At 62.2% G+C, this 57,671-nt stretch carries 45 protein-coding genes and 4 pseudogenes (2 of these 49 only partly in view); 19 read left to right on the forward strand and 30 right to left on the reverse strand.

The window, feature by feature from the left end:
* The 4 genes and pseudogenes from FLG15_RS22080 to FLG15_RS22100 all read left to right on the forward strand — a co-directional run.
* A protein-coding gene (locus tag FLG15_RS22080; protein ID WP_057678167.1) for an efflux RND transporter periplasmic adaptor subunit crosses the window boundary here: on the forward strand, nt 1-117 show its end. It extends 984 nt beyond the left edge of the window; only the last 117 of its 1,101 coding nucleotides appear in the window; its start codon lies beyond the left edge, outside the window; its stop codon occupies nt 115-117.
* Entirely contained in the window at nt 114-3,182 is a 3,069-nt protein-coding gene (locus FLG15_RS22085; protein ID WP_057678168.1) for an efflux RND transporter permease subunit, read from the forward strand. Before FLG15_RS22080 ends, FLG15_RS22085 begins: the two co-directional genes overlap by 4 nt.
* Nucleotides 3,183-3,189: 7 nt before the next feature.
* The gene (locus tag FLG15_RS22090) at nt 3,190-5,082 is read left to right on the forward strand and encodes an esterase/lipase family protein (RefSeq protein WP_370512624.1); all 1,893 of its coding nucleotides are present in this window, start codon (nt 3,190-3,192) and stop codon (nt 5,080-5,082) included.
* Nucleotides 5,083-5,513: 431 nt separating this feature from the next.
* A pseudogene (locus tag FLG15_RS22100) lies at nt 5,514-6,559 on the forward strand (IS3 family transposase); the annotation flags it as partial.
* 134 nt (nt 6,560-6,693) lie between these two features.
* Here FLG15_RS22100 and FLG15_RS22105 read toward each other — a convergent pair.
* The 3 genes from FLG15_RS22105 to FLG15_RS22115 are packed head-to-tail and all read right to left on the reverse strand — an operon-like array spanning nt 6,694 to nt 8,741.
* Nucleotides 6,694-7,350, reverse strand: coding sequence for a hypothetical protein (locus FLG15_RS22105; RefSeq protein WP_057678547.1), 657 nt, complete (start codon nt 7,348-7,350; stop codon nt 6,694-6,696).
* Nucleotides 7,350-8,381 (reverse strand): ImmA/IrrE family metallo-endopeptidase, encoded by a 1,032-nt coding sequence (locus tag FLG15_RS22110; RefSeq protein WP_057678546.1) that lies wholly within the window; start codon nt 8,379-8,381, stop codon nt 7,350-7,352. The genes FLG15_RS22105 and FLG15_RS22110 overlap by 1 nt, the downstream gene beginning before the upstream one ends.
* 30 nt (nt 8,382-8,411) lie before the next feature.
* Nucleotides 8,412-8,741, reverse strand: a complete 330-nt coding sequence (locus FLG15_RS22115; protein ID WP_057678545.1) for a hypothetical protein — start codon at nt 8,739-8,741, stop codon at nt 8,412-8,414.
* A gap of 75 nt (nt 8,742-8,816) precedes the next feature.
* Between FLG15_RS22115 and FLG15_RS22120 the strand changes: the two genes are divergently transcribed.
* Nucleotides 8,817-9,377: a sce7726 family protein gene (locus FLG15_RS22120; protein WP_057678544.1), complete on the forward strand. Its 561-nt coding sequence runs from the start codon at nt 8,817-8,819 to the stop codon at nt 9,375-9,377.
* Here FLG15_RS22120 and FLG15_RS22125 read toward each other — a convergent pair.
* The 3 genes from FLG15_RS22125 to FLG15_RS23670 form a co-directional block, all read right to left on the reverse strand.
* Nucleotides 9,374-10,387, reverse strand: a complete 1,014-nt coding sequence (locus FLG15_RS22125) for a beta family protein (protein ID WP_150147436.1) — start codon at nt 10,385-10,387, stop codon at nt 9,374-9,376. The genes FLG15_RS22120 and FLG15_RS22125 overlap by 4 nt on opposite strands.
* A gap of 332 nt (nt 10,388-10,719) precedes the next feature.
* Entirely contained in the window at nt 10,720-10,995 is a 276-nt protein-coding gene (locus FLG15_RS22130) for a BPSL0761 family protein (protein WP_081023104.1), read from the reverse strand.
* Between the two features lie 81 nt (nt 10,996-11,076).
* Complete coding sequence (locus FLG15_RS23670) at nt 11,077-11,835, reverse strand: hypothetical protein (protein ID WP_209250086.1); 759 nt, start codon at nt 11,833-11,835, stop codon at nt 11,077-11,079.
* Between the two features lie 170 nt (nt 11,836-12,005).
* Here FLG15_RS23670 and FLG15_RS22135 point away from each other — a divergent pair, with 170 nt between their 5' ends.
* Nucleotides 12,006-12,248, forward strand: coding sequence for a helix-turn-helix domain-containing protein (locus FLG15_RS22135; RefSeq protein WP_057678548.1), 243 nt, complete (start codon nt 12,006-12,008; stop codon nt 12,246-12,248).
* A 138-nt stretch (nt 12,249-12,386) separates the two neighbouring features.
* Here FLG15_RS22135 and FLG15_RS22145 read toward each other — a convergent pair.
* The 8 genes and pseudogenes from FLG15_RS22145 to FLG15_RS22180 form a co-directional block, all read right to left on the reverse strand.
* A pseudogene (locus tag FLG15_RS22145) lies at nt 12,387-13,417 on the reverse strand (IS3 family transposase); the annotation flags it as partial.
* Between the two features lie 33 nt (nt 13,418-13,450).
* Nucleotides 13,451-13,801: pseudogene (locus FLG15_RS22150) on the reverse strand (ArnT family glycosyltransferase); the annotation flags it as partial.
* 149 nt (nt 13,802-13,950) lie between these two features.
* Complete coding sequence (locus FLG15_RS22155; RefSeq protein ID WP_244665600.1) at nt 13,951-15,651, reverse strand: phosphoethanolamine transferase; 1,701 nt, start codon at nt 15,649-15,651, stop codon at nt 13,951-13,953.
* Nucleotides 15,635-16,543 carry a cation diffusion facilitator family transporter gene (locus tag FLG15_RS22160; protein WP_057678844.1) on the reverse strand — a complete coding sequence of 303 codons (909 nt, stop codon included), beginning with the start codon at nt 16,541-16,543 and terminating at the stop codon, nt 15,635-15,637. Before FLG15_RS22160 ends, FLG15_RS22155 begins: the two co-directional genes overlap by 17 nt.
* A gap of 91 nt (nt 16,544-16,634) precedes the next feature.
* The gene (locus FLG15_RS22165; RefSeq protein ID WP_057678841.1) at nt 16,635-19,796 is read right to left on the reverse strand and encodes an efflux RND transporter permease subunit; all 3,162 of its coding nucleotides are present in this window, start codon (nt 19,794-19,796) and stop codon (nt 16,635-16,637) included.
* 10 nt (nt 19,797-19,806) lie between these two features.
* Complete coding sequence (locus FLG15_RS22170; RefSeq protein WP_057678840.1) at nt 19,807-20,787, reverse strand: efflux RND transporter periplasmic adaptor subunit; 981 nt, start codon at nt 20,785-20,787, stop codon at nt 19,807-19,809.
* Nucleotides 20,784-22,067 (reverse strand): TolC family protein, encoded by a 1,284-nt coding sequence (locus FLG15_RS22175; RefSeq protein ID WP_057678839.1) that lies wholly within the window; start codon nt 22,065-22,067, stop codon nt 20,784-20,786. The genes FLG15_RS22170 and FLG15_RS22175 overlap by 4 nt, the downstream gene beginning before the upstream one ends.
* Before the next feature lie 57 nt (nt 22,068-22,124).
* Complete coding sequence (locus tag FLG15_RS22180; RefSeq protein WP_150147439.1) at nt 22,125-22,514, reverse strand: hypothetical protein; 390 nt, start codon at nt 22,512-22,514, stop codon at nt 22,125-22,127.
* 172 nt (nt 22,515-22,686) lie between these two features.
* On the opposite strand from FLG15_RS22180, the gene FLG15_RS22185 reads away from it, so the two are divergent.
* The 3 genes and pseudogenes from FLG15_RS22185 to FLG15_RS22195 form a co-directional block, all read left to right on the forward strand.
* Nucleotides 22,687-23,780, forward strand: a protein-coding gene (locus FLG15_RS22185; RefSeq protein ID WP_370512610.1) for an IS3 family transposase whose coding sequence is annotated in 2 segments (ribosomal slippage) — nt 22,687-22,873 and nt 22,873-23,780 — 1,095 coding nt in all. Because the reading frame shifts where the segments join, the coding sequence is not laid out codon by codon here.
* A gap of 337 nt (nt 23,781-24,117) precedes the next feature.
* Nucleotides 24,118-24,471, forward strand: coding sequence for a hypothetical protein (locus FLG15_RS22190; protein ID WP_057679249.1), 354 nt, complete (start codon nt 24,118-24,120; stop codon nt 24,469-24,471).
* Nucleotides 24,472-25,256: 785 nt separating this feature from the next.
* A pseudogene (locus FLG15_RS22195) lies at nt 25,257-26,090 on the forward strand (PA0069 family radical SAM protein); the annotation flags it as partial.
* Nucleotides 26,091-26,216: 126 nt separating this feature from the next.
* Here the strand turns inward: FLG15_RS22195 and FLG15_RS22200 are convergent.
* Both FLG15_RS22200 and FLG15_RS22205 read right to left on the reverse strand, forming a co-directional pair.
* The gene (locus FLG15_RS22200) at nt 26,217-26,582 is read right to left on the reverse strand and encodes a DUF1330 domain-containing protein (RefSeq protein WP_017155966.1); all 366 of its coding nucleotides are present in this window, start codon (nt 26,580-26,582) and stop codon (nt 26,217-26,219) included.
* A gap of 47 nt (nt 26,583-26,629) precedes the next feature.
* Entirely contained in the window at nt 26,630-27,355 is a 726-nt protein-coding gene (locus tag FLG15_RS22205) for a helix-turn-helix transcriptional regulator (RefSeq protein ID WP_057679248.1), read from the reverse strand.
* 325 nt (nt 27,356-27,680) lie between these two features.
* Here FLG15_RS22205 and cls point away from each other — a divergent pair, with 325 nt between their 5' ends.
* From cls to FLG15_RS22220, 3 genes are all read left to right on the forward strand, one after another.
* A complete protein-coding gene (gene cls, locus FLG15_RS22210) occupies nt 27,681-29,141 on the forward strand; it encodes a cardiolipin synthase (RefSeq protein ID WP_057679247.1) in 1,461 nt (486 codons plus the stop codon).
* A gap of 74 nt (nt 29,142-29,215) precedes the next feature.
* Nucleotides 29,216-29,485: a hypothetical protein gene (locus FLG15_RS22215; protein ID WP_017155969.1), complete on the forward strand. Its 270-nt coding sequence runs from the start codon at nt 29,216-29,218 to the stop codon at nt 29,483-29,485.
* 7 nt (nt 29,486-29,492) lie between these two features.
* Complete coding sequence (locus tag FLG15_RS22220; RefSeq protein WP_057679246.1) at nt 29,493-30,260, forward strand: pyridoxine 5'-phosphate synthase; 768 nt, start codon at nt 29,493-29,495, stop codon at nt 30,258-30,260.
* Nucleotides 30,261-30,512: 252 nt separating this feature from the next.
* Here FLG15_RS22220 and FLG15_RS22225 read toward each other — a convergent pair whose 3' ends face one another.
* From FLG15_RS22225 to dnaA, 12 genes are all read right to left on the reverse strand, one after another.
* Nucleotides 30,513-30,920: an ExbD/TolR family protein gene (locus FLG15_RS22225; protein ID WP_057661799.1), complete on the reverse strand. Its 408-nt coding sequence runs from the start codon at nt 30,918-30,920 to the stop codon at nt 30,513-30,515.
* Nucleotides 30,921-31,634: 714 nt separating this feature from the next.
* On the reverse strand, nt 31,635-32,048 hold the full coding sequence (locus FLG15_RS22230) for an ExbD/TolR family protein (RefSeq protein ID WP_005912449.1): 414 nt from the start codon (nt 32,046-32,048) through the stop codon (nt 31,635-31,637).
* 3 nt (nt 32,049-32,051) lie between these two features.
* Nucleotides 32,052-32,474 (reverse strand): ExbD/TolR family protein, encoded by a 423-nt coding sequence (locus tag FLG15_RS22235; RefSeq protein ID WP_005912447.1) that lies wholly within the window; start codon nt 32,472-32,474, stop codon nt 32,052-32,054.
* 46 nt (nt 32,475-32,520) lie between these two features.
* The gene (gene exbB, locus FLG15_RS22240; protein ID WP_005912445.1) at nt 32,521-33,282 is read right to left on the reverse strand and encodes a TonB-system energizer ExbB; all 762 of its coding nucleotides are present in this window, start codon (nt 33,280-33,282) and stop codon (nt 32,521-32,523) included.
* Between the two features lie 85 nt (nt 33,283-33,367).
* Nucleotides 33,368-34,039, reverse strand: a complete 672-nt coding sequence (locus FLG15_RS22245) for an energy transducer TonB (RefSeq protein WP_005912443.1) — start codon at nt 34,037-34,039, stop codon at nt 33,368-33,370.
* 152 nt (nt 34,040-34,191) lie between these two features.
* On the reverse strand, nt 34,192-35,385 hold the full coding sequence (locus FLG15_RS22250) for a tetratricopeptide repeat protein (protein WP_057677595.1): 1,194 nt from the start codon (nt 35,383-35,385) through the stop codon (nt 34,192-34,194).
* A gap of 276 nt (nt 35,386-35,661) precedes the next feature.
* Nucleotides 35,662-36,468 (reverse strand): M48 family metallopeptidase, encoded by an 807-nt coding sequence (locus tag FLG15_RS22255; protein ID WP_017155976.1) that lies wholly within the window; start codon nt 36,466-36,468, stop codon nt 35,662-35,664.
* A 182-nt stretch (nt 36,469-36,650) separates the two neighbouring features.
* Nucleotides 36,651-37,487, reverse strand: coding sequence for a CPBP family intramembrane glutamic endopeptidase (locus FLG15_RS22260; RefSeq protein ID WP_057677594.1), 837 nt, complete (start codon nt 37,485-37,487; stop codon nt 36,651-36,653).
* A 67-nt stretch (nt 37,488-37,554) separates the two neighbouring features.
* Nucleotides 37,555-39,999: a DNA topoisomerase (ATP-hydrolyzing) subunit B gene (gene gyrB, locus FLG15_RS22265; RefSeq protein WP_150147442.1), complete on the reverse strand. Its 2,445-nt coding sequence runs from the start codon at nt 39,997-39,999 to the stop codon at nt 37,555-37,557.
* Between the two features lie 114 nt (nt 40,000-40,113).
* Entirely contained in the window at nt 40,114-41,220 is a 1,107-nt protein-coding gene (recF, locus tag FLG15_RS22270; RefSeq protein ID WP_150147786.1) for a DNA replication/repair protein RecF, read from the reverse strand.
* Nucleotides 41,221-42,261: 1,041 nt separating this feature from the next.
* Nucleotides 42,262-43,362, reverse strand: coding sequence for a DNA polymerase III subunit beta (gene dnaN / locus FLG15_RS22275; RefSeq protein WP_005912436.1), 1,101 nt, complete (start codon nt 43,360-43,362; stop codon nt 42,262-42,264).
* Nucleotides 43,363-43,638: 276 nt separating this feature from the next.
* Nucleotides 43,639-44,967 (reverse strand): chromosomal replication initiator protein DnaA, encoded by a 1,329-nt coding sequence (gene dnaA, locus FLG15_RS22280; protein ID WP_017155980.1) that lies wholly within the window; start codon nt 44,965-44,967, stop codon nt 43,639-43,641.
* A gap of 241 nt (nt 44,968-45,208) precedes the next feature.
* On the opposite strand from dnaA, the gene rpmH reads away from it, so the two are divergent.
* The 5 genes from rpmH (at nt 45,209) to mnmE (ending at nt 51,885) form a co-directional block, all read left to right on the forward strand.
* Complete coding sequence (gene rpmH / locus FLG15_RS22290) at nt 45,209-45,349, forward strand: 50S ribosomal protein L34 (protein WP_002805908.1); 141 nt, start codon at nt 45,209-45,211, stop codon at nt 45,347-45,349.
* A gap of 38 nt (nt 45,350-45,387) precedes the next feature.
* Entirely contained in the window at nt 45,388-45,825 is a 438-nt protein-coding gene (gene rnpA / locus FLG15_RS22295) for a ribonuclease P protein component (protein ID WP_081023078.1), read from the forward strand.
* 24 nt (nt 45,826-45,849) lie between these two features.
* Nucleotides 45,850-47,574 (forward strand): membrane protein insertase YidC, encoded by a 1,725-nt coding sequence (yidC, locus tag FLG15_RS22300; protein ID WP_150147445.1) that lies wholly within the window; start codon nt 45,850-45,852, stop codon nt 47,572-47,574.
* 85 nt (nt 47,575-47,659) lie between these two features.
* The gene (locus FLG15_RS22305) at nt 47,660-50,362 is read left to right on the forward strand and encodes a polysaccharide deacetylase family protein (RefSeq protein ID WP_150147448.1); all 2,703 of its coding nucleotides are present in this window, start codon (nt 47,660-47,662) and stop codon (nt 50,360-50,362) included.
* A 158-nt stretch (nt 50,363-50,520) separates the two neighbouring features.
* Complete coding sequence (mnmE, locus tag FLG15_RS22310) at nt 50,521-51,885, forward strand: tRNA uridine-5-carboxymethylaminomethyl(34) synthesis GTPase MnmE (protein WP_150147451.1); 1,365 nt, start codon at nt 50,521-50,523, stop codon at nt 51,883-51,885.
* Nucleotides 51,886-52,045: 160 nt separating this feature from the next.
* On the opposite strand, the gene FLG15_RS22315 is transcribed toward mnmE, so the two are convergent.
* A complete protein-coding gene (locus FLG15_RS22315; RefSeq protein ID WP_017155985.1) occupies nt 52,046-52,903 on the reverse strand; it encodes an acid phosphatase in 858 nt (285 codons plus the stop codon).
* A 192-nt stretch (nt 52,904-53,095) separates the two neighbouring features.
* Here FLG15_RS22315 and FLG15_RS22320 point away from each other — a divergent pair, with 192 nt between their 5' ends.
* Both FLG15_RS22320 and FLG15_RS22325 read left to right on the forward strand, forming a co-directional pair.
* Complete coding sequence (locus tag FLG15_RS22320; protein WP_057679965.1) at nt 53,096-55,396, forward strand: TonB-dependent receptor; 2,301 nt, start codon at nt 53,096-53,098, stop codon at nt 55,394-55,396.
* Between the two features lie 246 nt (nt 55,397-55,642).
* On the forward strand, nt 55,643-56,743 hold the full coding sequence (locus FLG15_RS22325) for a glycerophosphodiester phosphodiesterase (RefSeq protein WP_057679964.1): 1,101 nt from the start codon (nt 55,643-55,645) through the stop codon (nt 56,741-56,743).
* Between the two features lie 328 nt (nt 56,744-57,071).
* Here the strand turns inward: FLG15_RS22325 and FLG15_RS22330 are convergent, their stop codons facing one another.
* Nucleotides 57,072-57,671, reverse strand: partial view of a rhomboid family intramembrane serine protease gene (locus tag FLG15_RS22330; RefSeq protein WP_057687104.1) — the 3' portion only. It continues 189 nt past the right edge of the window; 600 of the gene's 789 nt are visible here — the last part of the coding sequence; its start codon lies off the right edge, out of view; the stop codon is at nt 57,072-57,074.

Genomic DNA, 57,671 nt, shown 5'->3' on the forward strand with positions numbered 1-57,671 from the left:
GCGGGCCTGCGTGCTGGTGAGCAAGTGGTCAGCGCAGGCGCGGCGTTCCTCACCGATGGCCAGCCGGTGGTGCCCTTCGCTTCCAGTAGCAAGCTCACTGCGGGAGGTGCGCTGTGAATCTCACCCGATCGGCGCTTGCATCGAGCCGCCTGACCCTGTTCACCGCACTGCTGGTACTGGTGGGCGGTGTGCTGACGTTTCTCAATTTTCCATCGCAGGAGGAACCCTCGGTCACCATCCGCGATGCAGTCGTGCAGTTGGCCTATCCGGGCATGCCGACAGAGAAGGTGGAAACCCTGCTTGCGCGTCCGGTGGAAGAAAACCTGCGCAGTCTAGCGGGCATCAAGAAGATCGTGACGACCGTGCGCCCGGGCAGCGCCATCTTGCAAATCACCGCCCACGATTCGGTGGCCGATCTGCCCGCGCTATGGTTGCGTGTCCGCGCCAAGGCCGCGGAGGTAGGGGGCGCCCTGCCGGCCGGCACGATGGGGCCCTTCGTGGATGACGACTTCGGGCGCGTATCGGTGGCCTCAATCGCCGTGACCGCACCGGGTTTCAGTATGAGCGAAATGCGCGGGCCGCTGCGCAAGATGCGCGAACAGCTCTACACGCTGCCCGGCGTGGAGCGCGTATCGCTGTATGGCTTGCAGGAAGACCGCATCTACATTGCCTTTGATCGTGTGCGCCTAGTCGAAGCCGGCCTGAGTCCGGCATCGGTGATCGACCAGCTGCGCCGCCAGAACGTCGTTGTCCCCGGTGGGCTGGTATCGGCCTCCGGGATGGCGATGACGGTGGCCACCTCCGGCGAGGTCGGCAACGTACAGGCCCTGAAGCAGGTGCTGATCAACACGCAGGGCAGCGGTGGTGCGCGCGAGATCGCGCTGGGTGCACTGGCCCAGGTGCAGGTCATGCCTGCCGATCCCCCGGAAACGGCAGCTATCTACCAAGGACAGCCGGCAGTAGTGGTGGCCGTATCGATGGCCAGTGGCTACAACGTGGTGAGTTTCGGCAAGGCGCTGCGCGAGAAATTGGTGGAAACCGCCAGCCTGCTGCCCACCGGCTTCCAACAGCATGTGGTGACCTTCCAGGCTGACGTTGTCGACCGCGAAATGAGCAAGATGCACCAAGTGATGGGCGAGACGGTGGTGATCGTCATGGCCGTGGTCATGCTGTTCCTGGGCTGGCGCACAGGATTGATCGTCGGTGCGATCGTGCCCCTGACCATCCTCGGCTCGCTGATCCTGATGCGCGTATTGAACGTTGAACTGCAGACCGTATCGATCGCGGCCATCATCCTGGCCCTGGGGTTGCTGGTGGACAACGGCATCGTGATTGCCGAGGACATCGAGCGACGCCTCATGGCCGGTGAAGAACGCTTCCATGCCTGCGTGGAGGCCGGGCGTACGCTGGCGATCCCGCTGCTGACATCTTCGTTGGTGATCGTGCTGGCCTTCTCGCCGTTCTTTTTCGGGCAGACAAGCACCAACGAATATATGCGTTCGCTGGCAGTCGTGCTGGCCATCACCCTGCTCGGCTCGTGGCTGCTCAGCATTACCGTCACCCCGCTGCTGTGTCTGTACTTTGCGCGCGCGCATGCCGGTGAGCACAACGAGGACAACTACAACTCCAAGTTCTATCGCGCCTACCGTGCAGTGATCGAGCGTCTGCTCGAGTTCAAGTTGCTGTTCATCAGCACGATGCTGCTGGCGCTGGGCGGCGCGGTCGTGGTCCTGTCTTCGATTCCCTATGACTTCTTGCCCAAGTCTGACCGGCTGCAATTTCAGATCCCGGTCACCCTGCGCGCCGGCGCGGACTCACGCCAGACCCTGCAGTCGGTGGAGACCATGAGCCGCTGGTTGGCCGACAAACGCGCTAATCCGGAGATTGTCGACAGCATCGGCTACGTGGCCGACGGCGGTCCCCGCATCGTTCTCGGTCTTAACCCTCCGCTGCCTGGCTCCAACATCGCCTACTTCACCGTGAGCGTGAAGCCTAAGACCGATATCGACCAGGTCATCGACCGTGTCCGCCAGTACGTGCGCAAGACCCTGCCGGACGTACGCGCCGAACCCAAGCGTTTCTCCCTCGGTGCCACCGAAGCCGGCGTGGCGGTGTATCGGGTGACTGGTGCCGATGAGCAGGTGCTGCGAACGGCCGCCGACCAGATTGCCGATGCATTGCGCAGCTTGCCGGGAACCCTGGATGTCACCGATGACTGGCAGGCACGCATCCCACGTTACATAGTGCAGGTGGACCAGTTGAAGGCACGCCGTGCAGGGGTCAGCAGCGACGACATCGCACAGGCACTGCAACTGCGCTATAGCGGCGTGCCGGCCTCGCAGATACGCGACGATGGTGTCGACGTGCCGATCCTGCTGCGTGGCGATGCGGGCGAGCGTGCGGGCAACGGGAGCCCAGCCGACACCCTGGTGTACCCGCAGAGCGGCGGCAAGCCATTGCCACTTTCGGCAATCGCCAGCATCCAGCATGACAGCGAGCCTTCCACCCTGATGCGGCGCAACCTGGAGCGTGCTATCACCGTCACCGGCCGCAATCCGGACTCCACCACCAGCGAAATGGTTGCCGCGCTGGCTGACAAGATCGCCAAGATCACGTTGCCACCCGGTTACCGTATCGAACTGGGTGGAGAGATCGAAGACTCGGCCGAAGCCAACCAGGCCCTGCTGGAGTACATGCCGCACGCATTGGGAGCGATCCTGCTGCTGTTCATCTGGCAATTCAACTCTTTCCGCAAGTTGTTCATCGTGGTGTCGGCGATCCCCTTCGTACTGATTGGCGCTGCCCTTGCCTTGCTGGTCACCGGCTATCCGTTCGGCTTCATGGCTACCTTCGGCCTGCTTGCCTTAGCCGGTATCATCGTCAACAACGCAGTACTGTTGCTGGAGCGCATCGAAGCCGAACTGGCCGAAGGTCTGCCGCGACGCGAGGCGGTGATCTCTGCGGCAGTCAAGCGGCTACGCCCCATCGTGATGACCAAGCTCACGTGCATCGTCGGCCTGATCCCGTTGATGCTATTTGCCGGCCCGTTGTGGACCGGTATGGCCATCACCATGATCGGCGGCTTGGCATTGGGAACCCTGGTCACCCTGGGGATGATCCCGATCCTGTACGACGTGCTGTTTGGACTGCGCTTGCTGGAACGCGACAAGAGTGTCCCATGACATGAGACTGTTGCCGCGACGTTCCAGTGTGTGTCGTCTGTCCTGCCTGCTGTGGCTGCTGGTCGTGATTACGGCCAGTGGCTGCGCGGCGGTGACGCTCAAGCCTGTCAAGCCACGCGCCTATCTAGAGATGCGCCGCGGCGATGCACTCACGACCGGTCAACTGGGCGACAGCACGACCGAAAGCCTGCGTCTGCTCGGATTGGATCGCGCCCGCTGCATGCATGCCCGCAACCAGTGTATCCAGGCGCTTCTGCACGAGGGGGCGCTGACCTCGGAGCGGGGCTTGTCGGCGGCGGCGGAGGTGTCTTTGCTGCATGCGCTCAAGCAAACATCCGGTGCCAGCGATGCCATGTCCGACACTACACTTTCCGGTTGGCTGGAAACGGCCCGGTATGCCTACGCCTATCTGTTCTTCAGTGAGCGCGCACCGGACAAGCGTGCTTTCGAGGATCGCCAAACCCAGGTCCGCGATTACTACAACTATGCGACCGAGCAGATCGTGGCGGGACTGTTCCAGCGTTACCGGCAGCTGACACCGGAGGGTGGCACCTCCACCCATCTGCCCGCACCCGCGCCCTGGCAGATTGATCTGGATGTCAGCGCGCTAGGGCCGCTAGAGCAGATTCCCATGCCCGAGGCATTGATTCCGGCCTCGAAGATGCAGTTCAAGGGGCTACGCAGCGTGTACCGGCGTGATGGATTTGGTACGGAAATGGTAGCGGTGCTGCCAGATCAGGAACACCAGGCTCCAGCTGCCTCCGACAATGTGGTGATGCCTGGTGACTTCAGCGAAATGCACACGCCCAACATCACTGCCGTGCTGCGCTTCAAAGGCGACTCGCTCGCCGAGGTGCTTGCGACCTCCCGACTCATCCTGGAAGGTTACGATCCATTGCAGAGCGACAGCGCGCGGTTCGGCGGTTACCAGGTCCCGCTGGCAGCGAACTACACGGCCGGCTATGGGGTTTGGTTGGCACGCTCGGGCTTTGCCGGACAATCACTGCGCACTTTGTTCGGGATGCGCAAAGGCTTGACCCAGCCACGCCTGATCATGCTGCAACCCTACGACCCGAATAGACGGGTCCTACTCCTCATGCACGGACTTGGCAGCAGCCCCGAAGCCTGGGTGAATCTGGCCAATGAAGTGGTTGGCGACGCCTCCCTGCGCCAGCGCTATCAGATCTGGATGATGTACTACCCTACCAATCTGCCGCTGGCCTACAACCATATCGCTATCCGCCGTACCATCGAGCGCGCGTTGAACGCCTTCGACCCCCAACGCCGCAACCCAGCATCCGGGCACATGGTGCTGGTTGGCCACAGCATGGGCGGAGTGTTGGCGAGGCTGATGATTTCTTCCAGTGACGGCGACCTATTATGGCAACGCCTGCTCGGTGAACTCCAGCAGGAGCGCAGCGTACGCGCGCGCAGCAAGTTGGGGCCGTTGCTGCAGTTCGAACCGATGCCGGAGATCGGGCGGGCGGTGTTCATCGCTGCCCCACAGCGCGGGACGGTGGCAGCCAGCGGCATGATGGCCGGCGTCGTGCGTCGCATGGTCGGTATTCCTAAAGCATTCCTGCATCGCTTTGCCGATGTCATGGATGTCGCCAGCGATATCCCCAACCGTCTGCCCACCAGCATGGACAACCTGCGCGAGAGCGATCCGTTCATCCAGGCTGCCGTAGACCTGCCCATCAGCCCGCAGGTCCCTTATCACTCCATCATTGCCCGGCGCTCGGAGCAGGGTGACCTGTCGCTTGCCGACGATGGCTTTGTTCCTTACAGCAGCGCGCACCTGCCAGGCGCCGTGTCGGAGAAGATCATCTTCTCCGGGCACAGCGTACAAGAAACACCTGGAGCCATCCTTGAAATAAAACGTATCTTAAGTACAGATTAACGAACCAACTAAAGGAGATTTGAAATAAAAATCAGCGCGCAGCCGTAAGATGGGCAATCTTGTGTAGTAGATCATTGAAAAAATGGGGCTTGCTGATAAATATTGTTCTTGGAGGAAGGCCTCTAGGTGATCACCCCAGCCCAGACGTTAACATGGCTGGCAAGTTGTTGCCTCTAGAACGGAGAAAAGAAATTAGTCCGTAGCCATCCAGTTCGCCTGATATCTGAAGGTCCGTGAATATCAAGAATATCTCGGGTGCTCTTTAATCAGTGAAATCGCTTCCAGAGGGTTTGATGCTTCGAGCGTTCTATACACCCGTGAGCTTCCCAGCCTGGCAGACACCGCATAAGTAGATATTTCTGGCATCGTTACCTCAGCCAGGAGTTTCTATGCGCACCTCAAAAGTCACCGGGACGTAGAGCGTCGCGACGCTCAAGCAGGCCGACGCCGGCGTGGCCGTCAAGGACATCTGTCGCCAGGTCGGTATCAGCACAGCGACCTACTGCCAGTGGAAGAGCAAGTACGGAAGCCTGGGGGGCTTCGGAGCTGCTGCGGGTCAAGGAGCTTGAGCCCGAAAACGCCAAGCTCAAACGGATGTACGCCGAGTTGGCGCTCGAAAACGCAGCCATGAAGGATCTCATTGCAAAAAACTCTAGGGCCGGCGCGCAAGCGCGAGGCCGTGCGGTACCTGATCGAGGTGCATGCGCGGCCGCTGCGTCGGTCCTGTGCATGCGTCGGGCTTGCACGTGCGGCGTGGTAAGTGCTACCGCTCGACTGGACAGTACGCGATGCCGAGTTGATCTCGGCGATCGCACGTGTGGTCGAAGATCGGCCGACTCGCGGCTTTTGGAAATGCAGCGACGTGCTGCGCAGGACGCGCTCTGACTGGAACCCGAAGAGAATTTGTCGCGTGTATAAGGCCATGCGGCTCAACCTGCGCCGCGCTGCGAAGCGGCGACTTCCCAAGCGCGAGCATGTCGCGCTGTATGTCCCAAGGTTGCCTGATACCGTCTGGTCGGTCGACTTCATGAGCGACGCTTTGGCGTGTGGCCAGCACTTTCGCACCTTCAACGTGGTCGACGACTTCAACCGCGAGATGCTTCACATCGAGGTGGATACGTCGATCAACTCGCATCGTCTGGTGCGCGTGTTCGAGCAGATCAAGCACGATCATGGCCTGCCGCAGGTCGTGCGTTCCGACTACGGGCCCGATTTTCTGGGCGAAGCACTTACCAGCTGGCTGAAAGTCAATGGCGTGACGATCAACTACATCAAACCCGGCAAACCGAACCAGAACGCCTTCATCGAACGTTTCAACCGCACCTTCCGCTACGCCTAGCTGGCCACAACATTATTCGACACCATCGAGCAGGTTCAGGACAAGGCCACGCGCTGGCTATGGACGTACAACCATGAGCGCCCCAACATGGCACTCGGCGGCATCACCCCAGCAATGAAATTGGCGATGGCCGCGTAGCTCCACTTTTGGCGAACGCTAGAAGTGGCGGGATTACCGTTGACGGTCAGATCTGCTTGCTTTCCGCAGATGTTGCCAATGCCCTAAAGCCGGGCCCACTGGAAACTTGAACGTCATCGTGATCGAGATAGGTATTAGAGAGATAGTCCTGCAAGGTAGGGCGATTCGTATTTGCCCGAGGTATTGACTCGAAGTTCATTGAGGTAGCTATGGAGTCCCTCGGAGATGGCCGCCTCACCTGCTGGTACGGATCTTCCGAAGATGTTTGAAATGGCGATGTTGACGTCAGGTTGTCGCCTGACTCGCTCAGAAACATACTCCCACCCAAAGTGTCTGATCAGAATCGCCACTGCCTCTTCCAGGCACATAATTTGCGCCCAGCTGAAGTTGCTTTGGACCTGCCCCTCAACCTTGCACAGTGCGATCAAGGAACGCTTGTCACCTGTAACAAGACCTGCATTGTTGTCATCGCAGATCGCCGCAAACAGTGCCAGCTCACCACCGTCAATGTCTGGAGTGCCCTCCAGGAGCGCATAGTTTGCCGACTCAAGCAGCACGACTACCTCACTAGCTTCAGCAGCGAGGCGGACTGCCTGTTCCATAGCCATCTGGCTACCGAGCTTGTGCAGTGCTTTGGTCGGTTTGGCCAAGTGGAGCTGATAACGCAACTGGGCCAAGATGCAGAAGTCCGCCAGAGTCAGACCTAGTGCCGTCGCCAGGTCCTCCATCAATCCGTACTGGCACAGAGCCTTGGCAGCATCGCTGTCAATCAGATAGTGGGTTGCGCTCATCAGAATCCTTGCATGCTGAGCAGGTACGTCCGGTTGTCGTCAGACAACCGGTCAACCTGACAGTGCGCCATGAACTGCCGCTTGATCTGCTTGGTTGCATCGGACTGGTCGGGGAAGTAGCCAAGTGCTGTGGTAGCAAGCATCCAGTCGTCGTGCTCGCGCCCATAGCTGAGAATGATGTGTCCCGGATCCACACCCAGCTCTTTGCCTCTCTTGACGGCCAAGTTGGCTAACTGAGCGGCAGATACGGGGCCAGAATTTTCAATAGATAGTCGCGAGTGTCCATTGCGCAACAGGCAAAGGGCGAACTGGTCGGCCTGGCGCTCCTCAGCGTCTTCTGTGCGGTAGGCGTCTCTTTCAATGGCGTCTGTAATGGGATCCATCCCCTCGTCGACCAAGACGCCACTGCTAGCCACGTGCCCGAGGCAAAGGTGGGCAAGTTCATGTGCAAGAACAAACAGTTGGCGAGCGTTCTGATCGGATTGGTAGCCCAGGACGATCACCGGATTGCCATCAATCTGGAGCGCCATTCCAGTAACGCGCTTGCTTCCGCGGGGAAGATCCTTCAGGAACAAAACAGGGACGCCCTGCGCCCAGCAGAACTCAAGTAAAACCGAAAAGGTGATGGCGTTGGCACCGCTCTTGATCTGGATTTGCTTTGCTAGCTTGGTGGGATCTTTGGGGAGATAGTCACTCGGCTCATCCATGCAGAACCGAGCCAGCCTGCCCAACGCCATGGCCAAGCTGGCGCATACGTGCAACTCAGATTCCTGAGTTGCTACGCGCTTCTTGTAGCGAACTGGCTTACTCTTGGCAACAACCTCCAGCTCGCCGCTTTCGGCAAAGCGTACGTCCAGGCCAAGCCGCTGCTTGAGAATCGAGGCGAACTGGATCGCTCCAGTGCTTGTCTTGAAAAGTGCGTTGTCCCACCACTCTGGCAACAGGCGTGCGACAAAGCTCTTGGGAAACCCGGCCGCACAGAGCGCGTCGTACGCACTCTTCACTGTCACTGTTGGCGTGTTCTTATTCATCCTTGGCCTCCGTTGGGCCGCGGCAGATTGTTACATATGGGCTTGCTGGTGGGCAAAGAGCAGCTTCGCCAAACGCTTTGCATGAGCGTCAGTGCCGTCCCAGACGGTCGCTAAGGCTTCCATCAGCACCCTGGAATCGCTAGGGTCTGCCGTTCCCTCGTATGCATCAACTTCTGCATATTCGCATAGCTGCCGCATTGTCCTGCTGACCTTCTTGGGCTTGCCAAAAAGGTTTCGGTACACCTGTGGCTGACCCAGGTTGGATGCCCTAGCAATAGCAGAACTACTGGTAAGCCCGCCCAGAGCAAGTTTTTCTTTCAGCGCCCCAGCCAGGACGTGCGGTTGCTTTAGCCGTTTCATGCAGATAGTGCCATGCTAATTGCATATAAGTATAGCCATGCTATGCTCCCGCTGTACATTCTCGCCTAACCAACGATGAGAGAGCTTCAGATCAAGCAGGCCTTGGCAGGCCATCTGGCCAAGGAGGCCGAAATCAATCAGGTGTCACTGATTGAGGAGTTGCGTCTGCACGGCGGAGAAGTGCGGGCCGATCTAGTACTGGTCGAGCAGATGCACTGCTTTGAGATCAAAAGTGAGGCGGACAGTCTTGCTCGCTTGATCAACCAGGGTTCTCGCTATGGCTGGGTCTTCGACCGAGTCACCTTGGTCATGGCGCCTTGCCATGTTGCGAGGGCGATGGAGCTCCTTCCGCCTTGGTGGGGTGCGATGGTAGTTGATTCGCAGACCGGTACTTTCAGGCGTCTGCGCGAGGCAGGCCTGAATGTTCGGCACAAAGCTACATCGTTGGCCTCCATCCTGAACAGGGAGGAGGCACTAGAGGTCCTGCGTAGAGAAGGGCTGATCAAGGGCTGGCGTAGCAAAAGCTTGTATTTGATACAGCAGCATATCGTCCAAACATTTGAGTTGGATGAGATCAGAGAGCACATTCGCGCAGCGCTGCTCGCCCGCGCGGGCAGCGTCTCATCACTGCACTAATACTGTTTCTTCAGCACGTAGCTGATGTGGTGTGTCCAGTACTCGGTAATGTGTAGATGGCCACTGCTCTTCTTCTTCTCCGGGATCGCCGGGTCAACTCGGTCCGCGATAAGCCTGTCGCCGAAAGAGAAGGCTGCCCCTTGGAATTCATGCGGGTACATGTTGACGAGGATTTCAGAGATGGAAATTGACTCCTGCCGGGTTGCCTTGGTTCCTCGAACAATGCGCCACTTGTCGTCCAGAGCATAGCGGATGGTGACACGGCTGCCGCGGCGCTGAAGGACTTCTTCCGTCCAGTCCGGGTTGAGCGGGCCGTAGTCCGAAAAGCCGACTAGGGCCAAGGGAGCAAGCGCTTGCACCTGTTGCCAAAGCTCCCAGTCTTTGCGGTCGACCTCGCCGGCGCCGACGATGTTGGCGAGTGAGCCGGGGAAGGAGCCCGACGCCAGGTGAAGGTGTGCGAGACCCAGCCCCTTGAGAGCATTCAAAGTCGCTGCCAGGGTCGTGCGGTCCGCCACGCTGGTCGCCGGGGTTCGGCCAAGATCAACAATGAGGCGGTCCACCTTTGCCGCTAAGCCAGGCACGGCGAGTGCATTGCGCACCAAGGCGACGCCCAAACCCAGCCCCGGCAGATCTGCCCGCAGGCGGAGCGCGACCTTGCGATCGCCCAGGTTCGGCGCAATTACAGTCAGGTCATGTGCGGCCGTCACTGGATTCAGTACTGGCATTGCAAGCTTGCCTGAGCCATGAACCTGCTTCAGGAATTGATTCAATTCCTTTAGTCGGGTCTTTGTTAACACGCCTTCCGGACTGGCATAGTCGACCAGTGCAGGGTACCTCCAGACCTTGGCATAGCAATCGAGCATGGACTCATGCTGCTTTGAGTCGCGAACCTCCACACATGGCAGTGCTCTTGGAATTACCGCTGCAGTGAGCTCCAATAGTGCACGTTGCTCATATTTCTGCCGTTTAATAATTGGTACGTACTGCGGGTACATCGGAAATGTCGCCATGGCCCCCTCCTTGGCGTTTTATGGTCCGCAGGCAAGCAGAGTCGCCTGGCAATTGGCTCATGAAGAAGACCTCCTCCATGAAGCGGATCTGATACTGGATCGGATTCTACGCCGAGTCAAATCCGCCAAGTTTCGTATCTAGTAGTATCAATAGGAGCGCGAGTACATTGGGGGAAGTAAAAAAACCCGGCCCTGCGTCAGACGGATAGAGAGAGGGGGCGTCGTAACTCGGGCAATACTTCAAAAATGGCAAACCACGACGTATTTTTGAATACCGCCAGCGGAGCCGATATGGCTTGTCTCATCCTCCGACCCCATTGATCAGATCATCTCTAGCCTCCTATGTGTGGACCATGTTTATACCCGCGAATCCAGTCAGGATCGAACGCGGTAACTAGATAGTTCCTTATCAGCCTTGACCCTGAGAGTTGTAGCAGATGCGCTTCATTGGCCGCAATCGCTTCAACGTCCGACACTGAAGGGAAGTGACGCAGTAGTCTATAGGCCTCAGTTCGGATCGCTCTAGGTACGGTGGCGTTAGCCGAAAGTTCTTTAAGAAACGCCCCAGCCTGGATAAGGTTGCGCGTGCGTTCAATTGGCATCGTCATTTTTTCTCTCTAAGGTACGCTGCTGCCCCTTGCGGATATGCGGACCTACGTTGGATTTCTCGTCCCACATCCGAACCTCGATCAGAGCAGTGTCTGGTCTGCGGTGGACGTAGGCCCATGCCTGTGCTGTGGCACGTCGGACCAATATGACGTCCCCTCTGGCAGCAACATGCTCAGAAAGACGTCCAAAAGGATAGGCCGCTTCCAATTCGGATCCGGTACAAAGCAGTAATCATCACGTGCCAGTGTGTTACTGGCCGATCGAGAAGTGAGCCAACGCGCTCGGCGGCGCATCTCCTCTATCATCGCGTTACGTGCCGCTTCTTGATTCATGCCCGTTCGCAAGAATGCGGCGGCCGCACCCCGGGCTCCGTACCAGGCCAGGTAGCGCTTTCGCGCCAAACTGTGATTGGCCCACTCATCGGCCATTACATGCATGATCAAGCGCGCACCGGCTGGCTCTAGCGTGTGGCGGCGTAGTAAGTGGGTTAGGTAGGTTTCGATCTCGGCATGAGCAAGTTCGCCCCATAGCTCCAACTTGGCGTGCAAGGCATTGGGGCGTGCAGCCAGATCGATCAAAGTGGAATGGAGTTTGACTTGGAGATCGTGCGGGCTGCCCCAGTCGGTGGGGTAGAACCAGGCCAGCGGCTCGTACAGCGAGCGCCGAATGCCCGGTCCTGGGCTATGGGAGACCCGTATCGCTCCTGCATCCTCTAAGCGCCCTAACAGCGATTGGCTTAGCGCCGTCCCGGTGCTGAAGGGCGCCACGGTTGAGGTGGACAGTTCAAGCGCATACCAGGCGGCAAGGCGTACCAAGCCCAGCGACTGTGCATAGGGCACCAAATCGCAGGCGGCGGGCGGCAGAGTCGGTTGAGTGGCTGCACATACCATCGCACCTCTCGCGAGTAAGCCGATGATGCTACCAGTGGCCTCCTGAGTTGGCTACATGTTTTTCATGTAATCGGTAGGTGGGTCATAGATTCCTCAGTCGTCCAAGCCCGGTGACGACAGTGGCGTCCAAAACCATTTATCGCGATGACTATCGAAAGCTGGTGGAACGGCTACGGGACCGCCGCGAGACGTTGGGGCTGTCGCAGAGTGAGGTGGCCCGCGCATTAGGCTGGCCACAGCAGCGTATCTCTGCGGTTGAGGCCGGAGCTCGCCGGCTGGATGTCATCGAGTTCTTCCAGTTGACCTCAGTCCTGTGCCTGACTGCGTCGCAAGCCGTCAAACTCGTCTTTCCGCCCGCCTGAGGATATTGACGGCGGACCCCTTCGTCTATCGGGGATAGGGCGGTAATCCAAACCTAGGGACCTCCTGAACAACAACGCGACCCAAATGTTGCGTCGAGATTAATACTGCCGCTGATACGCCCAGGGTTCCGTAGACACTCAAGACCCTCGTTGCGCGTAGCGCCGTTCAAACTCTACAGGGGATAGGTTGCCCGTTGAACCATGGCGGCGTTTTGGGTTGTAAAACATCTCGATGTAGTCGAACGCCTCGGCGCGTGCGGCGTCCTTGGTAGGATAGATCCGCCGCCTGATCCGCTCGCGTTTGAGCAGGCCGAAGAAGCTCTCCACCGGGGCATTGTCGTGACAGTTGCCGCGCCGACTCATGCTGCACACCAAGCCATGGGATGCCAGGAAATTCTGCCAATCATCGCTGGTGTAGACCGATCCTTGGTCTGAGTGAATCAGGCAACCCGATCTGGGTTTGCGCCGCCACACCGCCAACAGCAGGGCCTGCACGACCAACTCGGTGTCGGCCCGATCACGCATCGCCCAGCCGATGACTTGTCTGGAAAACAGGTCGAGCACAACGGCCAGGTACATCCAGCCTTCATGCGTGCGGATGAACGTGAAATCGCTTGCCCACACCGTGTCCGGCGCGGTTACCTCGAACTGCCGATCAAGCAGGCTGGCCGCCGCTGTGCATTCGGCCCCGCCGTGGAAGCGGGGTTTGCGAGCATAGCCCACCTGCGCTCGCAATCCTTCCGAGCACATCAGCCGATGCACGCGATGTCGACTGCAACGCTCGGCCAGATCCCGTAGATCCTTGGTGATCTTGCGATGCCCATGAACACTGCCACTGGCCAGCCATTGGTGCTTGATTAATCCCAGCAGGCGTTCGTCTTCCTTGGCGCGCTCACTCTTGGGCGACTTTAGCCAAACGTAGTAACCGGCCCGGTTCACCCGCAACACCCGGCACATCGCGCACAGCCTAAATTTCCCGCGATGGGTTTGCATGAAGGCGTACTTTGCCTTTACCCCTTGGCAAAGTACGCGGCGGCCTTTTTTAGAATGTCGCGCTCCTCGGTCACTCGGCGCAACTCGGCCTTCAGACGCCGAACCTCGGCGCTCTGGTCCACCTCGGCGCGCTGCACGACGCCGGGCTTGCCGAACTTGCGCAGCCAGGCATACAGGATGTCTAGGAAAGCCTGGGCGTATCACCCCGTCCAGTCCGGTACCTTCAGCAGGTGGCTCAACAGTCCCCACCGTGCTCCGGTAGTCATTGCCACCAGTACCATGTCGATCTTGGCCCGTTTGGCCATCAGCCCGAACTGCACCGTGGCGAACAATGCCAGCGCGGCGTAGCCTGCCACCTCGCGTCCCCACGAACGCCTAGCGATATCGTAAGTGAACCAGAGCGTCAGTAGCGCGGCGATCAGCGATGGCAGCAGGAATGCGACGTCCCACGAGCCGACTACCTTAAAGGCGGCCGCCTGCAGCCACATGAACGGCGGCGGCTTCTCCGCGTACAACTGGCTGCCTCGCATCGGCAAAAGCCATGCGCCGCTTTCCACCATGGTTCGAGCCGCAAGCACGAACCGTGGCTCGTCCGGCGGCTACGGACGACGCATGCCAATGCCTGCGACGAGTGTCGTCGCGATCAGCGCAACAACGGCCCACCACCTCCATGTGAGTCGAAGGGCTGGATGTTGTGTGTAAGAGGGGGTCATGGCGCAACACCAGCTGCCCTCGGAGCCGTACAACCACCGAACAGATCCAGATCCTTGGAATACACGTTAGTCGAGACGTCCATCACGCCGAGCACCGAATGAAACAAGTTGTCGTGCGTCGCCGGCTTAAGCGCTCGCTGCCTCACGCATTGCATCTCCAAACCACGCCACTTGGTGAGACCTGGGGACAGCCAGGCCACCATCGGGATCTTCATCTGGGTGTCGGGCGCAATCGCATAAGGCAACCCATGTAGATAGAGGTTACGCTCGCCTAATGATTCGCCATGATCTGACACGTATAAGAGTGCACTGTCGACTTCATCGATGGACGCCAATGTCTTAATGGCCTGCGCGACGAGTTCATCGGTCGCCAGGATGGCGTTGTCGTAGGAGTTAACCACTTCCTGCTGCGTGCATTCGCCGAGGTCGGCATTGCGGCAATCGGGGCGAAAGCGGCGAAGGCGCTCCGGGTACCGCAGGTAGTAGCTCGGTCCGTGATTGCCCAACTGGTGCAGGACGATCACCATGTCTTCGCGCGCCGAACGCACGCGCTTATCCAGCCCTTCCAGAAGCAGTCGATCACCGCAGGCATCGTCGGCGCAAGCTTCGGATACATCGCTGCGGCTCACCTTCTCGAACGGTAGCCCCTCGCAGACGCCTTTACATCCACCCTGGTTGTCACGCCAAAAAACTTCGACACCCGCGCGCGCCAGAACGTGCAGCAGCGACTCTGAGCGTTTGATCTCATCCTCATCGTAGCTTGCTCGTCCTCTGGCTGAGAACATGCAGGGCAACGAGACTTCGGTACTCGAACCGCAAGCGCGCACGTCCGGATAGTTCATGACGTCGAGCGTAGCCAGCTCAGGTGTCGTCTGGCGGGCATAACCGTTCAACCCCCAGTTGGCTGCGCGTACGGTCTCCCCCACCACCAGCACCAGGACGTGTGGCTTTGACTCGGCCTCGTGCCCGGTCTGACGTGCATCTGGTGCAATCACCTTTCGCGGGCCGGACGCACCCGGCGAAAAATCCTTCGCGGCGATGCGACCCATGGAAACGATCACGTTACCCGGTGTCACCAAATGGCGCAGTTCGCGGTTATTGCGCATCAATGCGCTGATGTCCTTGAAGCTGATCAGCGCCGCAACCACCACCAATAGCATTGCGAGCGCTGTCGAGCCCAACGCTAGGGAAATGGCGCGCAATCGCGTCGTGCGTTTAAGGCGTACGGTCCAGATCAATGCCAGCGGGAGCAGCCCATAGAGCAACACATGGCATAGCAATGCGAAGGTGAGCAGCTTCCTGGACTCGGCTGCATCGGTTTTGAGGATGTTCCGCGCCATGCTGACGTCGAAATAAACCGAGTAACGATCGGAGAAGTAGGAGGTGGCGACGGCGATCAGCACGAAAGAACTGAGCACTGGCTTGGTGATCGGGCGCCAGCAGATCAGCCGCACCAGCACCACGTTGAGACCGACCATCAGCAGGGCCAGGCTTGCGGCACTGCGCCAGCCACCAGCGTCGTCGAACGCCCCGGTTGCTGCGGTCGCACGCCAGAATGCCTGGTTCAGCGCGAGCGACACATAGATCGCAACGCCCCAGACCAGCCAATCACTGCCAATCAATGGGCGCCATCCGCCCTCAGCCGTTCCATGTCTTGTCATCCATACGCTTCGGAGCGAGTCAATGAACCGGGCCATGGCCTTGGTCCTCCTCACTGCACGGGACGCGTTCCGCTTGCAGCGTCAGCTCATGAACATCTGCTTTCGCGTACACAGCGCTGGCGACCTCACGCCGGACCTGGTCAAGGTCCACCGGGTTCGGCGCGACTAAAAGGTGCGCCGTGACGATCGCCTGCCGCGACGCCAACGACCACGCATGCAGATCGTGCACATCCATCACCTGCGGGTGCTCAAGCATTGTCCGTTTCAGCACACCCATGTCCAGATTTTGTGGCACGCCCTGCATCAGCACGTGCAGCGCCGAGCGCAGCAGCACCCAGGTGCGCGGCAGCACCCATAGCCCGATCAGGACTGCGACGATCGAATCAAGCACCGTCCATCCGGTCCACTTGATCACTACTGCGCCAACGATCACGCCCACCGACCCGAGCATATCGCTCCACACTTCGAGATACGCGCCCTTGAGGTTCAGCGAATCGCCGCTGCCAGCCTTTAGCAATCGCATCGCGATCACATTGACCACGAGTCCCACGACGGCGACGATGAGCATGCCGGTCGAGGCTACTTCTGGCGGCTGAGTGAAACGGCCTATTGCCTCCCAGAGGATGTAGCCTGCGACGACGAACAGCAGCGAGCCATTGACCAGCGCGCCAAGGGATTCCATGCGCCCATAGCCGTAGCTGCGCCTGGCATCGGCCGGTCGCTTCGAGATGCGTACCGCTATCAATGACACGCCTAGCGCAATAGCATCGGTCAGCATGTGAGCGGCGTCGGACAGCAGAGCCAGACTGTTGGTCATCAGCCCGCCTATCACTTCCGCGACGAGGAGGGTTGTGGTGAGCGCTAGCGCCCACCACAGCGGCCGCTCGAAACGGACATCGGAGCCGACGTGGTCGTGATTACCACTCATGAGTTGTCTCCTGGCCGCCAGTTTGGACGGCCGTTGCGCAGCGTGGACCACCCGTCATGGAGTTTCATGACGGGTGGCATACACCAGAGGTTTAGGCGGCTTCGGCTTTACGCCGCGATGTACGGTCGTGTGCCCATCGGTACAGCACCGGCAGCACGACCAGGGTCAGCAGCGTCGATGACACAATTCCGCCAATGACCACGGTGGCCAGCGGTCGCTGGACCTCCGAACCGGCACCAACGTTGAGCGCCATCGGGACAAACCCGAGTGAGGCGACGAACGCGGTCATCAACACCGGTCGTAGTCGACTGAGCGCACCCTCACGTACGGCGCTTTCCAGAGGTTCCCCCTGCTCACGAAGTCCACGAATGAAGCTGATCAGTACCAGGCCGTTGAGCACAGCAACGCCGGAGAGCGCGATGAATCCGATGCCCGCCGAGATCGACAGCGGAATTCCGCGGACCGTGAGCGCGAGAATGCCGCCCGTCAGTGCCAATGGGACGCCGCTGAAGACGATGGCCGAGTCCTTGACCGAGCGAAATGCCCAGAACAACAACGCGAAGATGATCACCAGAGTGGCCGGTACAACGATTGCCAGACGCTTGCTCGCAGAGATCAACTGCTCGAAGCTGCCGCCATATTCGATCCAATAGCCCGATGGTGGCTGCACATTGGCATTGATCACGCCCTGCAGCTCAGACACGAAACCACCCAGATCGCGGTCACGCACATTGGCCGTCACCGCAATACGGCGCTTGCCGTTGTAACGATTGATCTGGTTGGCCCCTTCGCTGGCGACCACCTTGGCGACCGAACTCAGCGGGATCGTTCTTGGACCCGATACCCCAGAAGCTTGCGGATCGCTCGCCGGGCCAAGCGGGATCGGCAGCGACTCGAGTGCCGCCGGATCCTGACGCAAGGACTCCGGCAGGCGCACCACGACGTCGAAGCGACGGTCACCTTCGAACAGCTTCCCGGCGACCTCACCGCCGACCGCGGTCGCCACCGTGCTCTGCACGTCGTCGGTGGTCAACCCATAACTGGCTAGCGCCAGCCGGTTCGGTACTACCTCGAGCAGGGGAAGCCCACTGGCCTGCTCGACGCGTACGTCAGCCGCGCCCGTGACCTTCTTGGCGACCGCTTCGATCTGCTGCCCAATCTTGAGCAATGTCGCCAGATCGTCGCCGTAGACGTTGATGGCAACGTCCGCACGCACGCCGGAAATCAGCTCATTGGTGCGCATCTGGATCGGCTGGGTGAACTCGTAGTTGTTGCCCGGCACCCTGGCGACGAGTTGCTCGACTTGCGCCACCAACTCGGCCTTGGGCTTGTCAGGGTCCGGCCACTGATCACGCGGCTTGACCATCACAAAGGTGTCGCCGATCGACGGTGGCATTGGATCGGAGGCCACTTCGGCGGTGCCGATTTTCGAGAATACTCTCTCGATCTCCGGCACCTTGAGCAGCCGCTGCTCCAGCAGGCGCTGCATATTCACTGACTGGGTCAAGCTGGTGCCGGGGATGCGCATCGCCTGCATCGCGAAATCGCCCTCGTCCAGGTTAGGCACGAACTCGCTGCCCAACCGAGTGAACAGCACGCCGCTGCAGGCTAGAAGCAGGATCGCGCCGACCGCCACCCACTTGCCTCGCCGCAGGCTCATGTCGAGCAGCGGCTCGTAGCGACGGCGCAGCCAGCCCATCAACCAATTTTCTTTCTCCTCGACCTTGCCGCCCAGCATCAGGGCGATTGCCGCAGGCACGAAGGTCAACGCCAGCACCATCGCACCGGTGAGTGCGAGGACCACGGTGATCGCCATGGGGTGGAACATCTTCCCTTCCACGCCAGTAAGCGCAAAGATTGGCAGATATACTGCGGTGATGATGCCCAGGCCGAACAGGCTGGGACGAATCACCTCGGCTGTCGCGCTGGCGGTGGTCTCGAAGCGCTCTGCCAGCGTCATCTGGCGCCCTAATTCGTGCTGGCGATGCCCGAAGCGACTCAGGCAGTTCTCGATGATGATCACCGCGCCGTCGACGATCAGGCCGAAGTCCAGTGCACCGAGACTCATCAGATTGGCGGAGATGCCGCCGCGCGCCATGCCGGTTAGCGTGAACAGCATCGCCAACGGAATAACCAGCGCAGTGATCAGCGCTGCGCGGAAGTTGCCCAGCAGCAGGAACAGGATGACGATGACCAGCACTGCACCTTCGGTCAGGTTCTTTGCAACTGTGGCGATGGTGCGATCGACCAGTTTGGTTCGGTCGTAGACAGGTGTGGCGGTAACGCCCGCAGGCAGGCTCTTGGCAGCATCTTTGAGCTTGGCCGCCGCGGCTTGCGACACGTCGCGGCTATTGGAGCCGATCAGCATCACTACCGTGCCTAGCACGACTTCATGTCCGTTCTGGGTCGCTGCACCGGTTCTCAGCTCGGCACCATCGGCGACCTTTGCGACGTCACGCATCCGGATGACTGCTCCCTCGCGTCTGGCGAGTACGACCTGCTCGATCTGCGAGATGTCTGCAACCTGGCCTGGAATACGCACAAGGAACTGCTGTCCATTGCGTTCGATGTATCCGGCACCGACATTCTGGTTATTAAGCTGCAAGGCTTTGACCACATCGTCCAGAGTCAGGCCCAACGACCTCAGTCGCGATGGATCCGGAGTGATATGCACCTCACGCTTGTAACCACCCAACGTGTTCACCTCGGTCACGCCCGGAATATTGCGCAACTGCGGACGGATCACCCAGTCTTGCAGTGTTCGCAGATCAGTTGCGGTGTAGGGCGTCCCGTCGGTCTTCTTCGCCTTGGGGTCTGCATCGATGGTGTAGGAGAAGATCTCCCCCATGCCGGTGGCGATCGGCCCCAGCGTGGGTTCGATATTGGCAGGAATCTGCGACTTCACCTGCTGCAAGCGTTCGGCGACCTGCTGCCTGGCAAAGTAGATGTCAGTGCCATCCTTGAACACCACGGTGATCTGCGACAGGCCGTAGCGCGAGATGGAGCGGAAGTTCTCCATCTTCGGCAAGCCGGCCATTGCCGTTTCGATGGGATAGGTGACGCGCTGTTCGGCCTCCAGGGGCGAGTAGCCAGGCGCGGCCGTATTGACCTGTACCTGGACATTGGTGATATCGGGTGTGGCGTCGATCGGGAGCTGGTTGAAGCTCCAGACACCGATGGCGATCAGCACGACCGTCATGGTCATGACAAGCCAGCGGTTGGCGATCGAGGTTCGAATGATGCGCTCGAGCATGGTGGTCTCCTCAGTCTTCGTGCGCAGCGCCGGACTTCTCGATGTCCGCCTTGATCAGATAGCTCTGTTCCGCGACGACCTCGTCGCCGGGTTTCAGACCTTCAAGGATTTCGACACGCTGCGTATCGCTCTGGCCGAGCTTGACCGGATGCGCGGTATAGGTCTCACCGTTACGCACAAATACCGCATCCTTGCCATCCATCCTCTGCAATGCGGAACGCGGCACGACCAGCGCGACGTCGCGGCGACTAATGGCCACCGTGGCGGTCACCGCGACGCCAGGGCGCCACTGGCCGTCCTGGTTGTTCAGGGTGGCGCGTGCGATCGCGCTCTGGCTCGCGGCGCTGGCGCCGGGAAGTACGTTGTCGATGCGTGTCGTGGCGCTGAAGCTGTCATACAAGCGCGTCACCACCACTTCTGCTCCCGGCTGCACCGAGGCCATTTGTGCACCGAACACGCTGAGGTCGACCCAGACCTTGCTCAGGTCGACCACCTCGAACAGCATCTGCCCCTCTGCCGCACCGCCACCAACCTGGGCCTGTCGCGACAGCACCACGCCACTGATTGGCGTGGATACCGAATACGTCGAGAGACTCAGATTGCTTTCGATGCTGGCAAGCCCCTGATCTGCGCGGACACGATCACCCACATTGGCCCGAAGCGACCGAATGCGGCCGGGATAGCGTGCGGTGACACGAGCGTTGCTGCCATCGATCGCTGCGATCTGGCCTTGCACTTCGAGTTCGACTGCGATGGTGCCCGCGCCGACGGTGACGACCTTGACACCGTTGGAGTCGGCCTCGTCGCGCGGGATGGTGGTCGCTTCCGACACCTCCTCGTGACCCTCGCCGTCCTTCTGCGCGGCTTCGGTCTGTGGTGCAGCCGCGCCTTCAGCGCCTACTTCAGGCGGTTTGCCACCGCAGGCGGTCAACAGTGTGGTGACGGCCAACACTATGAGCGTGGTGGCGATAGTGGTGCGGTGCGTGGTCATGGCTGCGAGGTGTCCTTGGCAGTCGAACCTGCGGCCGCCACCAGGGGCTGGCCGGTCAGGCGCTGGATTTCGATGAGGGAGGATTGGGCAGCGATGGCTGCTTGCAGCTGACGCCTACGCGCCTGGATGCGCTGGTCCTGCAGCATTGCCCACTCCATGTAACTGATCGCGCCGGCACGCCATGCGCGATCGGCGGCTCGCTCTGCATCGGCGAGGCGAGGCAGGACATCGGAGCTGAGCCGTTCGACTTCCAGGCGCGATGTGGCGTAGTCTCCGTGTGCCGCCGATAGCGTCGACAGTAGGCGCACCAATAGCGCCTGTCGTTCGACACCGTTGAGCGCAAGCTGGGCTTCAGCGGCGCGGATGCCGGGTTCGGCACGACGCTGTGCGCCAAGCGGAATACTCAGGCTGCCCATCACGCCCGCATCGTTGGTTTGGCGCAACAGCCGGCCGCCAACTTGCCATTGCAGGTCTGGCGTCGCCTCGGTCCGCGCCAGACGTACCTGCGCTTCCAAAATGCGGGCCTCGCTGGCTACCTGTGCGACCTCCGGATTCGACTCCAGGTAGTCGCTGAGCTGCTGAAACGCACTCAAGGCCGGCATGACCATCGGATCCCCGGAGACCGTTCCAGCGACGCCCTCGCGCTGGTTCCACAAGGCTGCCAAGTTCAGCCGTGCGGTTCGCTCTGCCTGCGCTGCCCGGTCGCGATCAAGCTCAGCTTCGGCAAGCGCCGCCTTCGCAGTCAGTACCACCGACTCCGGCGAAGCGCCAGCCTCCAGACGACGGCGTGCCGCATCGACCGTGCGCTTGCGCTGCTCGATATCTAGTTCCGCGATCTCACGCTGGCGGATGGCAGCCGTGATGGCTAGGTAACGCCGAGCGGTTTCAGCCAGCAGATCTAGACGTGCGATCTCGCGCTGAGGTGCAAGGCTATCGATACGCGCCAGTGCCAATGTCCGGCGCGCATCTAGCTTGCCGCCGCGCTCAAGGACACCCGAAAGCGTGACGGTCACTTCAGCTTGGTTGAACGTGCGGTACTGGCCGGTACCCCCGACGTTCTCGATCGTAGCCCCGAGCACCATCGCCGGTCGCAGGCTCGCGCCAGCCAAGTTGGCCTGCAGAACACTGCCTTGGCCATCGACCAGGCGTAAATCGGGGTGTGTTTGGGCAACACGTTGGACGGCATCGTCCAACGTCAATGTTTGAGACAGCGGTCGTTCCTGCGCATGAAGCACAGGCACGACCGCGAAGGCGGCCAATGCCACCAATCGCAACCACATGGGAATTCTCCGATAGATGTTGTGTAACGAAACCCGCCAGCACTGGCGGCGAAGTCGTTACAGCGCTATCGGAGGACGGATCTCGGACGTGGCCGGATACGCAATTGCGAGCGTCGCAGCGGTCTGGGGTACGAGTGCAGTCGCCGCCGTCTTCGGAGCACCAACAAACGCAGGCGTAACCGCAGTCAGGTGGCCGCAGCAGTGCGCGGCGTGCATTAGCGCATCGAGCAGATCACCGCCCTGAGGACTGCCGTCGCGGGAAGATTCGTCTGCCAGCGTGTGCTGGTCAGCATTGTGAAGATGATCTGCGGTACCGCGCGCCGCCTCGTGAACGTCACCCACCGCAGCCAGCACCGGATTGGCAATCACAGCTATCAGCAACACCGCGAGCGCGGGGAGCCGAAGCAGGCGACCAAGTTGGCGGACTATGCGGTTCATGATGGCCAAGAGCGTATAAGGCCAGTCTAGCGTTAGACAATTTCAAACTAGCGACGAGGCTGGCTAGCTCCAGAAACGTTCAGCTTCGCATGTAAGAGATTGCAAATAGGCTTTTCCAGTATTCCAGCGTTATCACCACAAGCGGTATACAGATGAGTTCAAGGTCGAGGCGGTCCGCCAAGTGACCGATCGTGGGTCCAAAGTGGCAGAAGTCGGCGAGCGCCTGGGTGTCGCCACGCACAGCCTGTATGCCTGGCTGCGCAAGTTCGGCAAGCCCGGCGTCGTGCAGCGCGCCGAGGTGGACCAGAGCGCCGAGGTTCGGCGTCTGAAGGCCGAGTTGCGCCGAGTGACCGAGGAGCGCGACATTCTAAAAAAGGCCGCCGCGTACTTTGCCAAGGGGTAAAGGCAAAGTACGCCTTCATGCAAACCCATCGCGGGAAATTTAGGCTGTGCGCGATGTGCCGGGTGTTGCGGGTGAACCGGGCCGGTTACTACGTTTGGCTAAAGTCGCCCAAGAGTGAGCGCGCCAAGGAAGACGAACGCCTGCTGGGATTAATCAAGCACCAATGGCTGGCCAGTGGCAGTGTTCATGGGCATCGCAAGATCACCAAGGATCTACGGGATCTGGCCGAGCGTTGCAGTCGACATCGCGTGCATCGGCTGATGTGCTCGGAAGGATTGCGAGCGCAGGTGGGCTATGCTCGCAAACCCCGCTTCCACGGCGGGGCCGAATGCACAGCGGCGGCCAGCCTGCTTGATCGGCAGTTCGAGGTAACCGCGCCGGACACGGTGTGGGCAAGCGATTTCACGTTCATCCGCACGCATGAAGGCTGGATGTACCTGGCCGTTGTGCTCGACCTGTTTTCCAGACAAGTCATCGGCTGGGCGATGCGTGATCGGGCCGACACCGAGTTGGTCGTGCAGGCCCTGCTGTTGGCGGTGTGGCGGCGCAAACCCAGATCGGGTTGCCTGATTCACTCAGACCAAGGATCGGTCTACACCAGCGATGATTGGCAGAATTTCCTGGCATCCCATGGCTTGGTGTGCAGCATGAGTCGGCGCGGCAACTGTCACGACAATGCCCCGGTGGAGAGCTTCTTCGGCCTGCTCAAACGCGAGCGGATCAGGCGGCGGATCTATCCTACCAAGGACGCCGCACGCGCCGAGGCGTTCGACTACATCGAGATGTTTTACAACCCAAAACGCCGCCATGGTTCAACGGGCAACCTATCCCCTGTAGAGTTTGAACGGCGCTACGCGCAACGAGGGTCTTGAGTGTCTACGGAACCCTGGGCGTATCAGGGCTTTGAGCGTGAAAATTGCATGATTAAAACGTCGGTCGTGGACCAGCATTGAACTGGCCGATCAGGGGCAACAAAAGGCACGCAGGACACACGATGCAAAGAAGAGCAATACGCGTCCCAAGCGCCTGCGCGGTTGATTGTGCTGACTTGGGTGGGTGATCGTTACAACGTAGCGACTCCGTTTGATTTGAGGCGTTGCATACAATCGCGATAGAGTTAGGATCCAACTCGGGCTGCGCCCTCGTCTCGACGAAGTCCGCTTTACTTGGCTGCATCCACTAGCGCCTTTTTCTCACGCCCTATCTTCGATGGCCTATCACCATATCCCCGTCTTTGCTTTTTCGATTGCCATCGATGCAGTCGTCGAGGACCTCAGAAAGCGGGGCTTCGTGGTGCTGGTGACAACACGGGTGGATGCAAAACGCATCGCGGCCGCAGCGACACGCCAGCTGGATATCAATGCCGATGATGATCGTGAAGATCGCCGTTTCCTTCACCATCTTTCATTTCAGGGGGATGACGGCGGATGGGACGACTGCCTTTGGTACACGGCCACTTCGATTTATAGGCTGGAGCAGACCGAAGAACTGACAGTCAGGTCCGTTCGAGAGTGGAGCACTGCCGGGAAACCGAGCTATCACATAGCCCAATGGCGAACGTAGCCGGCTGTGAGAATCGTGGTGCTTTGTTGAATCGAATAGTGGGGCCTGCGCTGACCTCTGGCAGTTTAGCTTGCCGAAGCGCTTGGCGGGACCGCAAGTGGTCTGTCCCCCTTGGACCAGCCACCCCATCTCGTCTGGCCCCAGTCCTAGACCCCTCGTGACACTCGCGCCTCAAACATGTGGCGAACGGGTGCAAATCCCTGTATCTCAGGAAAACGAAGGAGTGCGTTACCTGATCCCTCCGCGACTGGGTTGTAGCCAGCTTCACGAAATTTGGCCTGCCGAGTCAGTTGGGCATGTCCTTACGTGATCAGGCCGGCAACGGACCGGTTGTCGAACCTCGCTTTTTTCAGCATGGTGTTCAATTGAAGCCAAATTTATCTTCGTCGTACATCTGACGACGGAAAAGTCGACGCTTTAGGAGGTAAAAGAAGCAAGTCCTGCAATCATCAAACTCAATAAATTCAGAAACTTATCGTTATTCAAGATTTCGGCGGTGTACACGAGCGGTGGCTAGGCAATCATGGCCTAAGCCTGGCCGTCGCCTAGGAAAAATGCGGCTACCTCTTCAGAAACCTGTTTTCGCACGTGCAGCTGATTTATCCGGCCGCTGCTTCAGGGCAATTTTCAAATCCCCCCAACCTACCTTACAGGTCTCCCATGGCACCTCTAGGCTAGCCGCAAGCTAGGCCAATCTTGCGCACTTTGACCGATTCGAGCTCAGTTCCCCGTTCCAAGCTCGCTCGAGCAAGTGAACGAAATTTGTAGGTTCCATACAATGTTGCTGCGTGTACTGCTTTGCCAGGCCCTCGCACGCGTATCTGGATCTGTCGCCAGGGCTGGATTTCGAAACGCGGATCTTCGCCAAGCCGAATGCGGCGGCCCTGCTGCGCGCCGAGATCGCACGCCCGTCCTACCAGTGCTCGCCGATCGCGCTGGGGATCAATACCGACGCCTATCAGCCCGCCGAGCGGCGCCTGCACATTTCCCGGCAATGCCTGGAAGTGCTTGCGCAGGCCCGCCACCCGGTCAGCTTCGTGACCAAGGCGGCGTTGATCGAACGCGACATCGATGTGCTGGCCGAGATGGCGCAGCACAACCTGGTGTCGGTGTATTTCTCGGTCACCACGCTCGACAATCGCCTTGCGGCGAAGATGGAGCCGCGCGCCGCCGCGCCGCATGCACGACTGCGCGCGATGCAGGCACTGCACGCTGCCGGCGTACCGGTGGGCGTGCTGGTCGCTCCGGTCATCCCGATGATCAACGACAAGGAACTGGAGCGCATTCTGGACGCGGCCGCAGCCCACGGCGCACGTTCGGCCGGCTACGTGTTGCTGCGCCTGCCGCACGAACTCACCCAGTTATGGCGCGAGTGGCTTGAGCTGCACTATCCCGATCGTGCCAGGCATGTCATGAGCCTGATCCAGCAGATGCGCGGCGGCAAGGACTACGACAGCCGCTTCGGCAAGCGCATGGTTGGCGAGGGCCCGTTTGCAGAACTGATTGCGCAGCATTTTTCCATCGCGTATCGGCGGCTTGGATTCGGTCGGCTGCCCAGGCTCGATACCACGCAGTTCCGTCCACCCAAACCGGACACGCCGCAGCTGGACTTGTTTTGATCCTGCCGGATCTGTCTGCACCACCCGCAGCGGCCTCGACCACCGACGCGCATGCAACGCGCCCGGCAGCAGCACCTAACCATGGCGCCAGCGCCGGCCACGCGCTGCAGCACGTCCGGCAGATGGCTACAGCGTGATGCCGTGGAAGGGTTGCAGCACGATCTGCGCAATGGCCGAACGTCCAACCTCGAAGGCTTGCTGATACGCCGCATCGGCAATCATCTGCTTGAAGGCGGATCGATCCGGATACCGCACCAGCGTGACCGCATCCCACGGATGTGCCTGGCCCGCGGTCAGTACCGGCAGGCCGTCGCCGCTGAAGACAATCTGCGCGCCGAACCGGGCCAGGATCGGCTCGGCCAGCCGCAGGTACTGGTGATAGCGCTGCCGTCCGCCATCGGGCTGGAAGCGAATCAGGTTCAACATGACGATCGCCGAGGTGTCCTCGTTGTCCAGGAATGCAGCGAGCGCATCGGGTGAAAACGCAACCATGTCAGTCTCCTTGGTCTGGCTTCCGCGCAAGGGAAGCGGCCAACACGCTAGCGTTGCGCCGTGTCAGAAACTGTCAGTAACGAACGCCAGTCGCGGTCCTGTTGTCGCCATTGCTTCACCAACGCCTGGCGCGACTGCGGGTAACGCGTTTCCAGCAGTGCCTGTACCTGCAACCGATCGACACGAAAATGCCGGAACGCGCAGCGGCGCTCGCACCAGGCTGCCAAGACGCGCACGTCGTCGAAATACACCAGGGCGATCGGCCAGACGATGCGCTCGGACGGCGTGTCGTGCGCATCGACATAGTCGATCGCCAGTTTGCATTGCCGCCGAATGGCGTCGCGCAACATGGCGGTCTGCGGATGATCGACCGACTCGGATGTGGAAGCGGCGGTGAGAATCGCCGACGGCGCGATGTCCGTGCCGGCGCCATCGCCGTGCTTTCTGGCAGACAGGATCTTCGCCAGGGCGCTTTCACCATTTCTGGCCAAGGCAGGATCGGCCCGTTTTTTGACCCAATCCAGGCCAAGCATGACCGCATCCAGTTCCTCCTGCGAAAACGCCAGCGATGGCAGGAAGAAGCCCGGCTTCAGGCAATAGCCAACGCCGGCTTGGCCCTCCAACGGCGCACCGAGCGCGCGCAAGGTGTCGATATCCCGGTAGACGCTTCGCTGCGATACACCCAACTCGCACGCCAGCGCAGCTGCCGACACCGGCAATCGATGTGCGCGCAGCAGGCCGAGCAGTTCAAACAGGCGAGTTGTCCTGGACATCCATCAGCCTTCGCGCGGCAGCCTTGCATTCCGGCGCTCATCCTAGCGTGTCGGCACGGCCGGCTTGCGCTGTCACCGCAGCGCAGCGCGCTTTATCGCTCTTCGATGTAGCGTGAGCTATCGAAGGCCAGTGGGTGCCAGGCAGGTGCGACGGGCAGGGGCAAGGTGCCGACGTCAACAGCGCAGGGGCTGCCGTTCCTGCCTGGTGGGCGCAGGATGTGCAAGGCGCTAGTCGCGGCAATGGGGGCAGTGGGCCGTCGCCGCGTCGGGCACATGGGCCGCCTGCGATCATCGCAACGCCGCGTGCGCCCCGTAGAATCCGCGCATGCCCGCACTTGCACAGGGCGCGTGGGAGTGGCTGGCCACCATTCCCCACCTCGAAGCGCTCCTCCTGGCCGCCTATGTGCTGTACCTGCTGTGGATCGCCGGCTGGATCGTGCTGCAGAAGCGCGAACCGGTGGCCACGCTGAGCTGGGTGTTGTCGCTGGCGGCACTGCCGTACCTGGGGCTGCTGATCTACTACTGGCTGGGCCCGCAGAAGGTCAAGCGGCAGCGGCTGCGGCGCGGGCGCTCGCGCTCGGGCATGGAGAGCTACAGCAGCGTCTGTCCGCCGGATGCCGATTGCACCGAGCTGGCCAAGATCGCCCAGTCCACCACCGGGCTGGCGCCCAGCAGCGCCACCGAAGTGCACTGGTTGGTGGATGGTGCTGCCACGTACGCCGCCATCATCCAAGCGATCCGGAGCGCACGCGACCATATCCATCTGGAGTACTACATCTTCCAGCCCGACCACAGCGGCACTGCGATTTGCGATGCGCTGATGGAACGTGCCCGTGCCGGGGTCAAGGTGCGGCTGCTGCTGGATGCGATCGGCTCCTCGGCAATGACCCGACGCGCCTTGCGCACGCTGCGCGAAGCCGGGGTGGAAACCGCCTGGTTCCATCCCTCGCAATTGCTCAAGCCGTTCAAGCGGCCGTGGTTGAACCTGCGCACCCACCGCAAGGTGATCGTCATCGATGGCCGCATCGGCTTCACCGGCGGCATCAACGTCACCGACGACGAAAACGAGCAGGTACGCAAGCAGGCGTATCGCGATCTGCACGTGCGCCTACAAGGCCATGTGGTGCGCAGTCTGCAGCTGGTGTTCCTGGAGGACTGGCTTTACGCCACCGGCCAGGGCCGCGCGGCCTTCCACGGCCAGCAGCTATGGCCGGACGATATGCCCACCCGCGCGCAGGACACGGTGGATGCGCAGGTGCTGGTGTCCGGCCCGGATTCGTCGTGGGAAGCGATCCACCGCCTGATGGTCGCCGCCATCCATGAAGCCAAGCATCGCGTGTGGCTGGTCACTCCTTACTTCGTGCCCGGCGAAGCGGCGCGCATGGCGCTGACCTCGGCCGCGCTCGGCGGGCTGGACGTGCGCCTGCTGGTGCCGCGCGTGAGCGATTCGCGCCTGGTCACCTACGCGGCGCGCTCGTATTTCGACGAGTTGCTGGAAGCCGGTGTCCGCATCTACGAGTACGGCCCGCGCATGCTGCACACCAAGGCGCTGCTGGCCGACGACGATGTCTGCATCGTCGGCAGCGCCAATTTCGACAGCCGCAGCTTCCGGCTGAATTTCGAGTTGTCGATGCTGTTCCGCGACCAGGCAGTGGCGGCAGAGATGGCCGGGCTGATCGGCACCGATCTGCAGCAGGCGCAGGAGGTGCAATTCGCGCGGCACCGGCCGTTATGGCGCTCGCGCCTGCCGGAAGCCTTCGCCAGGCTGCTGTCGCCGCTGCTCTGACCAACGGCGCGGTGCCCACGTGGAACCGCGCCGGGTGCGGCGCTACACTGCCGCCACTCAACGGGGAGCTCGTCATGCACTGGCTGTTTCTGCTTATGGCACTGGGTGCGCTGGTGCTGGCTTTCAGCACGCCGCACGTGTGGTTGCTGGTGGTTTCGCTGCTGGTGGCGTTGTTGCTGCTGCTGTTGTGGACGCGCGGCTGGTTCGCCTCGCGCATGGGCGACACCCAGCGCGATACCAGCAGCATGATCGACCCGGCCGAGCTGCGCCGCCTGCGCGAGCTGGCAGAAGCACGCAAGTCGGCCGCCCTGGCCGCCGCACGCGACAGCGAGCCGCAGGCCTGATCAGCGCATGACCACCCAGCTCAGCGTCAACGTCAACAAGATCGCCGTTCTGCGCAACTCGCGCGGCGGCGCCGACCCGGACGTGGTGCAGGCCGCACGCGCCTGCATTGCCGCAGGCGCGCACGGCATCACCGTGCATCCGCGCCCGGATCAGCGGCATATCCGCGCCGACGACGTGCTGGCGCTCGGTGCGCTCACGCGCGCGCAAGCGGTGGAATTCAATATCGAAGGCAATCCGTTCGCGCCACCGCGCGCAGGCTACCCGGGGTTGCTGGAATTGTGCCGTGCCACGCGCCCGCAGCAGATCACCCTGGTGCCGGACGGCGACGGGCAGCTGACCTCCGATCACGGCTTCGATTTTGCGCAGGACATCACGCAGCTGGCCGAGCTGATCACAACGTTCAAGCGGCTGGGCAGCCGGGTCAGCCTGTTCGTCGATGCGGGTAACCCGGACATCGCCCGCGCAGCCACGCTCGGTGCAGACCGTATCGAGTTGTACACCGGCCCCTATGCCCACGCGCACGCCAACGGCCAAGCCGATACCGCATTGGCGCTGTTCGCCAACGCCGCCCAGCGTGCCAATGCCGCAGGCCTGGGCATCAATGCCGGGCACGATTTGTCGCAAGCCAACCTGGGCGATTTTCTCGCCGCTGTGCCGGGCGTGCTGGAAGTGTCGATCGGCCACGCCTTGATCAGCGAAGCCCTGTATCAGGGACTGGATGCAAGCGTGCGCGCGTACGTGGACATTCTGCGTAGCGGTCACGTTAGCGCTTGAGTTCATGCGGTAACGTCGGCATCGGTGATCGATGCCTGGGTTGGCGACAACGACCATCGCGTAAGTGGATGCTGCGCAGGAACGTCACGACGAGCACTTGGGTCGCGATGGTCAATTGCTGCCGGTGAGGAACACCCTTGATGAACTCCCATGCCTATCGCGTCCGAAGACGCGATAGGCGCCTGGGCAACCGCATCGCGCGATGTTGCATGCAGTGCACGTGGCCAAGCGCAGTACGCGCCTGCAGGAACACTACTGCACGAAGGCGATGCGCTGCACTTGCGCGTTCTTTGCAGCCGCCAGCACGCTGGCCATCACGGCATACTCGGCGTCCGCACTGGCGGCGATGCGCAGTTCCGGTTGATTTCCTGCAGTTGCCTGCATCTGCTCGATCAACCTGGACTGAAGTTGCTGCAACGTCACCGGGCTGGCGTTCCAGAACAACTGTCCGTCGGCATCCAGCCGCACTGCGATCGGTGCAGGCGGCTCGAGGGGCACGCGCGGTTGGTGGGTGGCTTGCGGCAGATCCACCGCGATTGTCCGCGTCACCATCGGTGCGGTGACGATAAAGATGATCAACAACACCAACATGACATCCACCAGCGGGGTGACATTGATGTCCGCCAACGGTCCCCGATTCCCTGTCGTACTGAAAGCCATGACTGCCTCCGGTTCTGTGATCGTGGGTGCTGCACGACCGAGCATACGCTCGCTGCGGCAATAGGGAAGAGGCTGGAGCGGCCACCACAAGTGCGGACACCTCCGCTGGTGGTGGCGTGTGTCTGTAAGAAGAGTTCGAATTGCCCGTCTTTGGTCGAACAGATACACAGTGGTCTCCCGCAATTCACCAGCCGACAAGACGGGCGCCCGCAGCTTGCGCATTCCGGCATGCGGCACCCATCGATGTCCGCGTAGAAAATCCATGCATGCGGAAAGGGACAGATGGCAATGCGAGGTCTTGGGCCACAGCGACTTGCGATGAAGATCCACCGTGCCCAACCAGCATTCGCGCATCGGCTTGTATGTGTGTCGAAGGCAGATTGCGTTGGCTTCGTTTGCTGCGATCGCAAACAGGTCACTGGTAATTTGCCGTCGCTGGCAGATCGTACGGGCTCGGCATTACCTCGGGACACGTGGGGCAAGAGTCATCGCCTGCTTTGATATGGCAGCGGCATCGGACTGATGTGCGATGGGCCCGGCGCGCGCGATAGGCCGCACGCCCACAACGGCTTCTTCTTCATCCTCGCCATCCATCCCATGGCTGCCGCCGATATCGCAGCCCGATCGCCAGATGACACGCATAAAAAAACGCCACCGTTTCCGGTGGCGTTGCAGTCGCGTCATGACTGTTGTGTAGCGGTCTTGCAGATACGTTTACTGCTGCATGAAGCCGATTTTCTTCATCTGCGAGTTCTTCGCAGCGGCCAGCACCTTGGCCATCACCTCGTACTCCGCATCCGGATTTGCATCGATGCGCAGTTCCGGCTGATTGGTCGGATCGGCCTGCACCACTTCTTCCATCTTCTGTTGCAACACGTCGACCGGAGTCGGGCTGTTGTTCCAGAACACCTGGTTGCTGGCGTCGATACGCAACTCGATCGGCGGCGGCGGTTCGGTTGTCTGCGGTGGCGGGTTGAGCACCCGCTGCGGCAGATCCACGGCGATCGGGTAGGTCATGATCGGCGCGGTCACGATGAAGATGATCAGCAGCACCAGCATCACGTCCACGAGGGGCGTGACGTTGATGTCGGCCATCGGCCCACGGCTTCCACCAGTACTAAATGCCATGGCTTACTGCCCCTTCACTTTGGTTGCAACGAAACCGACGTCCAGCATGCCCTGACCCTGCGCGATCTTGGTGATCTCGTTGATCGTACGCATCTTGGTCGTGCGGTCGCCACGCAGGTTGAGCGGCGGCTGCGGGGTCTGCTGTGCAGCGGTGGACAGGCGCGACTCCAGGGCTTCCTTGGAGATCGGCTCGTCGTTCCAGTACAGCGACCCATCTTCCTTGACGGCCAGAGTGATCGGCGCGGCGCGTTTCTCCGCATCTTCCTTCTGGATCAAGTTGGCCTCTGGCAGCTCCACCTTGACCTTATGGGACATCAGCGGTGCCGTAATGATGAAGATGATCAGCAGCACCAGCATGACGTCCACCAGGGGCGTCACGTTGATGTCGGCCATCGGGCCACCGCTGTTTCCACTACTGAAGGCCATAACGGGCTCCGTCTAAATCGTTGCGAAGGCGTTCTTGACGACCGGATTAGCGAACGCGCGAACCGGTGGCGAAGAAGTCGTGCAGGTCGTGAGCGAAGGTGTCGAACTTGGCGATCACCGAGCTGTTGACCTTGGAGAAGAAGTTGAACGCGAACACGGCCGGGATAGCGACGAACAAGCCGATCGCGGTCATGATCAGCGCTTCACCCACCGGGCCGGCAACGGCGTCGATGGAGGCCGAACCGGTTGCACCGATCTTGATCAGCGCGCCGTAGATGCCCCACACGGTACCGAGCAGACCGACGAACGGCGCGGTCGCACCGACGGTGGCCAGCAGGGTCATGCCCGACTGCAGCTTGGTGCTTTCGCGGGTCACGGCCTGACGCAGGGCGCGGTCGACGAACTCCGAACGGCTCAGGCTCTCGCCCAGGCCACCGGTGCTGCCTTCGGCACGCTGGTGGTGCGCAGCCGCCTGGGCAGCGTCCAGCGCGATCTTCGAGAACGGCTCGGAAGCCGGCTGCTCTTCCATGGCGCGGATGGCGTCCTGTGCATTCGGGGCATCCCAGAACGCGGTGGTGACGCGGTCAGCCGCGCTCTTCAGGCGGGTGGCGCGGAAGATGTTGATGACGGTCCAGTACCAGGAGGCAGCGGACATGGCGATCAGGGTGATCAACACGACCCAGGACACGGCGAAGTCGCCGGGGCTGGAAGTCATTTCGGTGATCAAGTGCTCGAAGCCCATCTGCGACAGAGCGGCCGACGGATTGGAGCCCCCTGCAGCGGCGGCGATAAAGAATTCCTGCAGCATGACGCTTACCTTTGTTGTGTGTGGTGATGAAGGGTGGAGCGAAAGGAAGACAGGATCCTGGGCCGACCGTGGCCGGCCCGTGGGATCAGTTCAGAGCAAAGTTGACCGGGACGCGGACGCGTCCGGCGGCTTTCTGCCCGTTGACGGTGGAGGCGTTGAACTTCCACTTGCGTGCTGCGTCCATCGCGGCACGGTCAAGGTCGCGGTTGCGGCTGGACTTTTCGACCGACACGTTGGTCACGTTGCCGCTGGCATCCACATCCACGATCAGGATGACCTCACCTTGGACACCGGCACGGAATGCAGCCGGCGGGTACTTCGGCGGGTTCATGTTCTTGGACGAGATATCGACGCTGGCGCCAATGTCGCTCGGCGGAGCCGGCGGGCTCGGCGGGCTCGGCGGCGTGACGATATCGCTCGGACGCGGTTCGGGAACGTCGACCACCGGAGCTTCCGGCGGCGGCGGAACCGGTGACGGCTTCGGCGGCGACAGATTCTTGACCGGCGGCGGCGGCTTGTCTTCCGGCGGCGGCGGCGGCGGCGGCGGCGGGGGAGGAGGCGGTGCATCCACCAAGGTGACCATGGTGGTGCGCTCCTTCTCTGCCGGAGCCTTCGGCGCCACTGCAGGGATCAGCAACATCATCAGTGCAGTGAGGTGCAAAGCAATTACAAAAGCAATGCCGATAATGCGGGCCCAGCTCAGACCCTGGTTCCCGGCATCGTAGTCATGCCTGTGGATAACGAGTTGTTCCGTCATGCGCCAATGGCTCTTTCAGTGGGGGCCCGGATCACTGTGATGATCCCCAGGTTTTCGGACGGCTTTGACACCGCAGGAACTCCCAAGCTTATACCAATCCCGAGTCCTGTAACCACTAAAAACACAGGGATTTCGGGGGTTTATTTTTTTTTTTACTTCAGGTTGATGATCTTCTTGGCGTCTTCGGGTTTTTTAACACCCTTGGCGATCGCCTGCTGTGCGGCCTGCTTGGCCTCCGGGATGCGACCTTCCGAATGCAGCACCTTGGCCAGATTCAAATAGGTCTCGCCATCCTTGGAAAGCGGTGCGGCCTTCTGCCAGTTTTCGATCGCCTTCGGTACATCGTCGCTGTAGTAATACGACTGGGCCAGGGCAAGGTATGTCTGATAATCCGGCTTGAGGATGCCTTTTTGCATACCCTCATTGATGACGGCGATGACGTCCTTTTCTTTGTTCTCGGTGTTGGCGTAGATGGAATACAGCTGCTTGTATTCCTTCTCTTCGGTCAACTGACCGGAGGCACGCAGCTTGTCCATCACCCCTGCGGCCTTGTCCATCTGGTCGGCCTGCATGTACATGTTGGCCAGGTTGAGCTGAGCCTTCTTGTCGTTGGGCGTCTTGGCGGCCAGCGCCTCGGCGGCAGCAACGGCTTCGCCGGTCTGGCCAGCTTCGGCGTAGGACGCCATCAGCAGCTGGTTCCAGCTGTCCTTGGGCTCGGGCGAGGCGGCGATGGCCTGCTTCAGCACCGGGATCGCTTCCTTGTAGCGCTCGGTCTGGTACAGCGCCTGGCCCTTGAGGATCAGATCTTCCGGACGCTGCGACTTGCTCTCTTCCAGATACTTGTCCAGCGTGGCCAGACCCTCGGCCTGCTGGTCGTCCTGCATCTGCAACTGCGCCAGCATCAGCATCGACTGGAACTGGCCGTTGTTGTCCAGCGCGTTCAGGCCGATGGCCTGCTGCAGGTACTTCTTGGCACCGGCGGTGTCGTCCAGATTGTAGGCAGCCTGCGCGGCCAGCTGCGCGGCCAGCGCCTTGTCGGCGTCGTTGGCAGCGCTGTTGGCCAGGATCTCATCGGCCTGGGTGGGCACGCCTGGGTAGTCTTCGCCCTTGTTGAAGGTTTCGATCAGCTTCTGCAGCTTGCTGCTCAACTTCGAGGACGGCTTGATCGTCGGTGCCTGGCGGGTCGACTGCGGGTACAGCTCCTCGGCCTTACCGCTCTTGGACTTGCGGCTGGCACGCTCGGAGGAACGGTCCGACTGCGCGACCGCATCGGTGACGACAGCCCCACCCAGCGACGCGGCAATGAACAGGGACAACAGGGCTTGCTTGCGGTTGAGCAGTTTCATGTTTCACCTCGGACGATCCGCCGTCGGGCGGTACGAAAAGCGGAATGGGCGCTGTACGAAAAATCTGAGCCGGCAAACTTAGCAGAAAGTCTCAGTTCCCGAAAACGGTTTCCATGTTGTGTTGCGGCAATCAGAAGCGGGAACGGATGTCTTAGCGTCGCTAACAGACCGTGACCAGTGTGGCAGCGCCCGTGCCACCAGGATAGGCAGCCACGCGTTGCATGGAACCGGTGTTCGTACGGGTTAGCGGTGGCCGTACGGATGTCGTTAGCAGCTCTAGCCACAACGCGGTATGCGCCCGCTTTGCTTGGCCTGCTGGTACACCGGTTCGAGCTGGGCGACGTCGGCCTGCAGCTCGCGGATGCGGTTGGCAGGGTCGGGGTGGGTCGACAGCCATTGCGGTTGGCGATTGCCGCTGGCGGCCATCATGTTCTGCCACAGCGTCACCGCCTGCGCCGGATCGAACCCGGCCTGGGCCATCAGACGTTGGCCGACCACATCGGCTTCGCTTTCCTGGGTACGCGAGCCGGGCAGCAGGAACACTGTCTGGGCGGTCATACCGCCAACCTGATTGACTGCGCTGGCCGCCCCATCGCCATAGGCGGCGCCGGCGAGTGCGCCGATGATGCCCAGGCCCGTCTGCGCGCCGAGCTGACGGGTGATGCGCTCTTCGTGATGGCGCGAAATCACATGGCCGATCTCATGTCCGAGCACGGCGGCGAGCTGATCCTGCGTCTTGGCGACGGTGAAGATGCCGGTGTTGACACCGACCTTGCCGCCAGGCAGGGCGAAGGCATTGGCTTCGTTATCCACGAACAGCGCGGTTTCCCACTTGGTTTGGCGCCATTGCGGCGGCAACTGCGCTACCAGTGCGTTGACCACGCACTGCACGTAGGCGTTCTGCTTGCCGTCGGTGCTGACTTTTTCCTTGGCCTTGGTCTGCGCAAAGGATTGCGCGCCCAACTGGTCCAATTGCTGTTGCGATACGCCGCCCACCACCTGTCGGCGGCCGGTGGGCGAAGTTGTGGTGGCGCACGCCGTCAGTGCAAGCACGGCAACAACGATCAACAGCCTAGCTTTCATTCGATCCCCCTAGAACCATGGGGGCATTCTGGCAGGCTCGTCTTAACTTTTCGTCAAACGGTTCCGTGCAGCCGATCGCGCATGCCTGGCCGGAGCGATCGGTCGTCCAGAGCGTACGGATCCATTGGTTGCCCAGGCGCCGCCCCGCTGCGGCTGGAGTCTCGTAGTTGACCGCTTTGGGCTCAGCCGAGCCCGAAAAAGTACAGCGCTGCCAGGGCCGTGGCGTTGTTGATGCCATGGGCGGCAATGGGCGCCCACAACGTGCCGGTGCGCCAGTACAGCCATGCGAACGCGGCCCCCATGCTGCCGTACACCAGCCAAAGCTGCGCGATCGCGGCCGGGCCGTTACCGCTGATGCCGGGTACTTCGTGCACCAGCGCGAACGTCGCCCCGCTCAGCACGATGCCCAGCCACGGGCGGCCGGCAGCGAGCAGGCGCCCGAACAGCACGCGACGGAACAGCAGTTCTTCGTAAGCCGGTGCGATGACCACCGCGAACACCGTCAGTGCCAGCGGCCATTGCTGGAGCGCTTCTTCCATCAATGGCAGGTTGGTGGGCACCGGCTTGATGCCCAGCGCCGAGGCCGCCACGCTGACCAGGTTGCTGAGCAGGAACACGGCCGCGGCGATCAGCGCGGTCCAGCCCCAGGTGGAGGCGCGGCGTGCAGCAGCCCGTGAAGCGGTCCGTTCGGCAGCGGTGGCGCGGCGACGCCAGTAGTACAGCAGCAGCGCGGGCGTGGCTGTGCTGACCAGCGCGGTGAGCAGTTGCACCATCACGCCGGGTTGGCCGATGGCGGCCATGACCTCGGTGGGCGAGGGGGTCAGGCCCTGCGCCTTGGCCGCCTGTACATGGCCGAAGCCACGCACCGCGCCCCACAACGCAAAGCCGGCAATGCTGAGGGTCAACAGCAGGCCGGCGGCGATGAGTACGTCGACCCAGAAACCCACGAGTACGGGCAGCAGCGGCGGCGTGCCGGCAACCGTGCGTGGCGCCGGGGGCGGTGGAAGATCGATGCGCATCGTCGTCCTGCGAACACCGCACCGGCCGCCACGCCGCGGTTGCGACGTGCTGGCCGGTGCTGGTGAATCAGATATCCAGGTTGGACACCTTCAGCGCGTTGTCCTCGATGAAGTCGCGGCGCAGTTCGACCACATCGCCCATCAAGGTGCTGAAGATCTGGTCGGCGGCCACCGCGTCCTCGATGCGCACCTGCAACAGACGACGCGTGTCGGGGTTGACCGTGGTTTCCCACAGCTGCTCGGCATTCATTTCGCCCAGGCCCTTGAAGCGCTGTACCTGGCGGCCCTTCTTGGCCTCGTCCAGCAACCAGGCGTGGGCCTGCGCGAAGCTGGTGATCGGGTGGCTCTTGTTGCCGCGCACGATCTGGGCGCCTTCGCGCACCAGGTCGTGCAAGGCCAGCGAGACCTCACGCAGCGGACGTAGCTCGCCGCTTTCGAACGCAGCCATCGGCAGCACCTGGGTGAACTCTTCGCCCATGTGGCGGCGGATGGCCACCAGGGTGGCAGGTGCGTTGTCGCTGCCCGGGTCGAAGCGCAACTGATAGCGCGCGGTACCCAGGGTGCCGCGGTTGAGCACTGCCTGGAGTGCATCCAGGGTCGGGTGCTGGTCGCCTTCGGCCTGCAGCTTTTCCACATCCAATGGCGGCAGGTCGATCAGCGCGGTGAGCAGAGCCGGGTCGTAGCGGTGGGCGTTGCGCGCGATCGCCTCGTTGGCGCTGGTGAACAGCATCAACAATTTTTCCAGCGCTTCGCCGGTGATCGGCGGCTCGTCGGTGGCCGGAATCAGCGCGGCACCTTCGACCGCATTGCTGGCCAGGTAGGCGTTGAGGGCCGCGTCGTCCTTCAGATACAGCTCGCTCTTGCCCTGCTTGAGCTTGTACAGCGGCGGCAGGCCGATGTAGATGTAGCCGCGCTCGATCAACTCAGGCATCTGCCGGTAGAAGAATGTCAGCAGCAGGGTACGGATGTGCGAGCCGTCGACGTCGGCGTCGGTCATCAGGATGATGCGGTGGTAGCGCAGCTTGTCCGGGTTGTACTCGTCGCGGCCGATGCCGGTGCCCAGCGCGGTGATCAGCGTGCCGACCTGGTCGGAGGCCAGCATGCGGTCGAAGCGGGCACGTTCCACATTGAGGATCTTGCCGCGCAGCGGCAGTACCGCTTGGTTCTTGCGGTTGCGACCCTGCTTGGCCGAGCCACCTGCCGAGTCACCCTCGACGATGAACAGTTCCGACAGGGCCGGATCCTTTTCCTGGCAGTCGGCCAGCTTGCCCGGCAGGCCGGCGATGTCCAGCGCACCCTTGCGGCGGGTCAGGTCGCGCGCCTTGCGCGCGGCTTCGCGTGCGCGCGCGGCATCGACGATCTTGCCGGTGATGGCCTTGGCTTCGTTCGGGTTCTCCTGCAGGAACTCCTGCAGGCGCGCGCCGAAGGCGTTCTCCACGGCCGGGCGCACGTCAGAGCTGACCAACTTTTCCTTGGTCTGCGAAGAGAAGCTGGGGTCGGGCACCTTGACCGAAAGCACCGCGATCATGCCTTCGCGCATGTCGTCGCCGGTGAGCGCGACCTTGGCCTGCTTGGCGATGCCGTTCTGTTCGATGTAGGTGCTGAGCACACGCGTCAGCGCCGCACGGAAACCGGCCAAGTGGGTGCCGCCGTCCTTCTGCGGAATATTGTTGGTGAAGCAATACATGGTTTCCTGGTAGGCGTCGGTCCACTGCAGGGCCACGTCCACCATGATGCCGTTGTGCTCGCCGGTCACCGAGATCACATTCGGGTGCAGTGGCGACTTCAGCTGCGCCAGATGCTCCACGAAGCTGCGGATGCCGCCTTCGTAATGGAAATCGTCGCGACGGCCTTCGCCCCGCTCGTCGATCAAGGTGATCTTGACGCCGGAATTCAGGAAGGACAGCTCACGCAGGCGCCGCGCCAGGATGTCGTAATGGAACTCGACGTCGCTGAAGATGGCCACGGACGGCTTGAAGCGCAGCGTGGTGCCGCGCTTGGTCGAGGCTTCCAGCTGCTTGAGCGGGTATTGCGGCTCGCCCAGCGCGTATTCCTGCTGGTAGTGGAAACCGTCGCGCCAGATATCCAGCCACAAGTGCTCGGACAACGCGTTGACCACCGAAACGCCCACGCCGTGCAGGCCACCGGACACCTTGTAGCTGTTGTCGTCGAACTTGCCGCCGGCGTGCAGTACGGTGAGGATCACCTCGGCCGCCGAGACGCCTTCTTCCTTGTGGATGTCGACCGGCACGCCGCGCCCGTTGTCGGAGACCGCCACCGAGCCATCGGCCAGGATCTTCACCACGATGTCGTCGGCATGCCCGGCGAGGGCTTCGTCCACCGAGTTGTCGACCACCTCGAACACCATGTGATGCAGACCGGTGCCGTCATGGACATCGCCGATATACATGCCGGGGCGCTTGCGGACGGCTTCCAGGCCACGCAACACGGTGATCTTGCTGGAGTCGTAGGTGCCGTTGGGTGTTGGCGGGGTGTTTTGTTCGTCGGTCATGCGCGTGCCGTTGGCTCCACAACACGGGCGAAGGCGGCGATAGCCGCTCCGCGCCGTGAGAAAAGGGGGATAGCGGACGAATTATACCAGCCGGCCCGTGCCGGCCGTTGTGGCTTAGTCGGGCACTGCCTGTGGCGCAATCTGGCCGTGTTCCACGTGGAACTGCTGCAAGATCGTGCCAGCATCTGCAAGGCCAGGCGGGGTTTCCGTTGCGGTGATGAGCACCTGCGCCGGGGCGGACGCCAGCCGCTGCAGCACGCGCCCCTGATGGTGCCGGTCCAGCTCCGAGCCCAGATCATCCAGGGCGATGACCGGCCATTCGCCGCGTTCGAAGGCGAAGTCTTCGGCCTGTGCGAGCAGGCAGGCAAGGGCGGTGAGCTTGGCCTGTCCCCGGGAAAGCGCGTCCCTGCCCGGAAGTGCCTGAAAGCTGGGCATCCAATCTGCGCGGTGCGGGCCTTGCGAGGTGTAACCGTTCTGACGGTCGCGCTCGCGAGCGAGCAAGAGAGCATCCGCCAGCGAAAGCTCGTGGCGCTTCCAGCCTGGAGCGAAGGCCAGCGCCGTCAGCCCCAGCGCCGGCGCGATCGCGTCTGCCACTGGAACCAGCCGTTCCTGCAGGCGTTCCAGGTAGCGCGTACGCCGGGAGGTCAAGCTTTCGCCGGACTCGGCGAGTTCGTGGTCCCACGCGTCGAGCATGCGCGTCTGCGCGCCCTGTTTCAGCAACGCATTGCGTTGCTTGAGCGCCCGGGCGTAGCGGCGCCACAGGGTTAGAAAATCGGGTTCCACGTGGAACAGACCCCAATCCAGGAAGCGACGGCGGGGTTCGCCCCCGCCACTGATCAACACGTGGCTGCCTGGCTCGAACGTCACCACCGCAAGCGCAGCGCAAAGAGAGCCCAGCTGCGCCACGTCCTCACCGTCCAGACGTCCCGTCCACTCCTGTCCGCTATGACGCAGGCCAGCTCGACGCGTCCGTTCGCCCGCCGCGCTGTCGCCTTCTTTCCACTCCACAAAGACTTCGAGGTCGTCGGCGCCTTGCCGGATCAGGCCGTCACGAACGCGCCCGCGGAAGCTGCGGCCGTAGGCCATCAGATGCAGCGCTTCCAGCACACTGGTCTTGCCCGCACCGTTGTCGCCAGTCAGCAGATTCAGGGCACTGGACGGATGAAGCTCGACGGTTTGAAACCGGCGAAGCCGATGAATGGACAACCGCACTACATGCATCGATCGGTGTGCTCTGGGCTGTAATCCGGCATGCCGGTCGGGTCGAAGGATACGGGATCGGCATGAAACCTGTGCAGACAGAGCCGCGCGGAAGGGCTGCACAGGCAGGGGATAACATGTGGATAAAAACAGGCTCCATGGAAACAATCTTGCTTATCCACAGCTTGTGAGCCACAAATCGGGACGATAAGCACAGGGTTTCGCCCTATCAATCTCTTTTCAAAACAGCAACTTAACCTATTTTCCCGCGAAATCTGCGTCTACCATCACCACAAAGCTCTTAAGTTATTTATAGATTTAAAAGCAAAGTGCGATGTGCATAAGTCAAAAACGCGGAAAGCTGAACACGTTAACTTCATCCGGATGAGATGCGCGACGTAGACGCTGGCGGCCAGACTCGGTCCTCAACACATCTCGGATAAGCCGGCATCCTCAAACAAAAGTTCTCTTTAGAGACGACATTCCTTTTCTAGACTTGCTCTCGCATATCTACAGCTTAGCCGGTAGGGAGATCGAAAGCCGGGCAAAGAAACCGGATTGGATCGGGCTGGGTCGAGACTGGTCGGGACTGACTAAAGTCGCTAGGTGCTTAGCCCGCGCGTGTGTGTGAGGAAAGTTGCGAACTCGTGATGCCGGGCATGCGTGCCTGGTGCCCCTTCCTCCAAGTGCCGGGCGTGTACTCGTGGTGGGGAGTTGGGTCTTGCTTATGACCAGCTCGACGCTGTCGCCAACCGGCACCCTAGAATTCTGTAATGCGATGTGTATTGGTCTCAAGGTTGGTTCCGATGTCCGGCGAACACAAGAACACTGAGCGGGAGCGCGGAGCGCGTTTGGTCGATCAAACGCAGTGAACGCATAGCACCCACGATTGCATCGGGGAGCACATCGCTTCAGAACACTAGCCATAGCAATGGCGCAGGCTGCGATGGACTTGGTGGCGACAGCCAGACCTGCCTGAGATAAACACAGCAAGCCTTTGCACAGCGCAAACAAAAAGCCCGGCATCCGCCGGGCTTCCCGTGTTCCACGTGGAACGGAGCGTCAGAGACGCAACGGCATCACCACATGACGCGACTTTTCGCTGCTGGCCTCACGCACCAATGCGGATGAGTTGGCGTCACGCAGCTGGATCACCACGTGCTCATCGCGCAACGCCGAAAGCGCGTCGAGCAAATAGTTGACGTTGAAGCCAATGGCCAGATCGTCGACCTTGGTATCGGCCTCGATCTCTTCCTGCGCCTCTTCCTGCTCGGGGTTATGCGCGCTGATCTTCAACTGACCCGGCGACACTTCCACGCGGACACCGCGATACTTTTCGTTGGACAGAATGGCCGCACGCTGCAGCGACGCGCGCAGCGCTTCACGATCCACCTTGACCTCGCGATCGGCGCCAATCGGAATCACTGCCTCGTAGTCCGGGAACCGCCCGTCGATGAGCTTCGACGTGAAGGTCACATCGCCGCGCTTGACGCGGATATGGCTCCGGCCCACTTCCAGCTCGACCTCGCGATCGGCACCTTCCAGCAGGCGCTGCAGCTCGGTCACGCCCTTGCGCGGCACGATGATCTGGCGCTTGGCGCCACCGGCCTTCTCCAATTCCATCTCGCACAGCGCCAGACGATGTCCGTCAGTGGCCACGCAGCGCAGCAAGCCGTCGCGCAGGTCGAACAACAGGCCATTGAGGTAGTAGCGCACGTCCTGCTGGGCCATGGCGAACGCGGTGCGCTCGATCAGCTCCTTGAGCCCGGCTTCGGGCACCACAACGCGCTCGGTCGCCTCGACTTCGTCCACGGACGGGAAGTCGTTGGAGGGCAACGTCGCCAAGGTGAAACGGCTCCGCCCGGCCTGCACGGTGACCTTGTCGCCGGTCTGCGAAATGGTCACGCGGCTGCCGTCGGGCAGGGCGCGCAGGATGTCGAACAGCTTGCGCGCCGGAATCGTGGTTTCGCCGTCCTGCGCGTCCTCCACCAGCGTGCGCGAGATCATTTCCACTTCCAGGTCGGTGCCGGTCAACGACACCTGTCCATCCTTGACCTGTACCAGCAAGTTGGCCAGGACGGGCAGGGTTTGACGGCGTTCGACCACATTGACCACTTGTGCCAATGGTTTGAGGAAGGCTTCGCGCTGCAGTGTAAAACGCATGTGGTTCCGTGCCCCTATGCTTTAAAAGATATGGAATAAATCAAAAGCTTGGTGGTGATGGTAGGGCCGTTTTCAGCGGATAACCACCATAACTGTTTGTTTCCAAAGACATTTCAGCATCTGAAACGCGTTGGACTAGTGCGCCTGAGCTGGTCGGAAAACCTGTGGATAGTTTCCGCGCCGGACTGCGGCACAACGTTATCCACAGATTCTCCCGCATTTGACCCCAACGTTTCCACGCTTTTTTCCAGCCTGGCGCCGATGGCAGCCGATGGCCTACTCGCTGAGCTTGCGAATCAGCTTTTCCCAGTCCTCTCGGAGCTTGCCGTCGGCCTCCATCAGCGTGCGGATCTGTCGGCAGGCATGCAGCACCGTGGTGTGGTCGCGGCCGGCGAAGGCGTCTCCGATCTCCGGCAGGCTGTGCTCGGTGAGCTCCTTGGCCAGCGCCATCGCCACCTGGCGCGGGCGCGCCAACGAGCGGGTGCGCCGCTTGGACAGCAAATCCTTCATCTGCAAGCCGTAGTAGTCGGCCACGGTCTTCTGGATGTTGGGGATGCCGATCGCCTGTTGCTGGGCGCGCAGCAGGTCACGCAGCGTCTCCTGGGCAAATTCCACCGTGATCGCGCGGCCGGTGAAGTTGGCACGCGCCACCAGGGTGTTGAGCGCCCCTTCCAGGTCGCGCACGTTGGAGCGCATCTTCTTGGCGATCAGGAAGGCCACATCGTCGGGAATCTCGGCGCCGCGCTCGCGCGCCTTGGCCAGCACGATCGCCGCGCGGGTCTCGAAGTCCGGGGGGTCGATCGCCACCGACAGGCCCCAGGCCAGGCGCGACTTCAGCCGCGGCTCCAGGCCTTCCACTTCGCGCGGATAGCGGTCGCAGGTCAGGATGATCTGCTGGCGGCCATCGAACAGCGCGTTGAAGGTGTGGAAGAACTCTTCCTGCGTGCGGTCCTTGCCGGCGAAGAACTGGATGTCGTCGATCAGCAGCGCATCGATCTGCTGGAACTGGCGCTTGAACTGGTCCATCGCCTTGTCCTGCAGCGCCCGGATCATCGCGCTGAAGAACTGTTCCGAACGCAGGTACATCACCTTGGCGGCCGGGTTGGCCTGGCGCAGCGCATTGCCGGCCGCGAACATCAGGTGGGTCTTGCCCAGGCCGGTGCTGCCGTACAGCAGCAACGGGTTGTGCGCGCGGTCGCCGGGTTTCTGCGCCGCCTGGATCGCCGCCGCCAGACCCAGCTGGTTGCTGCGGCCTTCGACGAAGTTGGCGAAGGTGTAATGCGAATCCAGGTTGCCGGCGAACGGCACGATCGGTGCAGCCTGCGGCGCACTCGGCGTCGCCACGGGTGCCGGAGCCGGCTCCGGCGCACGCGGACGCGAACCAACCGCCAGCGCGACTTCGCCATTACCGGCGAAATACGCCAGCAATTCGCGAATGCGCGGCAGGTACCGTTCGCGAACCTGGTCGACGATGAAGGCGTTCGGGGCGTACAGCACGATGCTGTCGCCGCGATCTTCGGCTTGCAGGGGTTTCAACCAGGTATGGACATCTTCGGGCGGGAATTCGGCTTCGAGACGTTCCAGACAGCGGGGCCAAGCATCCATCAAAGTGTGATCATCTGTTGCCGGCTGCGGCGCGCAGAAAAGCGCCGTGCTCGCAGCCCGGTAGTGAAAAGAGGATGGACCAGCCTAGCACCGAGGGCAGGGTTTTCCCAGAGTTATTCACAGGGCCATCCACAGGGCGCCGCCGTCCTCATCTGCGGTAAAGCAAGCAGGGTGTTGACCGGAGCCGCGGCAGGCTATAGAATTGCCGGTTCTATTCGTCTCCATCCATGCAGAGGGCCCCATGGCCACCAAGCGTACTTTCCAACCCAGCAATCTCAAGCGAGCACGCGATCATGGCTTCCGCGCACGTATGGCAACCGCCGACGGCCGCAAGATCCTGGCTCGCCGCCGCGCCAAGGGCCGCAAGCGCCTGAGCGCTTGATTGCCGCGCCGCTCCCTGCGGCCGAGGCAGTCCCTACCGTGAACGCATCGAACCCGCGCAGGCGATTTCCTCGCTCTGCGCGGGTTCGTACGCGTGCGCAATATACGATCGTTTTCGACGCTGCACGTCGCACCTCGGACCCACTCCTGAGCCTGCACTGGCGCACCGGCGATACGCCGCCGCGCCTGGGCATGGCGGTGTCGCGCAAGGTCGATACGCGCGCGGTCGGACGTAACCGCATCAAACGTGTGCTGCGCGATGCCATGCGGCATCTGCTGCCCGAGCTGGCCGGTGGTGATTACGTCATCGTGGCGCGCTCGGCGGCGGCAAAAGCGACCAATCCACAGATTCGCGATGCCTTCGTGCGTCTGCTGCGCCGTGCCGGCGCATTGCCCCTGCCTGCTGCGCCCGGCACAATGCCGCCCGCCAGGACGGTGCGCCCATCCTCCCCTTCCCCGACAGAGCCGGAACTGTAGTTCCGACTGAGCGAGTGCTGCCCGATGAACCAGACCCGTGTTTTCCTGATTTTTGCCTGGCTGATGGTCGCGGCGTTGCTGTGGATGGAGTGGGGCAAGGACAAGGCGGCTGCCAATGCGCCGGTGGTCGCGGCGACGCAGTCGGTGCCGGCGGCGCGCGACCTGGATGCGGCAGCGCCGAGCGCGGCCAATGTACCTTCGGCCCAGGCCATTCCGCAGGCCGGCGCGCTGGGCACCGTGCCGGCGACCAGCAGCACTGCGGCGACACCGGCTGCTGCCGGCGCTGCGCCGGTGGTGACCCTGACCTCGGACGTGCTGCGCCTGAAGCTGGATGGCCGCAGCGTGCTCGATGCCGAGCTGCTGCAGTTCCCGCAGACCAAGGACGGCACCGCGCCGGTCAGCCTGCTGACCGAAGATCCGGCGCACCCCTATAACGCCACCAGCGGCTGGGCCAGCGAGCATTCGCCGGTGCCGGGTGTGGGCGGCTTCCGCGCCGAGCAGCCGGGCACGACGTTCGAACTGGCCAAGGGCCAGAACACGCTGGTGGTGCCGTTCGTCTGGAATGGCCCCGACGGCGTCTCGATCCGTCGCACCTTCACCCTGGAGCGCGGCCGCTATGCGATCTCGATCAAGGACGAGGTGATCAACAAGAGTGGCGCGCCGTGGAACGGCTACGTGTTCCGCAAGCTGAGCCGGGTGCCGACCATCCTCAGCCGCGGCATGACCAATCCGGACTCATTCAGCTTCAATGGCGCGACCTGGTACAGCCCGCAGGAAGGCTATGAGCGCCGCGCGTTCAAGGACTACATGGACGACGGTGGCCTGAATCGCCAGATCACCGGCGGCTGGGTGGCGCTGCTGCAGCACCACTTCTTCACCGCCTGGATTCCGCAGAAGGACCAGGCCTCGCTGTACGTGCTGGCCCAGGACGGCCCACGCGACGTGGCCGAGCTGCGTGGACCGGCCTTCACCGTGGCGCCGGGCCAGACCGCCAGCACCGAAGCGCGCCTGTGGGTGGGCCCGAAGCTGGTCAGCCTGATCGCCAAGGAAGACGTCAAGGGCCTGGACCGCGTGGTCGATTACAGCCGCTTCTCGATCATGGCCATCATCGGCCAGGGCCTGTTCTGGGTGCTGAGCCATCTGCACAGCTTCCTGCACAACTGGGGCTGGGCCATCATCGGCCTGGTGGTGCTGCTGCGTCTGGCGCTGTATCCGCTGTCGGCTGCGCAGTACAAGTCCGGTGCCAAGATGCGTCGCTTCCAGCCCCGCCTGGCGCAACTCAAGGAGCGCTACGGCGACGATCGCGTCAAGTACCAGCAGGCGACGATGGAGCTGTTCAAGAAGGAAAAGATCAACCCGATGGGCGGCTGCCTGCCGCTGCTGATCCAGATGCCGATCTTCTTCGCGCTGTACTGGGTGCTGGTGGAGTCGGTGGAACTGCGCCAGGCGCCGTGGCTGGGCTGGATCCAGGATCTGACTGCGCGCGACCCGTACTTCATCCTGCCGCTGCTCAACATCTCGATCATGTGGGCCACGCAGAAGCTGACCCCGACCCCGGGTATGGACCCGATGCAGGCCAAGATGATGCAGTTCATGCCGCTGGTGTTCGGCGTCATGATGGCCTTCATGCCGGCCGGCCTGGTGCTGTACTGGGTGGTCAACGGCGGCCTGGGTCTGTTGATCCAGTGGTGGATGATCCGCCAGCACGGCGAGAAGCCGAGCAAGATCATCCAGGCCAACGCCAAGTAAGTTCACCAAGGCCCGCCGCAAGGCGGGCTTTCTGCATGTCAGCCCGCATGTATTGCCTGTTGTCTGTTTCGCCAAGGACGCCGTCGTGACCACATCGCCGTTGCATCGCCTGTTGCTGTGCGCAAGTTGCGTGGGAGTGCTGGCGTTGGCCGGCTGCGGCACGCAGGACGCCAGCGACGCTGCCGCCGCCGCGAAGCCCACTGCTGCAACGCGTGCTGACACGCAGGCGGACAAGACCGGGAACGCCACCGGTGCATTGATCGCGCAACTGCGCCAACATCTGGACCGGCACCGCCGCATCATCGTGCTGCTGGCCGATGAGGACACGCAAACACCACGCGATCGCGCCACCTCCAGCAGCGTGGGCCAGCAGTTGTTTCACGAAAACCTGGAGCAGCGCGAGCGCATTGCCGCATCGTTCGACAGCGTGCTGATCTCCCAAGACGCACGCCGGTTCGCGACGATTGCCGCGGTGCTGGACGAAGTGGAATCTGCGCCGGATCTGTTCGATGCCGACCGCCTGGCATTTGCCGAGGTGCTGCGCGATCTGCATGCACGCATCGGCCGCGACTCTGCATTGCCGGCGGTGAAACTGCATCAGCGCATCGGCGAGGATCTGGAAGCGCTGGACGAGATCGAGCGCAGCTACGACAAAGAGTTGACGCAGATCTTCAGTCGTTTCGATCGCAGCCGCGCCATCGTGCCCAAGCGCGAGAAATGGGGCGACTACGTGGCGCATCTGCGCACGCTCTACACGCGCGAGAACATCCTGCGCGACCATGGCGTGGTCGAGCCGTACCCGTTGTCCGCGCGCGACAGCGACAGCGAAGTGTTCGGCCGCGACCTGCCGCCCAAGACGGTGGTGCTCACCTTCGACGATGGCCCGCACAAGGCCTACACCGAGGAGGTCGTGGCGATTCTCAAGCGCTACGATGTGCCAGGCGTGTTCTTCGAAGTGGGGCGCAATCTCGGCAGTGTGGATGCCGCCGGCAAAGCGCAACTTGCGCCGCTGTCCAAGATCAGCCACACGCTGATGGAAGAAGGCTACGCCGTGGGGAACCACAGCCTGACCCACGCACAGTTGTCCAAAACCACTGGCGATGCAATGCGTCGCCAAGTGCTGGATACCGACATGTTGCTGCGTGCGGTGGACGACAAACGCGCGCCGCTGTTCCGGTTTCCGTATGGCGCACGCAATGCGGAAGGCTTGCAGCTGCTGGGCGAGGCCGGCCTGAAATCGATCATGTGGAACATCGACTCGCTGGACTGGGCCGACCCGGTGCCCGAATCCATCGTGCAGCGCGTGCTCGATCAAGTGAACAAGGAGCAGCGGGGCATCGTGCTGTTCCATGACATCCACGATCGCGCAGTGAAAGCGCTGCCTCAGATTCTGGATCGGCTCATCGCCGACGGGTACCAGTTCGCCGGCTGGAATGGCCGTGAGTTTTCGGTCGCGCGTGCACCCAACGCAATGGCCGATGCCACGGTGACCACCGGCTATGCGAAATCGTGGGCGATCGTGATCGGTATCGACGACTACGCGCAGTGGCCCAAGCTGGAATATGCGGCCAACGATGCGCAGGCAATTGCCAGTACCCTGACTGGGCCGTTGGGATTTCCGTCCTCGCAAGTGATCGTGCTCAAGGACGGGCAGGCCACGCGCAACAATATCCTGGCCGCATTCCACGACCGCCTCGGCGAAGGCCGTGCACAAACCAACGACCGCGTGTTCGTGTTCTTTGCCGGGCATGGCGCCACACGACGGCTCGCTTCCGGTCGCGATCTTGGTTACATCATTCCGGTCGACTCGGACCCGCAGCATCTGGCCAGCGATGCGATCGCAATGAGCGATTTGCAGAACATCGCCGAAAGCCTGCAGGCCAAGCACGTCTTCTTCGTGATGGATGCGTGCTACAGCGGGCTGGGATTGACGCGTGGCGGGCCGACGTCCAGCGCGTACCTGCGCGAGAACGCGCGGCGTATTGCGCGCCAGATGCTCACCGCCGGCGGCGCCGATCAACAGGTGGCCGACAGCGGGCCCAATGGGCATTCGGTGTTCACCTGGGTGCTGTTGCAGGCATTGGCCGGCAAGGGCGACCTCAATGGCGATGGCTTGATCACCGGAACCGAACTGGCCGCGTACGTGGCGCCTGCAGTCTCGGCAGTCTCGGCGCAGACGCCGGCCTTCGGCAGCCTGCCCGGTTCGCAAGGCGGCGAATTCGTGTTCCAGGTTCCCAGCGGCGAAGAATTTCTCACTGCGCAGACCGCGCAGCTGTCGGCCGATGCGATTGCGCTCAACTCACGCGTGGACGCAGCGCGCCCTGTGCCGGCCGCAGCCGGTGCGACAGCGGCTGCAGCGCCGGTGACGGTGAAGACCCTGCAAGGTGGTCAGGCCACGCTGGTGTTGCCCACCGCAGTGAAGAGCAGCGATCGCCAACGCGCACAGCTGGCCAACGAACGCGGCCTGCAGTTGTACAAGGAACAGCGCTATGCCGACGCGGCCGAGCAATTTGCCGAGGCACTGAAGCTGCGCCCGGATTTTGCGCTGGCGGCCAACAACCTGGGCTTTGTGTATTACCGTCAGGGGCGCTTTGCCGAATCGGCGCGCTGGCTGGAAAACACCTTGAAGATCGATCCCTCGCGCGCGGTGGCCTATCTCAATCTCGGCGATGCATATGCGAAGGCAGGTGATCGCGACAAGGCGCGCAAGGCCTATTCCACGTACCTGGAATTGCAGCCGCAAGGCAGTGGTGCCGAGCAGGCGCGCGCGCAGCTGCAATCGTTGTGACCGGACGTCGCGACACGACACGGCGTGCAGACGCCAGTCAGCGCGAATGTCGCCACGGCAGGTGATTCAAAGGAACCCGCACACACGCGGATCGGCACTGGTGGCCGCGCCGTTTAAAATCTCTGTGTCCCTTTTCAATCCTCGTTAGAGCAGTGCCCATGGCGTCTTCCACCTCTACCATCGTTGCCATTGCCAGTGCTGCCGGAATCGGCGGTGTGGGGATCGTGCGCCTGTCCGGGCCGCAGTCGGTGCAGATCGCAGCGCAGCTTGGAATCGCGGTGCTGCAGCCGCGGCATGCGCACTACGCGCGTTTTCGCGACGGGCAGGGCGCCGTCATCGACGATGGCATTGCGCTGTGGTTCAACGCGCCGCACAGCTTTACCGGCGAAGACGTCGTCGAGCTGCAAGGCCATGGCAGCCCGGTGCTGTTGCGGCAACTGGTTGCCCGCTGCATCGAACTGGGGGCACGCCAGGCACGCGCCGGTGAGTTCAGCGAACGTGCCTTTCTCAACGGCAAGCTCGATCTTGCGCAGGCCGAGGCGATCGCCGACCTGATCGCAGCCGGCGACCTGCGGGCGGCACGCGCAGCGCGGCGCGCACTGGACGGGGTGTTTTCGCAACGGGTCGATGCATTGGCCGAAACCCTGACCCGCCTGCGCATCCATGTCGAGGCCGCCATCGACTTTGCCGACGAGCCCCTCGATACCTTGGGCGGGAACCAGCTACGCGATGGTCTGGGCCAGGCGCGCAACGTACTCGCGCAGCTGCTGCGCGATGCCGAACGCGGACGCAAGTTGCGCGACGGCCTGCATGCGGTGTTGATCGGTCCGCCCAACGCCGGCAAGAGTTCCCTGCTCAATGCGCTGGCCGGTAGCGACCGTGCGATCGTCACCGATGTTGCCGGCACCACCCGCGACACCTTACGCGAAGCCATCCAGCTCGACGGGTTCGAGTTGACCCTGGTCGATACCGCCGGCCTGCGCGATGGCGGCGATGCGATCGAACGCGAAGGCATGCGCCGCGCACGTGCCGAGCTGGAACGCGCCGACCTGGCGCTGGTGGTGCTGGATGCACGCGACCCGCAGGCCGCCCGCGATGCCATCGGCGATGCCATCGGCGATGCCATCGGCGATGCCATCGATGCGGTGCCGCGTCAGCTGTGGATCCACAACAAGTGTGATCTGCTTGCCGATGCCGCGCAGATCGATGCCAACGCGATCGCCGTTTCGGCCGTGACCGGGCAGGGACTTGAGCAATTGCACACCCGCCTGCGCGAGCTTGCACTGGGCGATGGCGTGGACAGCGTCGATGGCGAATTCTCCGCCCGCACCCGGCATGTCCAAGCGCTGCGTCGCGCCGAACGCCACGTGGACGCTGCCGATCTGGAACTGGGTTTCGAGCAGCTGGAACTGGCTGCCGAAGAACTGCGCCTGGCACATGAAGCGCTCGGCGAGATCACCGGAAAGCTCAGTGCCGATGACCTGCTCGGCAAGATCTTCTCGAGTTTTTGCATCGGCAAGTGATGCGTGGTGTGCAGCGCGCTGGGGCGGGCGGGAACCGTTGAACCGGCCGCGGTCAAACGCATCTGCCGCCGCACATCATCGGCGTGGACGGCGATGCGGGCGCAAACGCTCGCACCTCGTCCGAGCCCAGCAGGCGCAGCGGCCGTGCGCTTGCCGTGGACTACATCACCCCAGGCAATACGGTCTTCAGCGCCTGGCCTTCGGCGTTGCACGCAGCCACCGCGGACGCAGCCGGCTGCTTGGCCTGCGCCTGTTCGATCTCGCGGCGTGCGGCGGCCAGGTCTTTTTCGAACGCAGGATTGGCGTGCAATGCGGCGACCGTGGCGGCGCCCACCACGCGGCCCTGGGTGACATCGCTCTGCCAGTGCACGTTGCAGACTAGGCGGCTGTCGCCGAAGGCGCGGCCGCGCGCGAGCAGGGCATCGCGGCGGGCAGGGGCGATTTCCGACAGGATCAGGCCCCAGGTCCAGCCGATGGCGGTGTGGCCGGAGGGGTAGGAGCCGTTCTTGCGCAGCGCCGCGTCATCGGCCGGGGTGCACATCGGTTGGGCGTTGCGCATGAAAGGACGCGGGCGTTGGTAGCGTGCCTTGGCGGCGCTGGTCGCGGTGCTGGCATCGCGCATGCTGCGTTCGAGCAGACCGATCAGATGCGGGGTGCTGGTCTGGTCGATCTGGATGCCCAGCGCGCAGCTGAAGTGCGTGGCGGCAGCCGGAAAGCTCAGGACCGCGTCCTGCGCGGCCAGCTCCCAGCGCGGTGTCCCGCGCAGGGCGAGCATGGCCTTGGCGACTGCCTCGTCGTTGGCGAGCGCAGCGCTGCCCTCCTGCGGTGGCGGTGGTACCAGCTGCACGCTGTCGGGCAGTTGTTGTTGTTCTAGATACCCATGCGCGTCGGTGGCGAGCACCGAATCTTTCGAGGCTGGCTTGTCGCGTGCACTTGCGATGCCGCTGCCGATCAACAGTGCGGCGACGGCAACGCTGACCAGCGTCCGATGAAAGTGGCGAGCACTGCGCTGGGACATAGCAACCTCAGACAACACGAATGGAAGAGCCCGCAGATTACGACGGCTCGATGACAGCTGCATGCCAAGGCAACGCAGCAACGGCGAGGGATGCGAAACGGTTGTCGTTGCACTGTCATGTTTCGGTCGCATCGACGCAAGACAACTGTCGCACGCTTGCCGCCATCTTTTGACTCGTCCCCAACGCCGCTCATGCCCAAGACCCATCAATTAAGTGCCGCCGTTCTCGCCGCGCTCGTGCTCGCACCTGCCGTTTACGCCGCCGACCTTGAGGTGTCTGCCGATACCGGTGCGACGGTGCAGCAACTCGATGCGGTGTCGGTGATCGGTCAGGGCGAAACGCGCCAGGTGCAGCGCATCACCCAGCAGGACATCCCGGTATTGCCGCCAGGTACCAGCATCCAGAAGCTGCTCAACCGCATGCCGGGCGTCAATGTGCAATCCAACGATGCATTCGGTGCCAACGAAGAGTCGCAGACGATCAGCCTGCGCGGTTTCAACGGCACGCGCCTGGGCTATACGCTCGACGGTCTGCCGCTGGGCGATAACGCGTATGGCAACTACAACGGCCTCAACATCAGCCGCGCATTGATCGCAGAAAACTTCGGCGGCGTGGAGCTGGCCTCGGGCATCGGTGCGTTGGGCACGGCGTCGACCAGCAACCTGGGCGGCACCATCCAGTATTACTCGGCCGATCCGTCCAGCGTATTCGGCGGCCAGGTCTCGCAGACGGTGGGCTCCGACGCCAACCGCCGCACCTTCCTGCGCGTGGATACCGGCGACTACAACGGGTTTTCGGCGTATGTGTCCGGCATCAATGCCGAAGCGGACATGTGGGCGCGCCCGGAATCGCCGACCACCACGCGGCAGTTCAATGCCAAGGGCGTGTACCAGTTCGATGGCGGCAAGCTGACCGCATTCGCCGATACCTCGCGGACCTCGCAGGCCGACTATGCGTATCTGTCCAAGAGCGGCATGGCGCGTGGCCTGGGCTGGGACTGGAATCTGTACGCGCCGGACTGGAACCGCGCCTTGGCCGCAGCGTATTGCGCACCGGCCACGCGCAACGCCGCGCGTTGCGGCTTCAGTGGCGGCGTGGACAACATCGACGATGCGTATTACCAGAGCCGCGCCTTGCGCGACGACGACCTGTTCTATGTCGCCGGCGACTTCCAGCCCAACGATGCGATCAGCCTGCACACGCAGGTCTATCACCACGAAAACAAGGGCCAGGGCCACTGGTGGTCGCCGGGCCAGGCCTCCAACCCCGGCACGCCGCAGGCATTGCCGATCTCCATCCGCAGCACCAATTACTGGATCAACCGCACCGGCGGCATCGCCTCGCTCGGGTGGGAGTTGGGCCCGCATCACCTGGAAGCGGGCCTGTGGTATGAGCGCAATCACCATGATGTGGAGCGCAACTTCTACTGGATCACCGGGCCGGTCAGCGACGATAAGTTCCTGCAGAATCCCAACCGTCGCCTGTTCTCGCAGAACTACGTCATCACCACGCGCCAGTTCTATGTGCAGGGCAATTTCAAGTTCTTCGATGAGCGTCTGAGCCTGGACCTGGGCATCAAGAGCCCGAGCACGGAAATGACCGCGCGCGAGACGCCGGGCGTGGCGGTGGAAGCGCCGGTGGCCACCGGCTCGCTCAAGGCCAGCGAATCGGTGTTGCCGCAGATCGGCTTGGGCTATCGCCTGGCCGAAGGCCAGGAAGTGTTCACCTCGTACGCGGAAAACATCGCCGCATTCCAGGGCGGCGGCGCCGGCGGCCCGTTGCTGGTGACCCAGGCCTCGTTCGATGCCAGCGTCGGCGCATTGGAGCCGGAGAAATCGCGCACGCTGGAAGCGGGCTATCGCTTCGTGCGCGACCGCTTCGAAGCCTCGCTGGTCGGCTACGACGTGACCTTCGATAACCGCCTGCTTTCGCTCAACCCCTGCGCCAGCATCCAGCAGGGCACGACGCCGGCATGCACCACGCGCTTCTTCAACGTCGGCTCGGTGAGCAGCCGCGGCGGCGAACTGACGGTGATCTGGAAGCCGACCAGCTACCTGCAATGGTACAACTCGGCCTCGATCAATCGCTCCACCTACGACGACAACTACGTGCAGAACGGGGTGGTGATTCCCACCGCCGGCAAGTACACCGTCGACACGCCCAAGCGCATGTTCGCCAGCGAACTGGCCTTCAATTACGGGCCTTGGAATCTCAACCTGCGCGGGAAGTACACCGGCCAGCGCTATTACACCTATACCAACGACCAGGGCTTTGGCGGCTACACCGCCTTCGATGCGGGCGGCGGTTATGACTTCGGCCAGGTCGGTGTGCTGCAGGGTCTCAAGCTCTCGCTCAATGTCACCAACCTCACCGACAAGCGTTACGCCTCCAATCTCACCGCGTTCGCCAACACCGACCCGAACGGGCGTCAGCTGGCCTTCCATGCCAGTGCGCCGCGGCAAGTGTTCTTGACGCTGGATGCCAAGTTCTGAGGACGCGAATCGGGAATCGGGAGTGGGGAATCGTAAGAGCCGGTCTTGCGGTTGCTTACCGATTTCGGTTTCGATCGACGCAGACGGTTTTAGGCTGGCTCACAAGACGTCGCAAGCGATTTTCCGGCGGGTGCGGACGATGCAGCGGAAGCGGGATGTACAGTCGTACCTCCCGCGCCGCCCATCGAGTGGACTCGCCTGGCGGCCATACGTCGATTCGGTACCTGTTTTTCGTTGGAGAGATGCATGACGCAGTTCGGTCGTATCTGGTTGGTGGGAGCGATGATGGTTGGCACGAGCGGCCCTGCAGTTGCCGAAGCGCCGCTGGCCAAGACGGTGCAGATCTTTGCGCACCGCGGCGCCAGTGCGCTGCGTCCGGAACACACCCTGGCCTCTTATGCCAAAGCCATTGTCGATGGCGCCGATTTTGTCGAGCCGGATCTGGTGTCGACGAAGGATGGCGTGCTGATCGCGCGGCACGAGAACGAGATCGGCGGCACCACCGATGTGGCGAGCCATCCGGAGTTCGCGGCGCGCAAGACGCGCAAAACCATCGATGGCCAGGCGATGGAAGGCTGGTTTACCGAAGATTTCAGCCTGGCCGAGTTGAAGACGCTACGTGCGCGCGAGCGACTGCCGCAGCTGCGCGGCACGCGCTGGGACGGGCAATTCCAGGTCGTGACCTTCGATGAAATCATCGATTTCGTCGCTGCAGAATCGGCAGCGACCGGGCGCGCCATCGGGCTCATTCCGGAGATCAAGCACCCGAGCTATTTCAAGGCGCTTGGCCTGCCGATGGAAGACAATGTGCTGGCCACCTTGCAGGCGCATGCCTATACCCGGACTGCGCCGGTGATCATCCAGTCGTTCGAGACCGGCAACCTGCGCTATCTGCGCAGCAAGATCGGCCGCACCAGCAACATCAGCCTGCTGCAGTTGCTCGGTGGCGCGCAGGTGGCGCTGCCCGATGCCGGCGCGGACGGTGCGCCGAAGACCTACGGGCAGATGATCACGCCCGACGGCCTCAAGCAGGTCGCACGCTATGCCGACGCAATCGGCCCCGACATCCGTAGCATCATCCCGCTGGATGCGCAGCAACGCCTGGGGACGCCCACCCGCCTGGTGCACGATGCGCATGCGGCCGGTTTGCAGGTGCAGCCCTACACCTTCCGACCGGAGAACTACTTTCTGGCCGCCAACAACCGCAGCAGTGGCGCGGTGACCGAGCGCAACGACGCCGGTGCATTGGTCGAGTTGCAGGCGTATCTGGATGCCGGGATCGATGCGTTCTTCGCCGACGATCCGGGCCTGGCGCGGCGCGCGTTGAGCGGGCATTCCTTGCGCTAGCCAGCAGCCGTAGGAGCGTGCCAGCGCGCGACGAGCTCTGCCGGTAAAGCCCATCGCGCGCGGGCACGCTCCTACGCAGAGCAGAGCAACGCCATCGATCGCGCGGGCAAAGTTGAGACGTGATCTGAACGCCGGTATCGATGCGTTTTCGCCGATGACCTTAGCATGGCGTGGCGCGCATTGAGCGGGCACCGTCGCGTCAGGTAGCGCCTGTAGGAGCGCACCCGGGCACGACGAAGCGTTACCGGGGAAGCTCCATCGCGCCCGGGCGCGCTCCTACGCATGGCATGGCAACGCGATCGACCCACTCGTAGTTGCCTGATACGTCTCAGGTTCCCGGCGGGCGTTCGCGCGGCGGGAAATGCAGCACCACGTTGTCTGAGCCATCGTCCTGGCGCTGCCACAGCACGGGCACCTGACGCGGCGGTGGCGGTTCCAGCATCGCGTGCTCGGGGTTGCTCACTTCCCAGGCAGCGTCTTCGTCCTCGTCTTCCCAGCTGTAGCGCGGCCTGGCCTGTTGCGGGTCGCGCAGGCGCAGCAGCAGGGCGGCGATCAACCCGGCCACCGCACCGCCCAGATGCGATTGCCAGGACACGCCGGCTTCGTGCGGCAGGATGGTCATCAGCATGCCGCCGTAGAACAGGAAGGCGATCATGCTGGTGGCGATCGCGGGGCGGTCGCGGCGTAGCAAGCCCAGCACGAACACCAGGAACATCAGCCCGTGGGTCACGCCGCTGGCACCCAGGTGCCGGCTGCCGGGTTCGCCCAGCAGCCACGCGCCCAGGCCCGAGCCCAGCCACAACAGCGGCAGCGCCATCACGGTGGCACGCGGATACACGCTGCCGGCCAGCGTGCCCAGGATCAGCAGCGCGGCGGCATTGGCGCCCAGGTGCGCCAGCGAGCCGTGCAGCAGCGGTGCGGTAAGGAT

Origin of the sequence: Xanthomonas phaseoli pv. dieffenbachiae, assembly GCF_008639345.1 — a bacterium.
Taxonomy (GTDB): Bacteria; Pseudomonadota; Gammaproteobacteria; order Xanthomonadales; family Xanthomonadaceae; genus Xanthomonas; species Xanthomonas phaseoli.

Coding starts and splice junctions, on each gene's coding strand:
- FLG15_RS22105 (WP_057678547.1), bottom strand. CDS start 7,350: ATGAGCGCAACCCACTATCTGATTGACAGCGATGCTGCCAAGGCTCTG.
- FLG15_RS22110 (WP_057678546.1), bottom strand. CDS start 8,381: ATGAATAAGAACACGCCAACAGTGACAGTGAAGAGTGCGTACGACGCG.
- FLG15_RS22115 (WP_057678545.1), bottom strand. CDS start 8,741: ATGAAACGGCTAAAGCAACCGCACGTCCTGGCTGGGGCGCTGAAAGAA.
- FLG15_RS22120 (WP_057678544.1), top strand. CDS start 8,817: ATGAGAGAGCTTCAGATCAAGCAGGCCTTGGCAGGCCATCTGGCCAAG.
- FLG15_RS22125 (WP_150147436.1), bottom strand. CDS start 10,387: ATGGCGACATTTCCGATGTACCCGCAGTACGTACCAATTATTAAACGG.
- FLG15_RS22130 (WP_081023104.1), bottom strand. CDS start 10,995: ATGACGATGCCAATTGAACGCACGCGCAACCTTATCCAGGCTGGGGCG.
- FLG15_RS22155 (WP_244665600.1), bottom strand. CDS start 15,651: ATGGCCCGGTTCATTGACTCGCTCCGAAGCGTATGGATGACAAGACAT.
- FLG15_RS22160 (WP_057678844.1), bottom strand. CDS start 16,543: ATGAGTGGTAATCACGACCACGTCGGCTCCGATGTCCGTTTCGAGCGG.
- FLG15_RS22165 (WP_057678841.1), bottom strand. CDS start 19,796: ATGCTCGAGCGCATCATTCGAACCTCGATCGCCAACCGCTGGCTTGTC.
- FLG15_RS22170 (WP_057678840.1), bottom strand. CDS start 20,787: ATGACCACGCACCGCACCACTATCGCCACCACGCTCATAGTGTTGGCC.
- FLG15_RS22175 (WP_057678839.1), bottom strand. CDS start 22,067: ATGTGGTTGCGATTGGTGGCATTGGCCGCCTTCGCGGTCGTGCCTGTG.
- FLG15_RS22190 (WP_057679249.1), top strand. CDS start 24,118: ATGGCCTATCACCATATCCCCGTCTTTGCTTTTTCGATTGCCATCGAT.
- FLG15_RS22200 (WP_017155966.1), bottom strand. CDS start 26,582: ATGGTTGCGTTTTCACCCGATGCGCTCGCTGCATTCCTGGACAACGAG.
- FLG15_RS22205 (WP_057679248.1), bottom strand. CDS start 27,355: ATGTCCAGGACAACTCGCCTGTTTGAACTGCTCGGCCTGCTGCGCGCA.
- cls (WP_057679247.1), top strand. CDS start 27,681: ATGCCCGCACTTGCACAGGGCGCGTGGGAGTGGCTGGCCACCATTCCC.
- FLG15_RS22215 (WP_017155969.1), top strand. CDS start 29,216: ATGCACTGGCTGTTTCTGCTTATGGCACTGGGTGCGCTGGTGCTGGCT.
- FLG15_RS22220 (WP_057679246.1), top strand. CDS start 29,493: ATGACCACCCAGCTCAGCGTCAACGTCAACAAGATCGCCGTTCTGCGC.
- FLG15_RS22225 (WP_057661799.1), bottom strand. CDS start 30,920: ATGGCTTTCAGTACGACAGGGAATCGGGGACCGTTGGCGGACATCAAT.
- FLG15_RS22230 (WP_005912449.1), bottom strand. CDS start 32,048: ATGGCATTTAGTACTGGTGGAAGCCGTGGGCCGATGGCCGACATCAAC.
- FLG15_RS22235 (WP_005912447.1), bottom strand. CDS start 32,474: ATGGCCTTCAGTAGTGGAAACAGCGGTGGCCCGATGGCCGACATCAAC.
- exbB (WP_005912445.1), bottom strand. CDS start 33,282: ATGCTGCAGGAATTCTTTATCGCCGCCGCTGCAGGGGGCTCCAATCCG.
- FLG15_RS22245 (WP_005912443.1), bottom strand. CDS start 34,039: ATGACGGAACAACTCGTTATCCACAGGCATGACTACGATGCCGGGAAC.
- FLG15_RS22250 (WP_057677595.1), bottom strand. CDS start 35,385: ATGAAACTGCTCAACCGCAAGCAAGCCCTGTTGTCCCTGTTCATTGCC.
- FLG15_RS22255 (WP_017155976.1), bottom strand. CDS start 36,468: ATGAAAGCTAGGCTGTTGATCGTTGTTGCCGTGCTTGCACTGACGGCG.
- FLG15_RS22260 (WP_057677594.1), bottom strand. CDS start 37,487: ATGCGCATCGATCTTCCACCGCCCCCGGCGCCACGCACGGTTGCCGGC.
- gyrB (WP_150147442.1), bottom strand. CDS start 39,999: ATGACCGACGAACAAAACACCCCGCCAACACCCAACGGCACCTACGAC.
- recF (WP_150147786.1), bottom strand. CDS start 41,220: ATGCATGTAGTGCGGTTGTCCATTCATCGGCTTCGCCGGTTTCAAACC.
- dnaN (WP_005912436.1), bottom strand. CDS start 43,362: ATGCGTTTTACACTGCAGCGCGAAGCCTTCCTCAAACCATTGGCACAA.
- dnaA (WP_017155980.1), bottom strand. CDS start 44,967: ATGGATGCTTGGCCCCGCTGTCTGGAACGTCTCGAAGCCGAATTCCCG.
- rpmH (WP_002805908.1), top strand. CDS start 45,209: ATGGCCACCAAGCGTACTTTCCAACCCAGCAATCTCAAGCGAGCACGC.
- yidC (WP_150147445.1), top strand. CDS start 45,850: ATGAACCAGACCCGTGTTTTCCTGATTTTTGCCTGGCTGATGGTCGCG.
- mnmE (WP_150147451.1), top strand. CDS start 50,521: ATGGCGTCTTCCACCTCTACCATCGTTGCCATTGCCAGTGCTGCCGGA.
- FLG15_RS22315 (WP_017155985.1), bottom strand. CDS start 52,903: ATGTCCCAGCGCAGTGCTCGCCACTTTCATCGGACGCTGGTCAGCGTT.
- FLG15_RS22320 (WP_057679965.1), top strand. CDS start 53,096: ATGCCCAAGACCCATCAATTAAGTGCCGCCGTTCTCGCCGCGCTCGTG.
- FLG15_RS22325 (WP_057679964.1), top strand. CDS start 55,643: ATGACGCAGTTCGGTCGTATCTGGTTGGTGGGAGCGATGATGGTTGGC.